38 protein-coding genes are annotated in these 57,671 nt (G+C 34.4%); 20 read left to right on the forward strand and 18 right to left on the reverse strand.

Translation table 11 applies throughout. The annotated features are described in order from the left end of the window. The 13 genes from GWR14_RS07945 to GWR14_RS08005 all read right to left on the reverse strand — a co-directional run. On the reverse strand, positions 1-1,373 hold a 1,373-nt coding region (locus GWR14_RS07945; protein ID WP_223150968.1), incomplete at its 3' end, for a DUF6443 domain-containing protein. A 68-nt stretch (positions 1,374-1,441) separates the two neighbouring features. Beyond that, a complete protein-coding gene (locus tag GWR14_RS07950) occupies positions 1,442-5,131 on the reverse strand; it encodes a choice-of-anchor D domain-containing protein (RefSeq protein WP_163408501.1) in 3,690 nt (1,229 codons plus the stop codon). 380 nt (positions 5,132-5,511) lie between these two features. Further along, the gene (locus GWR14_RS07955; RefSeq protein ID WP_163408502.1) at positions 5,512-6,648 is read right to left on the reverse strand and encodes a type II secretion system F family protein; all 1,137 of its coding nucleotides are present in this window, start codon (positions 6,646-6,648) and stop codon (positions 5,512-5,514) included. Next, positions 6,638-7,114: a PulJ/GspJ family protein gene (locus GWR14_RS07960; protein WP_163408503.1), complete on the reverse strand. Its 477-nt coding sequence runs from the start codon at positions 7,112-7,114 to the stop codon at positions 6,638-6,640. Before GWR14_RS07960 ends, GWR14_RS07955 begins: the two co-directional genes overlap by 11 nt. Beyond that, complete coding sequence (locus tag GWR14_RS07965; protein ID WP_163408504.1) at positions 7,096-7,440, reverse strand: hypothetical protein; 345 nt, start codon at positions 7,438-7,440, stop codon at positions 7,096-7,098. The genes GWR14_RS07960 and GWR14_RS07965 overlap by 19 nt, the downstream gene beginning before the upstream one ends. Further along, a complete protein-coding gene (locus GWR14_RS07970) occupies positions 7,428-8,717 on the reverse strand; it encodes a hypothetical protein (RefSeq protein ID WP_163408505.1) in 1,290 nt (429 codons plus the stop codon). The genes GWR14_RS07965 and GWR14_RS07970 overlap by 13 nt, the downstream gene beginning before the upstream one ends. Next, on the reverse strand, positions 8,714-9,199 hold the full coding sequence (locus GWR14_RS07975; protein WP_163408506.1) for a hypothetical protein: 486 nt from the start codon (positions 9,197-9,199) through the stop codon (positions 8,714-8,716). Before GWR14_RS07975 ends, GWR14_RS07970 begins: the two co-directional genes overlap by 4 nt. 3 nt (positions 9,200-9,202) lie before the next feature. Beyond that, positions 9,203-9,724: a general secretion pathway protein gene (locus GWR14_RS07980; protein ID WP_163408507.1), complete on the reverse strand. Its 522-nt coding sequence runs from the start codon at positions 9,722-9,724 to the stop codon at positions 9,203-9,205. Position 9,725: 1 nt separating this feature from the next. Continuing rightward, entirely contained in the window at positions 9,726-10,919 is a 1,194-nt protein-coding gene (locus GWR14_RS07985; protein WP_163408508.1) for a general secretion pathway protein, read from the reverse strand. Beyond that, on the reverse strand, positions 10,919-13,135 hold the full coding sequence (locus GWR14_RS07990) for a type II secretion system protein GspD (RefSeq protein ID WP_163408509.1): 2,217 nt from the start codon (positions 13,133-13,135) through the stop codon (positions 10,919-10,921). Before GWR14_RS07990 ends, GWR14_RS07985 begins: the two co-directional genes overlap by 1 nt. A gap of 35 nt (positions 13,136-13,170) precedes the next feature. Continuing rightward, the gene (locus tag GWR14_RS07995; protein ID WP_163408510.1) at positions 13,171-14,571 is read right to left on the reverse strand and encodes a GspE/PulE family protein; all 1,401 of its coding nucleotides are present in this window, start codon (positions 14,569-14,571) and stop codon (positions 13,171-13,173) included. A 1-nt stretch (position 14,572) separates the two neighbouring features. After that, positions 14,573-15,049 carry a general secretion pathway protein gene (locus GWR14_RS08000; protein ID WP_163408511.1) on the reverse strand — a complete coding sequence of 159 codons (477 nt, stop codon included), beginning with the start codon at positions 15,047-15,049 and terminating at the stop codon, positions 14,573-14,575. Then, a complete protein-coding gene (locus tag GWR14_RS08005) occupies positions 15,050-15,448 on the reverse strand; it encodes a type IV pilin protein (RefSeq protein ID WP_163408512.1) in 399 nt (132 codons plus the stop codon). A gap of 433 nt (positions 15,449-15,881) precedes the next feature. Between GWR14_RS08005 and GWR14_RS08010 the strand changes: the two genes are divergently transcribed. From GWR14_RS08010 to GWR14_RS08060, 11 genes are all read left to right on the forward strand, one after another. Further along, positions 15,882-17,012 carry a hypothetical protein gene (locus GWR14_RS08010; protein ID WP_163408513.1) on the forward strand — a complete coding sequence of 377 codons (1,131 nt, stop codon included), beginning with the start codon at positions 15,882-15,884 and terminating at the stop codon, positions 17,010-17,012. 61 nt (positions 17,013-17,073) lie between these two features. After that, a complete protein-coding gene (locus GWR14_RS08015) occupies positions 17,074-17,607 on the forward strand; it encodes an OmpH family outer membrane protein (RefSeq protein ID WP_163408514.1) in 534 nt (177 codons plus the stop codon). Between the two features lie 70 nt (positions 17,608-17,677). Continuing rightward, positions 17,678-18,199, forward strand: a complete 522-nt coding sequence (locus tag GWR14_RS08020; RefSeq protein ID WP_246236304.1) for a hypothetical protein — start codon at positions 17,678-17,680, stop codon at positions 18,197-18,199. 9 nt (positions 18,200-18,208) lie between these two features. After that, positions 18,209-22,924, forward strand: coding sequence for an RHS repeat domain-containing protein (locus GWR14_RS08025; protein WP_163408516.1), 4,716 nt, complete (start codon positions 18,209-18,211; stop codon positions 22,922-22,924). Between the two features lie 38 nt (positions 22,925-22,962). Then, positions 22,963-27,639, forward strand: a complete 4,677-nt coding sequence (locus tag GWR14_RS08030; RefSeq protein ID WP_163408517.1) for an RHS repeat domain-containing protein — start codon at positions 22,963-22,965, stop codon at positions 27,637-27,639. 2 nt (positions 27,640-27,641) lie between these two features. Further along, positions 27,642-28,166, forward strand: coding sequence for a hypothetical protein (locus GWR14_RS08035; RefSeq protein ID WP_163408518.1), 525 nt, complete (start codon positions 27,642-27,644; stop codon positions 28,164-28,166). Between the two features lie 315 nt (positions 28,167-28,481). Continuing rightward, positions 28,482-29,081: an REP-associated tyrosine transposase gene (locus tag GWR14_RS08040; protein ID WP_163408519.1), complete on the forward strand. Its 600-nt coding sequence runs from the start codon at positions 28,482-28,484 to the stop codon at positions 29,079-29,081. Next, positions 29,082-29,465, forward strand: coding sequence for a hypothetical protein (locus tag GWR14_RS08045; protein ID WP_163408520.1), 384 nt, complete (start codon positions 29,082-29,084; stop codon positions 29,463-29,465). It abuts the gene before it with no gap. A 50-nt stretch (positions 29,466-29,515) separates the two neighbouring features. Then, positions 29,516-29,905: a hypothetical protein gene (locus GWR14_RS08050; RefSeq protein ID WP_163408521.1), complete on the forward strand. Its 390-nt coding sequence runs from the start codon at positions 29,516-29,518 to the stop codon at positions 29,903-29,905. A 142-nt stretch (positions 29,906-30,047) separates the two neighbouring features. Beyond that, complete coding sequence (locus GWR14_RS08055) at positions 30,048-30,782, forward strand: hypothetical protein (protein WP_163408522.1); 735 nt, start codon at positions 30,048-30,050, stop codon at positions 30,780-30,782. Positions 30,783-30,785: 3 nt separating this feature from the next. Then, entirely contained in the window at positions 30,786-31,601 is an 816-nt protein-coding gene (locus tag GWR14_RS08060; protein ID WP_163408523.1) for an ankyrin repeat domain-containing protein, read from the forward strand. 212 nt (positions 31,602-31,813) lie between these two features. Here the strand turns inward: GWR14_RS08060 and GWR14_RS08065 are convergent, their stop codons facing one another. After that, on the reverse strand, positions 31,814-32,053 hold the full coding sequence (locus tag GWR14_RS08065) for a hypothetical protein (RefSeq protein WP_163408524.1): 240 nt from the start codon (positions 32,051-32,053) through the stop codon (positions 31,814-31,816). Positions 32,054-32,303: 250 nt separating this feature from the next. Between GWR14_RS08065 and GWR14_RS08070 the strand changes: the two genes are divergently transcribed. The 9 genes from GWR14_RS08070 to GWR14_RS08110 all read left to right on the forward strand — a co-directional run bounded on the left by GWR14_RS08070 (position 32,304) and on the right by GWR14_RS08110 (position 50,123). Next, on the forward strand, positions 32,304-33,032 hold the full coding sequence (locus GWR14_RS08070; protein ID WP_163408525.1) for an Alp7A family actin-like protein: 729 nt from the start codon (positions 32,304-32,306) through the stop codon (positions 33,030-33,032). A gap of 43 nt (positions 33,033-33,075) precedes the next feature. Continuing rightward, entirely contained in the window at positions 33,076-34,008 is a 933-nt protein-coding gene (locus GWR14_RS08075) for a hypothetical protein (protein WP_163408526.1), read from the forward strand. Positions 34,009-34,895: 887 nt separating this feature from the next. Continuing rightward, positions 34,896-37,112 carry a fasciclin domain-containing protein gene (locus tag GWR14_RS08080; RefSeq protein WP_163408527.1) on the forward strand — a complete coding sequence of 739 codons (2,217 nt, stop codon included), beginning with the start codon at positions 34,896-34,898 and terminating at the stop codon, positions 37,110-37,112. Between the two features lies 1 nt (position 37,113). Next, positions 37,114-40,398, forward strand: coding sequence for a SusC/RagA family TonB-linked outer membrane protein (locus tag GWR14_RS08085; protein ID WP_163408528.1), 3,285 nt, complete (start codon positions 37,114-37,116; stop codon positions 40,396-40,398). Positions 40,399-40,413: 15 nt separating this feature from the next. Beyond that, the gene (locus GWR14_RS08090; protein ID WP_163408529.1) at positions 40,414-41,928 is read left to right on the forward strand and encodes a RagB/SusD family nutrient uptake outer membrane protein; all 1,515 of its coding nucleotides are present in this window, start codon (positions 40,414-40,416) and stop codon (positions 41,926-41,928) included. 7 nt (positions 41,929-41,935) lie between these two features. Then, the gene (locus GWR14_RS08095) at positions 41,936-43,639 is read left to right on the forward strand and encodes a fasciclin domain-containing protein (protein WP_163408530.1); all 1,704 of its coding nucleotides are present in this window, start codon (positions 41,936-41,938) and stop codon (positions 43,637-43,639) included. Positions 43,640-43,679: 40 nt separating this feature from the next. Then, positions 43,680-45,149: a fasciclin domain-containing protein gene (locus GWR14_RS08100; protein WP_163408531.1), complete on the forward strand. Its 1,470-nt coding sequence runs from the start codon at positions 43,680-43,682 to the stop codon at positions 45,147-45,149. An 18-nt stretch (positions 45,150-45,167) separates the two neighbouring features. Next, entirely contained in the window at positions 45,168-48,356 is a 3,189-nt protein-coding gene (locus tag GWR14_RS08105) for a SusC/RagA family TonB-linked outer membrane protein (RefSeq protein ID WP_163408532.1), read from the forward strand. A gap of 27 nt (positions 48,357-48,383) precedes the next feature. Then, positions 48,384-50,123: a RagB/SusD family nutrient uptake outer membrane protein gene (locus tag GWR14_RS08110; RefSeq protein ID WP_163408533.1), complete on the forward strand. Its 1,740-nt coding sequence runs from the start codon at positions 48,384-48,386 to the stop codon at positions 50,121-50,123. A 431-nt stretch (positions 50,124-50,554) separates the two neighbouring features. On the opposite strand, the gene GWR14_RS08115 is transcribed toward GWR14_RS08110, so the two are convergent. From GWR14_RS08115 to GWR14_RS08130, 4 genes are all read right to left on the reverse strand, one after another. Next, the gene (locus GWR14_RS08115; protein ID WP_246236305.1) at positions 50,555-51,040 is read right to left on the reverse strand and encodes a GNAT family N-acetyltransferase; all 486 of its coding nucleotides are present in this window, start codon (positions 51,038-51,040) and stop codon (positions 50,555-50,557) included. A gap of 100 nt (positions 51,041-51,140) precedes the next feature. After that, positions 51,141-52,628: an aminotransferase class V-fold PLP-dependent enzyme gene (locus GWR14_RS08120; RefSeq protein ID WP_163408534.1), complete on the reverse strand. Its 1,488-nt coding sequence runs from the start codon at positions 52,626-52,628 to the stop codon at positions 51,141-51,143. 23 nt (positions 52,629-52,651) lie between these two features. Continuing rightward, positions 52,652-54,655, reverse strand: coding sequence for a protein-disulfide reductase DsbD family protein (locus GWR14_RS08125; RefSeq protein ID WP_163408535.1), 2,004 nt, complete (start codon positions 54,653-54,655; stop codon positions 52,652-52,654). Positions 54,656-54,772: 117 nt separating this feature from the next. Continuing rightward, complete coding sequence (locus GWR14_RS08130; protein ID WP_163408536.1) at positions 54,773-57,559, reverse strand: M16 family metallopeptidase; 2,787 nt, start codon at positions 57,557-57,559, stop codon at positions 54,773-54,775. Positions 57,560-57,671 lie beyond the last annotated feature (112 nt).

Below are 57,671 nucleotides of genomic sequence, written 5' to 3' on the forward strand. Positions count from 1 at the left end.
CATTTATTATTGACTCTTAAATTGGCATCCTGGGTCAGAACAAGTCTGTCTAGTTTATCATATACTAGGTATTCCCATTGTTTTCCCGGTAATTTCTTTTCCACCAAACGATTTTTGTTATCATATTTGTATTGGTAGGCCAAATCATCTAATTGAGTTTGACTGATAGCTGTAGTACTAGTACTAACAGTACTTTGAAGAGTAGATAAATCAAAGAAAAAAGTCCCATAAAAAACACCTGTAGTTGTATCAGACAATCCGGAGGAATTAATATATAAATTACCTGAACTTATGTATACCGATCCAGCATCATTACCATTGCCAAAAGTTATATGTCCTAAATCCATATCAGGAAGCATGGGGGTTATAAAATCTAAATTCATGATAAACCCATCCCTAAATTGTAACTCACTCGCATAGGCATTAATCGTAATATCAAAATATCCGTTATAGATGTTAATACTAATATCATTATCATCTGTAGGGTGAACAAATAAATTAGGATAATCATCAATCCAATAACTTTGTTCCTCCCAATTATCCGATAAATTAATTGTCGTCAAACTCTCTGTTGTCATTTTTGGAGGCAATACATAGGTCAAATTACCAAAGTCATCATAAACATAATAAGTATCATGTTGTTCATTAGCTGTACTTGTTCCTACAGTACCATAGGTTCTTTTAAGAATCACTTGGCCTTGTTTATTTTTAAACTCTATCGTTGATCCATTTCTTTCAAGAGGATTGGCAGCAGTATTCTCGTCATAGGTTACTGTTTTATACAGTTCATTTGGTGCATAAAAGCCTGCGTCTACAATTGTTGGTGTATAAGTATTATTTGCAAAAGATAAATTCACTCTAAAACTTCTAACTTCATTAGCTATATTAGTTTGATAATCCATTTTTATTTCATGTCCGGAACCTAAAGCCCAGCCTGCACCCGGAGCAGCCTGTTTTAAGACACGGTTGAGTGGCGATGGTTCAAATTGTTTTTCACTAAATGGGTTATAGGTATATTCATATTTGGCTGTATTATAAAATGCAGTAGTTGCATTTAAAGCATCAGTCCTAAAAGTTCCTCCATTACTGGTTGCTGCATAAGGCAAATAATCTTTGCTTTGCCTACCAAAATCATCATAGGCAATTGGAGTGATAATATCTTCATTATTCCCACCTGCTTTTACCCCTATACTTTGCATAGGCCTACCCAAGCCATCAAAATGAGTAATATTTTGATTCGCCTGATTAATAGAAGGCATATTAATTTCTGTAGAACTCGCTACTTTATATGTAGTACTTTGAATATTATTTGTTGTTTGCGCCTTGATAACCATAAAGGATAAAAAGATCAAAAGGAATGCTATTTTTTTCATAACTTTTAGCTTTGTTTTACACTAATGAGATTAAAACTATCTTTATTCTAAACCTTGTTTCAGTTTCCTTACTCTGTAAGTGTTCCCGAAACATTCAGTATATTATTCCCATTAGTTCTATCTGAATTAATTGTAATAGTTGCAGATTGGAAACCAGATTCAGATCCTGCATTATGGAAAACTACATCAAAATCCTTATGACCTCCAGGAGCAATAGCCCCCGAATAAAACGGTCCCGCTAACGTGAATGTCCAAAAATCAGAAGATACAATTGACGAAACATTTAAAGTGGAATTTCCTGTATTATAAATTTGGATGGTTTTAGTGCTGTCATTATATCTGCTAACTGTTCCAAAATCAAGATTACTTATTGAGGTGCCATTGTAACGAATATCCATAATTCTTGAACCTGTACCAACAACTGCTGTACCTGTTCCTGATAAATTGATTTGAGGACCAGTAGCATTTGAATTAATACTAGCAATACCTGAATAAGCAGTTGCATCAGTTGGATTAAATGATACTGCAAGAGTTTTAGATTCTCCCCTTAATAAAGAAAATGGAACTTCTGAAGGGGAAACTAAACTAAATCCAGAAGGAAGCTGTATAGAATTAATATTAATATAAAGAGAAGGATACATAACAGGACTCGTATTTGTAATACTGAAATTCATTAAACTGGATGAACCTACCGGAGCATTTCCAAACGAAAGATTTTGATTACTCACACTGTAGGTTAATTTTTCAAAAAAAGTTTGACCACCTCCACAATTCAGATCTCCTGAATATGCAGGAACTATTATAGGACTATAAGTACCAGTCGGTACATAATTGTATTTATAATCCATAAGATAATTTCCTTCATCATCTTTTATTGTCTTTAATTTATTATCCGAATTGTAATCAAAATAGTTGATATTCCCTTTAGGATCCGTTTTGCTTGTTGTTCCTACCAAAGGATCATAAGTATAAGAAGTAATCATACTATTAGGCAAAAGAGTTCTTAATACAGACGTAGCAGAACGTAATATCCCTTCCTGCCCAGCTGTACCTATTGTTCGGTCATTATCTACATTGGATGCACTAACTACAGCATCAATTGCTGTTTGTATAGATGTTGTAATCTGTGACGATTCAAAATTGTCTATTTTTGCAATCGGATACCGTTTATTATAACCCCAAATATAAAAAGTATGCGAATCGTTTGCTTTAGAAACTTCCAAGACATTCCCTTTATCATCATAGCCATGATAGAAATAACGGGAATCAAAATTACCCCCCTCTTTTTTAGCATAGATTTGTTCCGGTTTTAAAATAGCATTTCCCCAATTTTTATAACCAAATAACTCTTTACTAATACTCATATTATTTTTTAATGTTTCTTTCTCAAGGATTGTAGTGCGATAATTATTAGATGCCAAGGTAGCCACCATAGCCTGTTGTGTGCCAGTCATAATACCCAGATCAGGAATTGCATCGCCTACCGTATAATAGTATTTTTCAGTAAGAACATCTCCTGTACTCGTTTTTAAACTTTTGGATTTAAGGTTAAAAGTATAAGTATCATCATACACAAATGAGGTTTCCGTAGTCACAGGGCTACCATGATTGTAACTTGTTTGAATTGTTGAAATTAATTTATCATTATTGATTTCTATAAAGTAATCATGCGGATTGAAAACAACATTAGCATTAAAAAACTGTGACATTGTAGTACCTAATGGATTTTCAATGTACATCCTATATGGTAATCCAAAAAAATGATGATTAGGAAAAGTCATTAGTCCAGCAATCCATCTTCTTTCATATGAATATTGATAATCTGTATGTTCTAAAACAGTATCATTATTATTTTTTATTGTTTTATTAATTAACCTTGGTCCTCCTGTACCCAAATTACGAAGAACCTCTTTAAAATATTCCCGTGTGTCTTTTCCAGTTTGGGTATCTAAATAAGTTGAAGGCGTATATTCGTATTCAAAAACAGTTTTGCCTTCATTACTATATTCCGTTACTTCATCATACCAAACATTAGGTTCAAATGAACTGTAATTACTCTGAGCGCTAATTATTCTTTCCCGATAATTTTGGAAATAAAGTGTAGAAAGATCCCACCCTCCCATATCATTCTCTATTCGAGCTCCATGCCCAGTATGTTGATTTTCACTCAAAAACGCATTGGAAAACCCATTTTTTTGTTTTAAAAAAGACATGGTCAAATTTCCTGCTCCAGATTCATTATGCCCATATTTGTATGACTTGACCATTGTTTTATTGGACACAGGATCATAGGTATTTATTTGTTTAATTCTAAGTCCCATACCACAAGAAACCCCTTCATCTGTTTGATAAGAATTAGGTTCATATTCAAAACTAGTTTGTCCTCCAGTAGGATATATTATATTTTTAAGAATCCGAGCCTGTGATTTTACAGGATCAAAACTACGATCAGCATAACCAACAACTCTATCTCCTATTGCACTCCAAGAAGTCTTAACATCTAGTGTCATTTTTGGAAACAAGCTCGTATTGGGTTTACCATTATACAAACCTAAAAAATCCTGACTCTTAAAAAAGTTCGTTATTTGTTGTTGATCATAGAAAAATTCATAGGCATTTTCACCACTTATAAGTAACTTCGTAAGTTGTTTGTTTGCCTTTTCCAACTGAATAATTTTGATGGCATTTCCCTCATGATTTCTAAAAGTTATTTTATCCAAAATATCGTAATCATTCGTAGAAGCCCCCTCAGAATAATCAAAAGATATACTTTCACCTGTATTGTATTCTATAGTACTTACGGACCTTGTTGTATAAAAATTATCATAATGACCAGAAGGATAAATAACACTATAACCAGTCTGACCATCCCATTGACCAATTGCCATGTTTGCAAAAGAACAATTAGCTTGATTATTATCAAAACCACAATCCATCATATCATTTACAACCAAAGATTCTACTAATTCAGCTAGACCAACATTAGCAACAGAATTCTCGTAATGAAAAATTACAGAGTTATTATTCCCCGGGGGGTCAATCTCTGTTAGCATCCAACTTGTAATACCTCTATCAGTATATTCTATGTATTCTGAATTTCCAAGAGAACTTCCAAATTTGTAAATAACACCATTTTCATCTGTAATTTCAAAAGAAGAAAATCTACCCTGTGCAGTTACACCCAATACTCTAATATCTAATGAAGATTGAGGAATCGTTGTGGCTTTGAGTGTCCCGGAAACCCATTCCAATATAAATGTAGCATTTGCATTAGGAAGATGAACACTAAATATATCATATTGAGCATCTTTGCCAGGTGTTACCCCAAAATTATTATCTAAAGCTGTATGAGGTGCTATGTCATTAAGATATAAGGGATCATTTAAACTTGAATTTGCTGTTCGTATGTCGTTGGTTGGAGCAGTATCGTCTGGATTCCCCACAATGGTTCTTGTTATTTTGAAACCAGGATATAAAGACCAGCCTAACCCTATTATGCCGGTAGCTTCATTTACTTTAATCCCCGAAGCATGATAACTTAAACTAAAAGGAATACTTACTCCAGATGCTTCCATGGTATATAACGGAATATTAATCTCAGGAATCCCTGTAGCTGTAGAAACCGGAAAACCTAAATACTTTTGAAACTGTGCCGAAACGGGATCTGGTGGGACAACATCTTTATGATAATTTTGTCCGATGGTAAACTTCACCCAAAAAATTGTTATAGCTAATGCTAAAATTCTTTTTGATTTCATAATCTTACTAATATTTGTAATCCTAACAATACTAAACCTATCTTAATGGGTGCTATATTAGTAAGAAAAATATTTATCAAATATAAATTATGAACTGTTTAGTATAAATTATCGGTCATTTTTATAAATTACAAACAAAAAATATAAAAAGCATCAAAAAAATATTGTGTTTATAATATTTCAAATCACCATATTTTTTTGGTAATTTTTTTAAGAGAAATTAAGATAGAAAATGTTAATAATAAAATACTGAACTTAAGTTTACAACTGAATAAAAAAGTGTTTATACTTTAAGTAATTTATAATCGAAGATTTTAGCTTCACTAAATTGTGGTTTATCAAAACAGTAAAAAATCTCGATAATTTTTAAGCAACGACATTTACCCAATCGCACTGCTCAACTGGAACATTGGCAAATACATCGCCACCAATAAAACTGCCACCAAAACCCCGACAAAAAGAATGATAAATGGCTCTAAAACTGTAGTCATCACCTTAGACTGCTGTACTACTTCCTGATTGTATTGCTCGCTGAGCTGTTTGAAAACATATTCTGTCTGGTTGGTTTCTTCGGCTACCTTGACCAGCGATATAATCCGGTTGTCAAAAAGCGGGGTATTTTTTAAACTGGAACTTAAACTGTTTCCTTTCAGAATGCTGTTTTCGACTTGTTCCAGTGCTTCCTGCAACGGGACAAACTGAATCATTTTTTTAACCATCTGAATACTGTTTAATAAAGGGACTTTTGCCGTAGTCAACAATGTAACGGCCTGAGTGAATTGTGCCAGATACACTTTGGTCATAAAAGCGCCCAGAACCGGAATTTTTACTAAAAAATAGTGTAGTGTCTTTTTGTACTTATGGTTGTCTTTAAAAAACTGCGTTGAAAATACGAAAGCAATGATGGCCAGTAAAAAATAAAGTCCATACGTTTTGGTCCATACTGATAATTTTACAATAAACTGTGTCAATACAGGAAGCTCCATATTGTTTTGCTTAAAGATATCCTGAAACATAGGCACCACATAACTCAGCATAAAAACAACTACCAATACCGCTGTACTTAATACAATAGAAGGATACGTAAGCGCAGCTACTATAATACGTTTTTGTTCGTTTTTACGTTCAAAAAAATAGCCCAGTTCCTCACATACCCGGGCTGTAGTCCCTGTTTCTTCCCCAATCTGAATCGAATAATATTCGTACTCTGTAAATGATTTTGAAACACGCAGTGCTTCCGAAAATGGTTTTCCGTTTACGACATCAGTCAGGATTGTCTGAATTAAATCTTTATCGGCACTTTTCTTTAATGATTCTATAATGAGCGACAGTCCTTCTTTAAAACTAACACCTGCCTTAAGCAAAACTGCCAGTTCAAGATAAAATGCCTGCTTCTTTTTATTATTGAAACTATCACCAAAAAGCGTAATTTCCTTTTTCAACAAAGTTTCAATACTGCCCGCTCCCTGAGGCTGAACCGTTTTTTTATTTGGGGTATTTTCAATCTTAAAGGCCATCTTCCTGATTCATAAAAAGGGTTAAGTCATTTTTTTTTGAAACAAAAATCCGATAATCGGGTAATTCTGTTTCCGCTACTACAGAAAGCGCATCTATTGGTCCTGATTTTATTTCTTTCCCTCTAAAAAATGCTTTATCGGGTGTTATTTTCAATTTAATAGTATCCCTATTTCGTAAACTGAATTTTTCCTGAAATGAATAGGTTATCGTATCTATTTCTGACATCATTGTGAGCACCTGTCTGTCTTTATCGTAACTTATCGTATGTGGTTCATTAAAGTCCTGCCAGAGTTTTTGTTCAAAGAGCACCAGCGTACTCGTTTTTTCAAAATTGTTCTGAATAGTATGAATTTGTTTCTGTACAATCCTTAAAACACTAAATGCCATTCCCACTACAATAGCCGTTATAATCATAACTACTATTAACTCTGCTAGTGTAAACGATTTCAATTTTCCTGCTCCCATAGTATCTGCTGTTTAGAAATTTCTTTTTTAGATACCCTGTTTACTGCTGAAACAGAAATCATTTTTTTATCTGAAACTGTTTCTAATTCAATACTGATGTCCCAGTCTTTATAATCTTCCTGATAAGGCAGTTTTATAACATTATGCTGCACTTCATACTCTAATTCGTTTATTCTGGTTTCAACACCATGCGTATTTTTTGAAAAAGTATTAAAAACCAGGTTGTTCAATATTAAACTTGACACAATGAATATGATTACGACCAATACCGTTGCTACAACTGCTTCGATTAATGTTGCCGATTTTATTTTTTTTAATACAGCCATTTCAAAACAGTTTTAGGTTCTTGCTCTAAAATTATACCGCCATATACTTCGGGAATATTTTCGTTTTCAATAGTAGCATTGTAAATATGATTCATAAAAATAGAACCTGCCTGATTGGCTACAAATTGTTTTGTAAAAACAGATCCGGAAACGATTCCTTTTATTTCAAAATTACCATTGCAATAGACCTGTCCTTTTATTCTGGCATCTTTTTCCAGAATAATCTGCGTTTGGAAATCAGGAGTTTCTTTTGTCTGAATATACGTAATACATCCTCTCAGAGTACTTCCTTCATCAATGAAAATCTGATTAGCGGACCGGTCATTAAAATTTAAATTATCTCCTGTACTGTTTTTATTATCCTGATACAATACTAAAGCCGAGGGGTAAGTTAAATTACATTTTTTACCCATTGTAATTTTCTTTGAAGCAATTGCCTGAAAACATCCAAGGGTTTCATCGTCTATTTCGATAACAGGCGCTATCAATATTACATCTTTCAGCAGGGCTGTTTTTTTTATTTTAATTGATGTTTCTGATTTAATTATGATATTTCCCGTAATTATCCTGTTTTCAATTATAATTGCCTTTTCAGAATAAAAACCCTTTGTTTTCGCTTTAAAAGAATTAATAATCCGGACACCTGAATTCAAATCAATAAATTCTTCTTGACGGTTTATTTTGTACTCTTTCAAATAAAAATTTACAGCATCCAGCAATGTTTTCTCTGGCTTAGGCAGCTCTGAAGTACTTTTTTCCTTACGACCGTAAATCAACTGAGAACCATAGTAACTATTTCCGGCTATGTAGCCCGAATTGACTCCCTGTACTGGCAAGAAAGCGATTCCCTGAATTTTGGTGTTACCAACCACAGTCAAAGCATTATGGGTTTCCTGTAAATAAAGTGTAGGCGATTTTTCTGAAATCATTACGGAGCCTATTATAGCTGCTTTGGTAAATTGCTTTTTACGAAATTGTGCCACCGAAATTCCTTTTTGAAACACACCCCATTGCGACAAATGCGTTTTTATAAACTGGTTTTCTTTTTTAATAAAATCAATACCGGTGGTATCTGTACTTAAATCTTTTTGTTGCAGAAGCGACTGAATTCCGATATCGACAATCTGAATGTTTTCAATAGCTCCTTTCGACTGTTCTTTCATATAGGTAAACGTGTACGCATACAGAACAATGCCTGCCAGAAGCAATGCAATAAGCACTGCAATAAATACTGTAAACTGCAAAGCACCGGATTTTATTTTGAGTTTTAATTTCAATCCTGAAGCATTATAAGATTGAGATTTCCCTTGTACTTCACATAAATAGATTCTTTATCACCATCTTTTAGAAAAATTTCATTTTCGGTATCGCCAATTTTCATGAAATAATTTTTATTATCTATAATAAGTACAAAAATCTTGTTTTTACCTTTTGAGTCAGCGATCAACCCTTTGTACACAATATTCGGCCAAACTAATGCTTCGGGTTCTTTAACTACTTTCGCCGTTTTAGAATGTGCTGTTTTTACTTTTGAAGCTTTTTCGGATACATACATTTTTCCAAGGAACGGATCTCTGTAGTTTACATTTATGGCAAAAGTTTCTCTTTTATTAATTTTTAAAGGCTTTAAGCTGAATTCCGGATTGCTGACAGGTAATGTTTCGTCAGCATTGGTAAATGAAAAGACCTGAAACAAAACAGCACCCCAAACCAATAAAACGAGTGGCAACAAAATGTATATGTTTTTTTTGTTTTTCATTTCTTAAATTCCTTTATTTTTCTGCATAATAACTTCTACAAACAACTGGTCTGTATTGGTTTTATAATTCCTTTTTTTATTAAAATTTAAATGTTTAATATTTCCCAGCATTGGGTTGTTCTCTACTTTGTTTAGTACAGCCAGACATCCGTTAAACGATCCTTCCAGCGAAAATGTGTAACTTGTAGTAGTAAATCCTTTTTGTGAGGCTATATGAGGTTCTTTAAAATCTACAATCTTTAAATGGTAACTATCACTGTAAGAAGTCAGTTGTTTTAATAAATCATTCTGAAAAGACTCAGATATATTCACATCATAATTTGCCAGTACCTGATCCAGCTGTTTTTCTTTTTGTACTAACTGCGCTACCAGTTTTGGCATATCGCTGTCTGCAGCTATCTCCTTTTGTTTGGTTTTGTATTCGTTATAATATTGTAGGGTATTTGAAATTGCAAAAGAGTAACAAACATAAAGCACTACACAAAAACCGGCTACAAGCAGCTTATTTCTTTTGTCCAAATTCATTTTACTTTAGTGTTAAATTTATAGAGAACGTCGTTTCATTGTTTTCATTCTTACCAAAATGAGTAATTAAAACTTTATCAACCCATTGAAGCTTTTCAATCTCTTCAACCCATTTTGTAAAATCATTATTTCCAATTGTGGCTCCTGAAATGGCAATAGTTTTGTCTTTTGTTACTATTGGCTCTTCGGCTTTGACTTTTTTTTCTAATGGATTAAAGACCAGTTCTGTCAATAAAACAGATGCCGGAACCTTATTAGCAATTTCATTGATGATTAAAGAACTTTTTGAAGTCATTCTTCCGTCAATCCCTTTTACTTTTTCTTCTTTTATAATAATCCTCTGTTTTAACTTGCTCACATCTTCAATTGAGGATTTATTCACTAACAAAGTTTCAGATGATTCCTGGGCCAATTTATAATAGTGTGTAAAAAAAACAAAATTGAGTAATAATATTCCTAAAACAACTCCAACCATTATTTTGATTCCTTTATTAAAAAAGGCCTTTTGTATATAATCATTGTATAATGAATCGCTGTATGATACTATAGAACCTGTATTCAAAGTATTATTTAGTATCAGTCGCAAAATTCCCGAAAAAGCCAACAGTTGTCGGTTTTCAATTTGGAGATCATTTATAGTATAGGTTACAGCAGATTCTAAAGTATTTGCTGAAATTATCTGGTTTTCCTCTTTTGATACACGCTGATGATTGGTATACAGTTCCTTTTCGTCTGTATATTCCATGATATCTGCTATTGCGCAAACACCGAGGCTGATTCCTGCAATTGTAATTTTCTGCTTTTGATAATTCTCTTGTAAACTATCTACATAAGATTTTCTGGCTATCGCAATTACAGATTTTGTTTTTAATCTCCAGATTTCATAATAAAATTCATCCCAGTTTGTGTTAGGAAAAGACTTATGCAGTAATTTTTCATCAGAGACCTCAATTCCTAAAACTTCCTTTTGAATAACCTGATTCGAATTTATAATTAAAAAAAAAGGCAGTTTAATATCCCATTTTTCGGCTATTTTTCCACTATAACCAACCCTGTCTTTTTTTTCAATTACCAGTCCTTCTTTTTTCTTTTCAACTAAGAGCAATGCTGTTTTTTCTTCATTATTTGAAGTAAAATGTTCAACACCTGTATATTGTTTTCCAAGTAAAAAGCTATTAAAAGATAATACCGCCATTAGTAAATAACTGTAGGTTTGATTAATACACTCAGTTTTTTCTTTGAGTCTTCTCTTTTTCGGGAACTAAACAGCCATTTTATCACCGGAATTCTTGATAATAATGGCACTCCTGACCCCGAATCATTTTTTACAGATTCTTCCAGTCCTCCTAAAACAATCAGGTCTTCATCCTTAACTCTGATGATGGACGTAAATTCTCTTGAGTTAATCCCCGGAGGCGCATCTGCATCCACTTTCTGACCATTAAAACTCGACTGAATCACTTTGATATCCAATGTAATCTGTCCGTTTCCGGAAACCAGCGGCATAATAGTTACGGATAATTCGGCATCAATAGGCTGATAGTTTTTAACTTCTGAAGCCTGCGGAATCTGTGAACCATAATAATTTTGATTGGTAACTACATAGTAGGTTGTTTCACCAATTGACAAATAAGCTTTATGTCCGTTTAATGTCGATAATCTTGGGGATGAACGGATTTTTACGTTTCCGTTTGTTTCCAAAGCTTTCAGGCTTAAATAAAAATTAGGTACTACTTTCCCAATATTCAAAGATCCAAATCCGTTAAACCCATCAATAATTTTGTTGATTGTCGTTGCTCCCAGATTAATATCGGCACTAGGGAAAACAGTACCGGAAGTTGTTACAGGCTTATCTCCGATCCCTGCTTTAATTCCTGTTTCAACTGTTGCGCTCCGATTGACTTCAAGCAGCATTACTTCTATCAAAATAACAGGAACGGCCTTATCAATATATTTTACAAAAGACTCAAACCTTTCTATATTAGCTGCAGGTCCGTTAACCAAAAAGCTATTTAACTCTTTATCGATTTTAATATCCAGATCTTTCTTTATTTCATCCGGAATAATTGTTAAAATTGATTCAGAAGAAGTACTGCTCCCAGTGGATGAAGAAGATGAATAATTACTACTGCTATTAAAATTACCATTCTGATTCGAATAATTAGAGTTTGAACCGGATCTGATATTGCTGCTACTATTGCTGTCAAAAGAATTATAATTTGAATAACTATTGGCATTATTGAGCCTTCCTGCGCTTCTTCCTTCCTTAGACGGATCACTCAAAATTTCAATTGAGCGGTGCATTAGAGGAATCGATTTTATAGTTCTCACTACCAGTTGATCTTTTGTCCCGAAATAATAAACCGAACCACTTTTTTTATACGTATAACCACCCGAACCTGATGACGATGATAATGATGCCGAGTTGTTATTATATTGCTGGGAATTATTATTTTGAGAGCTATTATTGCCCTGAGGAACATTTCCTTCTTTTGTTTCGAATAATTTTATCAAAAGTTCATCAAAAGTAATGTTTTTGGCTTTTACTGTTCCGTTTCCTGCATTTTCCAAAGGGCTTGATATGAACATATCAATATCCAGTTCGTGTCCTATATCGTAAACAATACTCGAAATTGGCGTATTTTCAAAATCAACGTTTAACAGCTTTTTATCAGCGTCAACTACCGTAAAGAAAAAGTTAGATTTTCGGGGACGCTGCGGTTTATTTTGTCTTATCGTTCCATTTGCATCGGATGTCCCTTCGGCCACAAAACTACCTTCCAGCTTGTCAAAAATATAGAAGTTATCTCTTGATTTGTTTACACTTAAATTATTAGCGTAAGCCAGTTTATTTAAAGCCGCATCAAAAGGCACATTTTTAATATAAGCTGTCAATAACTGGTTCTCCAGTCCCGGTGCAAAAACTAAGTTTTTACCGCTTTCATCCATTATTTTTTTGAAAACCTCGTATAATTTATCATCCTTCAGGTTCAATGAAAGTAAATCATTAGTTCCCTCATACACTACATCAATAACTTTTGCTTTTTGAATTTCTACAGGTTTTTCATATGATTTTATTGACAGAATATTTCCGGTAAAATCAATCGTCAGGTTATATTCTTTACATAAAAATATAAGCAGGTCTCCTACAGTTACATCTGAAAAATTATTTACAATATTAGTCTTGTTTAAATTGTTTGCAATACTAAAGTTTAATTTATGAACCTGCGAAACAGCCAGTAAAAAACTGGACAATGAAGCTTCTTTGATATTCACATTAATCTTTTCATTTAATCCAGGCGTATCGGCAGAAATGGCCTCAATATTATTTTTAAGCTGTGCTATTCTATTTTCCTGCGAAAATGAAATCTGAAAAAGCAGTAGTATTAATAGAGTAATTATTTTTTTCATGAACTATAAACTGTAATTTTTTATATAATTTTTTATTATAAAAGCAGCGAAAAAACTTCGTCAACAGAAGTTATTCCTTCTTTAATCAATAATAAGGCGTTACGTTTTAATGTAAAAATGTTTTTTTCATCCAAATAATCACTGATATCCAGCTGATTGTTTTTAATCAAATTGGACAATTCCGATCCTATTGGCAATATTTCATAAATAGCTTTTCTTCCTGAATATCCTGTATGATAGCAATGTTCGCAACCAACTGCTGTATAATGAGAAGTTAAATCATTTGGAATTTCAAAACCTCCCGGAAAAATTTCTGCTGTTATGGTTTCTTCTGTTTTACAAGAATCACACAACTTACGAACCAAGCGTTGTGCTACGCTGATATTGAGTGTACTTGCAATTAAAAATGACGGAACTCCCATATCAATCAACCTTGATACGGTTGCCCAGGCCGAATTTGTATGTATGGTAGATAACACCAAGTGACCTGTCAAAGCTGCACGAATTGCCATATTGGCTGTATTTACATCTCGTATCTCACCTACCATGATAATATCGGGATCCTGGCGCAGGAATGTTCTTAAAGTTGCTGCAAAATCGAGTCCGATGTTTTCTTTCAGCTGCACCTGATTGATACCTTCCAAAGTGTATTCAATCGGATCTTCAACTGTTAAAATATTGGTGTTCGTAAGGTTTAATTTTTTTAAAGTGGCATATAAGGTTGTAGTTTTGCCCGATCCTGTTGGTCCTGAAATCAAAACAATACCATTTGGACGTTTGATATTTTCGAGGTAAACAGCTAATTCTTTATCTGTAAAACCAAGAGATTTCATATCGATATGACTAGTGTCTTTACTCAATATACGAAGTACCACTTTTTCGCCGTGCAAAGTCGGAAGAACAGAAACACGGACGTCAAAATCCTGATAGTCTGTCACCATTGTAATACGACCGTCCTGTGGGAGTCTTTTTTCGGAAATATCAAGCTGGGCACGTATTTTAATTTTATTTACGATGACAGGATATTCTTCTGTCGAAATATGAAACTGCTCTTTCAGTTTTCCATCCAACCGGAAACGAACCCTTGCATTTTTTTCATAAGGTTCAAAATGAATATCACTGCTTCCTATTTCTTTAGCATTTAATACAATTTTTTCTAAAAAGTCAGCTGTATAATGTATATCTGAAATATTCCCTGAAGTCTTTCGATAATTTGTACTTAAATAACGGTTTATATTTTCTGTAGTATCTGTTTCTAACTGAACCTGAAAACTAAGCAAAACACTTAGTTCATTTTGAAGACCGGCAATATCTGAAGCATCCGTTTTTAATACGACAACTTCCTGATTCTTACCCACCGGAATTATTCTATAGTGATAGGCCTGTTCTGACTTTACAAGCTGCTGATATTCTATTGGAATGTCAAAATTTACCATTTTAATATGCGTATAAAAAAGTGTCGTTATAACAAAAAGAGGCTATATAAACAACACCGAAAAAAAGCGACATATAACCCGCTAAAGGGACTGTAGCCTGTTTTTTTCTATTATTTAAAACTAAATGCAGCATCAGGGAAAAAACAAGAGAAAAGACAAATAAAACCAGAAAGGAAACTATTGAAAATGCTCCGGCTATAAAAATAAAAAATAACACATCACCAAGTCCGATTGTATTTTTTAGCTCTAAGTTCCTAAACTTAATATACGCAGCACTTACTGCTAAAATTAAAATAACAAACAATAAATTAAAGCCGAAATTGGTAAAAGCAATTTCTAATGGTACATTTCCTAACTGAATTGTAAAAGCCAGGACCCCCATGATTGGATACAAAAACCAATACACCAGTCTGCTTTTAAAGTCCTGATATAAAACTAAAGCAAATACTATAACCAATATGGATTTCAAACACCACATTTAATCATTTATAACTTGCTTTGGAACACCATTCTGATCAATCTCCCAAACATTAAAAACGCCATTACCATTAAAATCTGTAATTGCTGTAGCTTTTACTTTAAACTCGCTATTGCTGGACTGCACGATTTCGTAAACGTAATTTGCGCTTCCGTTATCCTTAGTAGTCTTAGGGGCTTCAAAATCTATTTCGGTAAAATCAGAGCTGTATTTAGAATACATAAAATAATATTGCTTCTCAGCATTGTATATTGCTTTTAACTGAACCTGTGCTTCTACACTTTTCGCTTTTGTAATCAGCGGCATCAGGTTAGGCAAAGCAATCAGCAATAAAATTCCTATAATAGCAAGAACGATTAGCATTTCCTGCAAATTGAATGAGGGTAACTTTTTATTCATTTTTACTCATTAAAAAAACGGTTGAGTCGCAAATGTATTCTATTATTTTATAATAAAAAAAGTATTATACAACTTGTTAAAACAACTTTGTTTTTTTAACACTTTTCACAAATTTACATATTGTTTAAATTTCAACTAAACCTGTTCTTAAATCAAAACTAAATGTACTTTACTATTTAAAAATAAAGAACAAACTCTAAAAAACATAAACCATTCACAAACAAACACTTAAAGACAAAATAACAATTACACCTATTTTTATTACAAATTTCATTCATTTTTTGTAGTTCTTTTCATTAATTAAATTAGTTTTACCAGTCTTAAACAGAAGTTAAACAAATAATTTTTTCAATAACAGAAAAAACCACTAAACATTGAATAACAGCACATTAACTACTAAAAAACTATAAACCTAATTTTAGAAAAATTGAAAATGAAATTAAAATTACTAACCCTTACAAGTCTTTTTCTTATTAATTCTTTGGTAATTGCCCAAAATACAGTTCTTGGCGATAATGCAGGTCTTGGCGGAGGAATTAATAATACTTCTTTAGGAGCTAAGAGCGGTTATTCCGGAACACATAATGTAGCTATTGGAAAACAAGCGGGAGCCGTTAACATGGGGAATTACAATGTTTTTATGGGATATCGATCTGCATTACAAAACACATCAGGAGATTATAATGTGTTTTTAGGACAAGATACCGGAAATGCAAATCAAACAGGAAGACAGAATGTTTTTATAGGTGCCCAAGCAGGAAAATCAAATAATGCATCTAATAATGTTTTTATTGGATATGTTTCTGGAACAAGAAATTACACCGGGTCTTTAAATCTTTTTTTAGGTAACGAATCAGGCAGAAACAATCTTGGAGGAAGCAATAATGTTTTTTCAGGTCATGAAGCAGGATTTACAAATAAGAACGGTAATAATAATGTTTTTTCCGGTAAGGAATCAGGGGTCGCTAACATTGACGGAAATGGAAATACATTTATTGGTACCCAAACAGGATATGCAAATACATACGGTAGTTTTAACGTTTGTCTGGGATATAAAGCCGGTTTCACTAACATGACTGGTTCAAATAATATTTTTATAGGAAATAATGCCGGTGAAAACGAAACTGGAAGCAATCGTTTATATATAGATGGAGGACAAACTGCAATACCTCTTATTTATGGAAAATTTGATACTGACCAGTTAGGAATTAATACCAATGTAATTCCCGCAGGTTATACAATGGCTGTCAAAGGTAAATTCATTACTGAAGAAATTAAAGTTAAGGAATATGGATCTTCAGGATGGCCTGACTTTGTGTTCGACAAAGAATACAAACTGCCTTCCCTTACGGAAGTTGCACATTATATCAATACTAATGGACACTTACAGAACATCCCTTCAGCCTGTGAAGTAGAAGAAAACGGAATCCTGTTAGGTGAAATGAATGCCAAGCTGCTTCAGAAAATCGAGGAACTTACCTTATACATCATTCAACAGGAAGCCCGTTTCGATGATCAGGAAGCCCGTTTAAAAAAACTGGAATCGACAATGTCTTCAAAATAGTTTTCTGCAAATTCCAAATTCACATACCAAAATATAGTTTAAAATTACCCAATACCTTAAAATGAAAAAAGCTCCTTTGTACGCTGCAGGTTTTGCAGTCTTGTTAAGTGTTATCGCCATCTATTTTGCAAAATCAAGTTCTGAATTGGTTTATGTGGATGTAAACAAATTAATTACAGGTTACAGCAAAACTAAAATTGCCAAAGCCGAGTTTGACAAAAAAGCCAATTTAATGAAAGCAAATGTAGATTCACTGGTTGCAAACTGGCAAAACGAATTAAAAAACTACGAAAAGGAAAGAACTTCATTATCCCCAAAAGAATTGAAACTGAAACAAGAATTACTGGGCAACAAACAACAGCAGATCAATGGCTATCAGGAAGCCATCCAGAAAAAAATCCAGGAAGAAGACAAAAAAGTAACCCAAACCGTAATCAACGATATCAATGATTACATTAAAGAATACGGAAAAGACCATAATTACAAAATTATATTTGGCGCAAGCGGCGGCGGTAACATTATGTATGCTGACGAATCAACCGACCTGACAGAAGAAGTATTAAAAGGACTGAATGCTGAGTATGATAAAAAATAAACTCTTACCCTTTTATTTATTACTGTTATTGATTTCCTCCTGTACTCAGACTTTTGAGACAGCTGAGGAAATGAATTCATATATAAAAGAAGAAGATAACGGATACCTCTACAAAAAAACAGTAGCTGGAGTAGATTATGTTTTACAATACAAACCAACTGATTTGTTAGTTAATCAGGAATTAGGAGATAAAATTAATCCTTCCCAGATAGAGAAACTCAGAAAGCAGTATGGGCAATATCTATACTTCAATCTTTCCATGTCTAAAAATGATCAGGAATTATTAAACGGTGTTGCAGGAGACAAAGCCAAATTCGGACAAATGGTCAATGAACTGGCCTTTGGCATGGAAGAAAAACTGCACGTCTATACCCCTGCCAAAGACACCCTTGAACTGGCCGACTTTATTTATCCCAGAATGTACGGCATGAGCAACTCTACCTCGATTATGATTGTTTATCCAAGAGATCCAAAATACCTGAAAGAGGAATACCTCAATTTTGTTGTTGAAGAACTCGGACTGGATACCGGAGACATCAAATTTAAACTAGATACCAAAGCCTTAAATAACGAACCTCAATTACGTTTTTAACCCAACACCATGAAAAAATACCAAAAGCGCCATCGCATTATTGCCACTTTTTTTCTATTGATCTTTTTTCCAACGCTAATTCCAAATAATTTGTTTGCCTATAACAATGGACCAAATTCATTCGAAGCAGCTTCATTTGAACCTGTTGATGCAGCTGATATGGTTAATTTAGTGACAGGGGATATGTCTTATGTTTTACCGTTGCTCAATGTACCCAGTCCAGAAGGCGGGTACCCGCTAGCATTATCCTATCATGCTGGTATAGCAATGGATCAGGAAGCTTCATGGGTAGGGCTTGGATGGAGTCTCAATCCTGGGGCTATCAATAGAAATATAAACGGTTATGCAGACGATATTGATCAGGGAGATGATTATTCAATAATGTATGATCAAGGAGGAGAACTAAATTATTATAATGTTGGAATTGGTGGAAATATTAACGGAATTAACTTTGGTGTAGGTGCATACTGGGGTTCGAACAAAACCTTTGGTGGCAGTGTTACTCTTGGATACGGCCCGGTTTCTATTACAGCAGAAGATGGAAGCTTAGGTACAAATATTGGTATAGGAGCAGGATATGCTTCCGGAGAATATACCATGAGTAATAATTCGACTGGAGCAGCCTTGGAATCAATTATGCCAAATCCAACTTCAAGAAATAATGGAACAGGATTATCCAAGTCATCAACAAGTTTTGGGGAAAATGGATATGATATACAATTTTCTAATAAGAATTATTCAATTGGCTACTTGGGTTTTTATGCAAGTTATAGTCATACAAAAATAAAATACAGCCTTTTTAAGGAAAAACTATCCAGTTATAATGGTGTATTATATTCTAATGTAAATCCAGACTATAAAAATGCTATAAATTACGATACAAATAAACTTGCTATTTATGATGAAGGAGTCACTAATATCGAAAACGTATTAAATTCATCCAAAAATTACCTTTGCGATAACGTATTACTACCTAATTATGATAATTACAAAGTACAGGCGCAAGGTCTTTCCGGAAATATTAGCCCAACCTTTACAGAGGAAGCACAATTGCGCCATGAAAATATAACGTCTGATCTTTTTAATGTTTACAGGACGGATAATGGTATTGAAAGCGGATATTATGATAGTAATATTAATTATCACTCAACTTACAATACTCTTGACACCGATCTTAAATTAAATAACAAAATATTTTTTGATTTTGAAAATACTAATTCTTCTTTTCTAAGGATAGACAGAACCACTATTTCTACCACCCAACAAAACGATTGGATTCAAACAGTTCTTGCTGCCAAAACAAATAAAAGCAATAATTTTAGCGAAATAACCTCAAATGACAATGTTCCTTTAAAAAATAATCATAGAAAAAGAGCAGGAAAACATATTGAAGCATTTACCAATGAACAAATTCGATCAGGCAATGCTAAATTAATAAACGGTTTTATCGAAGCCCTAAATTTGAATCGAAATCAATTGGAAGTATATAAACCTGAATCCATTGGCGGGTATCAAATTACCGACGTTGACGGAAAAACATATCACTATTCATTACCAGTGATTAATTATGAAATTTGGTATAAAAATTTCAGCAATAAGGATAATGAAGATTCTAAATTCTTAGAAAGACAGCTTAACACACCGTATGCTACAGATTGGCTATTAACAGCAGTAACCGGTCCAGATTATGTAGATAAGAATGATAACGGTAAAGTTGATAAGGAAGATTATGGTTATTGGGTAGAATTTGATTATGGTAAATGGTCTGACGGCTACATATGGAACAGCAGCTCCGGTAAAAACAACATTGTTAAAGGAAGCGGAACTGAAGCTGACAATTACGAATACTATAAAGGAAGAAAACAAATTTATTACCTGGATGCAGTCAGAACAAGAACTCACACTGCATACTTTATAAAAAGCGTAAGACAGGATGCTACTGCAGATTATTTAACAAAATTCAATACCTACTCTACTAATGGCACTGCTACTTTTAATAGTACGACTAACCCTAAAACAGTTTCTTCTGCTTTAACTGGTTTTGATCTTGATAATAAATTAAAATATAAAAACATTCCCCCATTTCCTGTTAATAATAGTAATTGGAAATTTTATATGAACGGATACCAAAGAATACACACTTATTTGCATTTCCCTACGCATTATTCTCTTAAATTAGATAAAATAGTGTTAGTTAAAAATAACTCTCTAATTCTTGAAAAGAATAAAGGATCCCAAACATTAACTGCAAAGGGATATTTATATAGAAATCGTTCTTTTGAAGTGACCAAAGCAGTAAATCAAAAACTAGATTATTCAAATCATGAGGATATGAATGAATTTAAAGGAGTTTATTATACTAACACCGATTTATCATTAAAGGAAATTGCTATACATCAGAGCAAAAACATTCTGGATATAAGTGATCTTTACGGAATAGATGTTGATTCAAAAGCTGAAAAAATTATTAACCTTCAACATAATTATTCCTTAATTCCTGAATCTTTTCATTCCGAGGCATCTAACAAAGGAAAATTAACTTTAAATAGTGTTCAATTCTTAGGTCATAAAGGCGTATCTTATATTCCAAAATTTCAATTTAAGTATAATAACACTTCCTTTCCATATAGTTTAAACGATCAGGATGCATGGGGCTACAATAAAAATGCTCCTCATACCTGGAGCCTTAGTGAAATAATCACTCCTATGGGGTCTAAAATAACCATCAATTATGAAGCAGATGATTATAGCATAATAGCAACCAGTGCTTCAAGTTATGGAAAAGGAGGAGGAATAAGGGTAAAACAGATAAATACTTTTGAGAATGAAAACTTAGTTTCACGATCAAACTATTATTATAACAAAACAGGTACTGATAAAGATGTATCAAGTGCAAATTATAAATCATCAGGGGTAATATCTTATGTGCCATCTGACAATTTAAAACTTCCCTATATCTCTGAGTTGCCACCTCCTATAGTAATGTACAGTAACGTTTCTGTTGAACAGACAGCTGGTAATAATGAGTTGTTTTCAAGAACGGAATATAATTTTGAAACTCTGCCAGAATATACCGATGAAACAAGTTCAGTTTATAATTTAGGGAAATATTTTGTAGTAGAAAAAATTCAAAATGAAACTCAAAACTTGGGTCTGTCTCTGAATTTCACAAAATATAATATAAAAAACAGATTAAGTTATCTTGGCCGACTATTATCGATAAAAAATTATAATTCAAAAAACCAATTACATTATTTTTTAAAAAATGAGTATGCAACACCGGCAGACATACAAGACGAATTAGGTACTAAACAAGAATCATTTATATCTAAATCTTATATAAAGGAACCAGATCCTGCCTCTGCCGTATATAATCCTAATGTGACTTATGTAGCGTATGGATCTTATTTTGTAAATTATGGTAATGTAAACTCTATCAGCAAAATTTGGTACCCAAGCCAATTAACAAAAACTACTATTACCCAAGGCGGATATACCAATAGTACCACTTATAATAAATTTGATTTCTTAACTGGAAATGTTACAGAAAGTACAAGCACTACAAGCGATGGTAAATCTTACAAAACAAAAATTGTTCCTGCTTATTCAAAATACCCTGAAATGGGCTCTAAGGCTGACAATATCAATAATAAGAATATGTTGTCGCAAACAGCTGTTAACTATTCGTATATCAAGGATAATGGAACATGGAAAGAAACTGGTGTAGGCATTACCACCTGGAGCAATGTATGGGCCTATGAGGATATAGCAGGAACCAATGTGCCTGCAACAACTCTAAATGAAAAAATTTGGAGAAAACACAAAACCTTTGTCTGGAACGGTACCAAGGATGCCAATGGAATTTTTACCGGCTATGATGCTGTGAATGGAAGCGGTGATGATAATTTTATCTGGAACCTTCCGACGAGTGTAGGTATGAATGTTATACAGCCTTCACAGTGGAAACAAATCTCAGAGGTAACCTGCTATAATCATTACTCTATACCGTTGGAGATTAAGGATATCAATAATAATTTTGCATCTACCAAAATGGGGGACAATGATACCAAGGTAATGGTTAGTGGTAATGCTGGTTACAATGAGATGTTTTACACAGGAGGTGAATACTCAGTTTTAAATGGCTCAACATCATGGCTAGAACCGGGAATATCCTATTCCAGTACTGCATACCGAAGCGAAAATTATCCTCATACTGGTAAAAACTCAATTGCTGTTAACTCCAGCAGCCAATTTGGTGTTTTGATGAAAAGTGGCCAGCACAGGGCAGGAAAATATAAAGTCTCGGTTTGGCTTTCGATATGGAACAGCTATATGGCCCGGTTAAAGGTAAATAATGACATTCTTCCCTTTACCGAAAGCTACGATGCAGGAAGCTGGGTTTTAAAAACCGCTTATGTTGATGTTCCTTTAGGTGATTGTTCTATTTTTATCACTTCAAGTGGAGCGACCCTCTATTTTGATGACCTGATGATCCGTCCTGTATCCTCTTCTATAACTGGATATGTATACAATGAATGGGATGAATTAACAGCTATTATTGGTAACAATGGACTGGGTACAAAATTTGAATACGATGCAGCAGGAAGACTTACTAAAACTTATAAAGAGGTAATTAGCAAACCATCACCTGACGGGTTGTCTGGAGGATTCAAACTGGTTAAAGAAAATAAGATAAACAACAAATATTTTCAACAAGCCAACTAGCTTTATACAGTTTTTTATAATTTTTTAAAATAATAAAAATGATATATACTAAAAATATGCCTATACTGTTTCGTGTGTTACTTCTCATGGTTTTACTTATCAGCTCTGCTGGCAATGCACAATCCATAGCAATGGATACCAACGACGCCGGCGTACCCTTGGGAGGCACGGGATCATACTCACTCGATATGGACCCTCCTACTGCTTTTGCCGACTTCGGATGGTATATATACCCTAACGATGCTGGGGAATTTATCGGAAGTACGCCAAACAATAAGACCACACAGGTACAGATTTTCTGGAAAAAACCCGGAAAACATCAAATCTGGGTTGACTACTATAGCAGCCAGGGACCAAGTACCATAAAATATGATATAACTGTTTATGCCAGTGCTGATATGACTGATGCCATTACAATAGTGAGCAACTGTAAGAGCGTAGAGCTGGAACGAAAAGATCCTCCAACAGGGGTGACCTACTATTGGCAGAGTACAACCAATGGAACCAGCACAGAAAACTCTGCTAAAACGATAACGGTAAACAACGGAACAGAATATTTTCTAAAAGCTAAAATTGATTCTAATGATATCTGGAGTGCAACATCTGGAAGCGTTCAGTTCCAAATCAATCCCAATGCTTATTTAACATGGTATTTGGACGCGGATCAGGACGGATTAGGAAATCCTAACTACTATGTACAACAATGTACAAACCCCAGCACCCATAATGTTAAGTATGTTTTGAATAATACCGACACTAGCGATGGCGATGCCAATTTTATCAGTGATGATTTTAATTTACCAAACTCAGACAAAGAATTTAACTGGACCCATGAGATTACTTACAGTGTCGAAGGAAGGTTAACAGGCGTTTCCAGAACTTATTTTGACGACTTAGGGAAACCCGATGTATCGCTTTCAAAAGATATGGTCTCCAAAAAAGTATGGGGTACTGAAACCAGTTATGACAAGTTTGGAAGGCCTGATAAAACCTCTTTTATAGCACCATCAAATCTTTTTACCCTTAACAAGGTATCCTTTCTTAATTCAACTTTTCAGGCTCCGACTGCTCCTACTATTCCCAATATACCTGCTAACAAAAACGTTGGTAACATTACAACCAGCCAGACTATTCAGGTAACTAACAATATTACAGCTTCGGGAGTTATAAGCCCGGGACTGAACGTTACTTTTATGGGAAAAGATATTGTTTTGGAGGATGGATTTAGTGTAAAGGGAGCTTCTGGGGGAGTTTTTACAGCTACTGCCACAACTTCCTCAGCAAATAGTAATGAAACATTTCCTAGTTCTCCGTTTTTCAGTTATTATTCCGACAACAATACACTGGAACCTTTTCAGGCTACTGCCTCACAGCCCTATGCCCAAACGAATTACGATACCCTTAATCCAGAGAATGTCATCAACGTAGTGGGAGGAAATAAAATTAATAATGAATGGAAAACTGGGTATTCTTACACTGTACCTGCTGCACAGGAAATGTATTATGTATACGGGTCCGATTATTATGACGGGGCTGTAACTGCAAAAGGAGAGGAAGTAATTACCAAATTCTACAAATCGGTAAGCGTGGATGCCAACGGGGTAGAGAATGTTGCCTTTACTGATGGAGAAGGAAAAGTTTTAGCTACTGCACGATCGGGAGGAACCGCTTCATATCCAGTCGTTTCATTGATTGGAAACCAAGGATTTATAGATGTCCATATTCCGACAGGAACTAGCTCAGCTACCCTATTGGGGTTATCTTATGTGGATCCAAGTACTGGCAGATACGTTTATGCTTCTGCATCTGATATATATAAAATCTACGATTTAAAAACTGGAGAAATAGCCTCCACGCCTCTTACGGGAGGACATGCCTACAGAATAGAAGCTATATTCCCCCCAACAACAGACCCAAAGGTATATATTTCTAATGGTGTACCAACTTACGACGCCAACGTGCTAGGAATTTCATACAATGTAAATTATTATGATTATGCTGTAAATATTTATAATAAGGCTGGGGAACTTACAAAATCGATACAGCCTAACGGGTATATTGCCAACGCTACTATTGTTGCAACACCAGCTCATATGAGTTCGGATAATTTTGCTACAACCTTTAAATACGATGCACTGGGACAACTAATTGAAACAACAAGCCCTGATGAAGGAACCAGCACGTTTGAATATCGCAATGATGGACAGATAAGTTTTTCACAAAGTGCCCTGCAGGCACAAAACACAGAAGTTTCATATACCAAATATGACGATTTAGCAAGGCCGGTTACATCTGGAGTTGTTCATACAACGTGGAATTCAAGAAGTGAAGAATTTGACGCAGTTTCCCATACAGAACAGACTTTTACTGTTTATGATTATCCTGAAAATTACGCCCGATTTGTAGAAGAATTGCCTTCTAACTTAACTTTATCAAGTGTTTTGACCTCTGCCGGAATATTATCTACAGATTATACACAAAACAATCTCTCTGGGAATGTTGCCATAACCTACTCAAAACCGGCTGCAACAATTACAGCTATCACTTGGTATAGTTATGATATCTACGGAAGAGCAGAATGGATCGTACAGTACAACGAAGGTATTGGCGCCAAAACCATACATTACCATTATGATGCTGTAGGGAATGTTAAAAGGGTATTATTTCAAAAGGACAAAACGCCCGAATTATTTGTTCACCAATACTCTTATGATTTTAATAACGTATTGACAAAAGTAGAAACCTCTACAGACAATGTATCGTTCATTACGCATGCTGATTATTCCTACTATCAGACCGGAGAACTTAAAAGAGTAGATATTGCACAAGGGACTCAGGGAATCGATTATGTTTATACCCTGGAAGGACAGCTTAAAAGCATCAACCATCCAAGTCTGGAAGCAGCTAAAGATCCTGGCGGAGATTCTAATGATGTCTTTGGCCTGACACTTGACTATTACAATGGTGATTACCTGCGTACCGGTAGAAACATTACCTCCTCTCCCAGCATTGGAACTGACTATAACGGAAACATCAAAGCTGCACGATGGACCAATAAAAAAGTTTTCGGAGACTATGCTGGAAATACAGCATTCTCAAAAGGCTATTTATACAATTACAATCGTAACAACTGGTTAACTGAGGCTACTTTTGGTGATGTAGATTCAGCCACTGCTGAAATTGACCCTACAGGGATTTTAAATGAAGGTGCATTCACCTATGACCCAAATGGAAATATCAAAACTTTACAGCGAATCAATCATCAGGGAAATTTACAGGATAACCTGATCTATACTTATAATACAGGGAAAAACCAGCTCAACAATGTAGCTGATACGATTGCAGGTTCTACAGGTCCTGACGACATAGCAAACCAGGCTGCAGGAAATTATCAGTACGATGACATTGGACAAATGATCCGCAACAACCAGGAAAACATCGATTACATCTATAATACTCAAGGACTGGTAAAAGAGGTAAGTCAAAATGGACATCTCCTGGTAAGATTCTCCTACAATGAAAGAGGACAGCGTATCAAAAAAGAAAGATTTAAAACTTCTTCTGCTTATACTTTAGACAATACGGAATATTATATACTTGATCTATCCGGAAATACAATGGCTGTCTACAATCAGCCAAACGGAAGCAACATAGTTCAAAAAGATTTACCTATCTTTGGATTGAGCAGACTAGGTGTCTATAACAGGGCTGATGCGATAAGCAACTATGAAATTACAGATCATTTAGGGAATGTAAGGGCGGTAATCCAGAAGGTAAATGGAACTCCTGACGTAAAATCGTTTGCAGATTATTATCCTTTTGGAGAAAGATTGCCGGGTCGAAATTCATTGAATTATCGTTACGCTTTTCAAGGGCAGGAACTTGATACTGAAACCAATATGGAGGCGTTTCAATTACGCCTTTGGGATGGTAGGATTGGCAGATGGTTAACACCGGATCCTATGGGGCAATATAGCTCTCCTTATCTTGGAATGGGGAATAATCCTGTTAATGGTATTGATGAAGATGGGGGAATTTTCATTCTTGGAAAATTAACACAAGGACAAAGAAAACTTTGGAATCAATACATTTATAAAATACAAAGCACTGAATATGGAAAATACGTTTATGATAAAATACAAAATAATAAAAATTTTATTGTAAATGTTATTTGGGAAGGAAAGGGGAGTTCAAAAGAAGGTAGTGGATCACGCTTTTTCGGAGGATATGATGACGCTTACAAAAGAAATGTTCTTTCTTTCTCAAATGAATTAAGTAATATTGAGATGAACGGTTTGGCAAAAGAAATTAGAAATGCTCATTCAAATAATTGGAATCATCCAACTTGGGTAAAAGTTGGACATGAAATGTATCATCTTTATGATCTTCTCATGAAAAGAAATCAAGGTAAAGATAATCAAGTGCAACGTGAACTTGACGCTGTAAAATTCCAAAATTATTTATATAGGAACGGTAAGATTTTTAACAATAATGAAGATAATACAAATTTAAGGAATGGATACTATTTAGAAGGCAACGGAGGATTTAATAAAATTAAGGGAAAGCTTGATTTACCTAGTTACTACTTGCAAGAAATGTTTAAACAAATAAGATTGTCAACACCTCAAAGATTAGATAATTTTCCTGGAATGCAATGGCGAGTAATTATACCCAATAATTTTTATACCAGATCTAAAAACAACTACGATTATTAATTATGGAAAAGAAAAACATATTCAAAGGTTTAAAAGTTTTACTTGCAATATCTTTATTATATTTCAGTTATAAAATTATTGGTTCTACAATATATCTTTACCAAGAATTATATAATTATTCTAAATCATCATTAAACGTTTTTTTACCTAATAACATAAATCCTAATATTCATTTATTTATTGGAATTTACTTTATTTTATTAGGATTCTTTTTTTTAAAAGAATTAAAACTAACTCTTACATTAACAATAAATTATTGCGTATCACTTTTAGTATACATAATAGCATATTCGTTGATTTTCTCTATTTTTCAATTTGACCTAAGCATATCTTTAGATTTTTTTTCAAATATATTTATTTTTTTAGGAATGTTATTTTCTACAATTATAATATGTTATTTTAATAATTTTGACTGGAAGAGCAAATTAGAAGCAAAATATAAATATTCTATTGCAATTGGAGTAATATTAGGATTGATTGAATTTTTAAGGATATATTTTATGTATTACTACTCCTGTTGCTTATAGTGGCACTAAGAATTTGGGAACATTTTACGATCCTATTTTCGTTTCTGCTAGAGATATCGGCAACATAGCAGCTGGTTATATATCTGCTAACAATAATATACATTGGTCAATTGCCAGGTATGGATTTTATGGTTTATAGACTCCTGCTCTCCGAAGTGTTCCTTATGAAAAGCTGCGCAAATGTCTCTGACTTTGCGCTTTTTTTTGCTATTATAGCTTGTAATCGTATCAAAAGTCTCTGACTTTTACTCTAAAATAACTTAAAAACAGATTTCAAAACAAGTTAAATCTTACAAATTCGTACAGAAAGAAAAAATGAAAGAAGGATATATAATTCGAGACCAGACATTGCCACATTTCATCACTGCAACTGTTGTCGACTGGATAGATGTTTTCACTCGTCAAAGTTATCGGGATATTGTAATTGACAGTTTTCATTATTGCATCAAAAACAAAGGAATGCTATTGTATGGATATGTGATTATGAGTAATCACATACATTTGATTGTTCAGTCTGAAGACGGAAAATTATCAGATTTGATCCGAGATTTTAAAAAGTTCGTAGCTAAAAATATCCTTGAAAAAATTCAGACAAATCCTGAAAGCCGAAGAGAATGGATGTTGGAAAGATTTAAACTTGCTGCCCAAAACCATACTCGAAATAAAATGTATCAGTTTTGGCAATATGGAAATCATGCGGAAGAAATTTACAGCAATAAATTTATGTGGTCTAAACTAGATTACATACATTTAAATCCTGTGAGGGCTGGCCTTGTAGTTAATGGTTCAGATTATATTTATAGCAGTGCAGGTAACTATGTAAATGATTTTGGTTTAGTAGAAATTGTAAAAGCAGATAATCCAATTGTTGATGTTTTGAAACCTGCTTCATTTATCAAATACAATAGCTATTAATTGAGTGATAAGTCGGAGACTTTTCAAGGTCTAATCGTTAATTTAGATAATTTAAAATTGCGCAAAGTCGGAGACATTTGCGCAGCTTTTCATAAGGAATACTTCGGAGAGCAGAGGGAACGCGGAGTACATAAGCTTTTAATACATGGTGAAGTTGATAATTTTATAATTAATAAGGACCCTTATTCTGCGAAACAAGTTGCTAAAATGATGCTTCAAGCAGGATTTAAGAAAGGTACACCAATAGAGTGCATTTCATGCAGTACAGGAATGTACGCGGATGGAGCTGCATATCAACTAGGTCGATATTTAAAATCACCAGTAATTGCACCTAGTAATTGGGTAAGAGCAGTAGATGTAAATACTTATGTCATAAAAGATTGAGGTGTATGGAGGTTTTTCCATAAATATATTAAATATTTAAAACGATAACTATGAAATTAATTGGTTTTATAAAAGAACATGATAACATTACAGAAGCAACGGAATACAAAAGTATTTTTGGAAATAAAATAAATAACGATGAAATCATCCATAAAATTATAAACTATTTAAATAATGGCATATATATATTAGGTTGGATGAACACTATTAGAAGTCTAGATAATGATGAATTAATTGCTCCAAACTGTTACCTTACTGATGGAAGTTTCGTGTGGCCAGCTTATTACTCTTATTACCTAAAAAAACACTCAAATTATAAAATTGACACTAACTTTCTTGAACATCTTGAAAAAATTAATTTTGACTTTAGTAGTATAAAAGTATCTGATGAATTAAAAATAGAATTAGAAAAACAATTACCTGAAAATCTAAAATATTAAGCATATGAACCAACCGATTAATATGCACAAAGATAGTGTAGAAATTTTTCCGTATCCACAGCAATAAAACACAAAACATTATCAAACAACAAAACAACTCATAGTTGGGGTACTTTTGTTTTTAAACTCTCCCTATTTAGGAATGGGAAACAATCCTACCAACCTAATTGATCCAGATGGTGGTAGGCCAACAGCATATGAAGCTGCTCTTATGGCAGCTCATACTTACGGAGATTCTAAAGTAAAACTAGCAGGTGGCTGGACCCTTACAAAATCACTAGGTATAGGCAGCACTGGACTACTTTCAAATTTATACAAAAGAAAGAAAAAAAATGGTAAAATGGAATTTGCTCATGTCTATGCAGGAACACAAGATCTAATTGACGGTCTTAATGATTTAACACAATCATTTGGTTTAGCCTCTCAATATGATCAGGCCTACAAAATAAATAATAGAATTAATAAAATATATAAGAATCAAGAGCTAATATTTATAGGACATTCCTTAGGTGGTGGTTTGGCTAATTTTTCAGCCTTACAGTCAAATAGAGAATCAATAACTTTTAATCCAGCATGGATAAGTTATGCTACTTTATTTAGATATGGGCTTCAAAATAAACCAGATTCAAAACTGACTAATTATATACTTTTTGGGGAAATTTTAAATGAATCTCAAAATCACTTAACTTTATTACTAAATAAAAAAGGAAAAAATTTATTTATTAACGAACAACCAAACACCTATAAAACTAATACTCTAGAAAAACATACTATTTGGCCTATGGTTTCTTCATTAAAATTTTTAAGAGATTTCACGTTAACTCCTCAGTTCTTTAGAACCTCAATTGACAATACTAGAGTAAAAAAAGATTTTTAAAAAATGATAAAAAAAATAATTTTAATTTTTGCAATGATATTTTTGAATTCTTGCAAAAAAGATTACGAAATTAATTACAAAAATTCAGAAAATAGAGAATTACCGAGTGCTAAAGCTATTTTTTTCAAAGGAACTCCTGTTTTTGAATTAGCAAGTGCTATCAAAAATGATAACCTAAAAAAAGTTTATACAATTTTAAAAAGCCACAAATTTAATATCGATTACAAAGATAATCATAATGGTTACACCGTTTTAATGTATGCAACACTCTATAAAAAAAGTTCTGCGATTAAAATTCTATTAGAAAATGGATCAGATCCAAATCTAAAGGATAATACAAATAAGACAAACGCATTCCTTTTCGCATTACAAAACACAAACAAAATAGGAAACGAATGCGATACCGATATTCTAAATCTTATGATTAAATACGATGCGAATGTTAATTCCCTCTATAAGGAATCTAATACTTTAGAAAATCCTATACTAAATATAGCATGCACTCAAGGATGTTTAAACGTTGTTAAAATTTTAGTAGATAAAGGCGCAGATATAAATTATGACGATAAATATGGAAATAGTGCTATTTTACAAGCGCTATATCAAGATAATTTAGATATAGCAAAATATCTAATAATAGACAAAAAAGCAAAAATCCCAAAGCCTTTATTTATAAGGCGTGCGGGAGAAACTGATTCTGGAGAAGACGAAAAAGTTACTTTAGAAGATTTTTTAAATGAACAAAATTATAATAATAATACTTCAAACTTTAAACTAAAAAAAGATCTATTAAATTATTTAAATCAGAATCAAAGATAAGTTGAAACATTAAATTAACCCCACTAGCTCTCGTTTGTCAATGATCCTGGTGCTCGATTGCATCGAGTACCTACCCCAACTGGCGCTCGTTTGTCAATGATTCTGGTGCTCGATTGCATCGAGTACCTACTTAAATTAAAAGGATGAAGGCAGCGTTTGCAACGCATTTAATAAACTACAAAAGCAACTCATTTACGAGTTGCTTTTTTGTTTTAAGAAAATTGCTGTTGTAAATTGGCTTTTAGGATAAAAGCATCCAAAAACTCTTTGTCCAGATATTTTTTATTATCAAGAAGTTTTTTGACTTTCCCGAACTGCAGCAAAAGTTCCATATCCTGAATATTATTTTGCTTTGTCTGAATGATTCCGCTGAGTAAATAATCAGTTGAATACCTCTGGCACGAGCAGAAATAGCTGAAAAGGCCTGTACGATGTTTCAGGCTAATACACATAACACAATCAAACAAAAAAGCAACTTGCAAAAGAGTTGATTTTCTATATGAAATAAAAACCCAGAACATACTAACGTCGATCGCTCAGAAATATAAATTTCAATTTATTACAAAATAAAATCTATTATTATAATCACAAGTTTTATAAATAAATCAAATATAATCTGACAAACTTACATTCTAATTTTATAGATTTGTTAAAAAAATATCCTTACAATTTAATAGGATAATTTAATATACAATTAAAAACATGTTTAAAAAAATTACCATACTCCTTTTTATTATTTGTGCTGCCTGTCAGACTACTAAAATCAAAAATGACAGTTATAAGTTTTCATCGTCTGTTGTTGAGTTAGGAAGCATCGGAACATCAAAATTATCGTATAACCTGAATACTTTTGAGCCAAAAGGTTTACCAAAACTTGAAAATAATATCAGGGTAGAAATTGGGGTTGTTCCTTATAACAAAAAATTAAACCAAATTTATAAATCGAAAGCGAAATATAACCAAAATCAGACCAAAGTAGCGTTTATAGATAGCCTGCCTATTAAACCAGAATTGGTTACTATCAAAATTCTGGACATTGCCGGTCTTGTACATGAAATAAACTCAGACTACAATGCCGATATTCTAAAACTATTAACAGACACGCAAAGCTTAAAAATAATTTCAAGTCTGGCAGTCAGTTTATCTGTAGAGGAGATTGCGAAAATCAGACAATCTGATGCTTATTATTTAACCAACAATCAGTACAAAAAATACACAATCGCTTTGTATAAAACAGGAAAAAAAACTGACATCATAGACATTAACCCTGAAAAAATAGTAGCGTATCAGGCGAGTTCTTTTTGCTGGGTAAAATCCGGAAAAGGTACCTGGAGTGTTGCCGATATTGTAAACGAAGACAACAAATGCACCGGAATAACAACCAGTAAAATAAGCGAAAAGAAAAATAACAAGGATTTGTTTGACATGTAATCTTCTCATTTCTTTTGAATAATAAAAAGCCTACTTAACTACCATGAATAAAATTTCACTTACCTATTTTTCGCTTTTAGTCCTTCTGTGTTTTACTTCCTGCGAAGAAATATTACTTGTTGACGATATATCCAAAAAAGAAGTAATTCTTACAGCCCCGGCTGACAATGCTGCTTTATCAACTACTGGGGTGACACTTTCATGGGAAACCGTTGAAAGTGCAGATCAATATCATTTACAAATTGCCACTCCGCATTTTGATGCCCCGTTGCAGATTGTTCTTGACACCATTATTACAAAAAACTCCTATACACAGCAACTGAATATCGGAAAGTATGAATGGAGAGTAAAGGCTGTTAATAGTGGTTATGAAAGCCTATATTTTAAAAGGAATTTTGAAATTTTAAACAATGATGATTTTCAAAATAACACTGTGATTTTATTAACTCCCGGCAACAATTTAACGACTAAAACTGCTTTACAAAAACTATCCTGGAGTGCCATTATTGGTGCCACAAATTATCAGCTTCAAATTTTAGACGAGAGCAATACGCTGATAAAAGAACAAAATACAGAAGCAACTGTTATTAATTATACTTTTGACGAAGGAAAATATACATGGAAAGTAAGAGCCAGCAACGGAACAGATCAAACCCTGTATACTTCCCGATCTATTTTAGTCGATACTAAAGCCCCCAATACCCCTACTCCATCAAATCCTGCAAATGCCAGTACTACTACGAATACAAGTATTAATTTTCAATGGAGCAGGACTCCAATAGCCGGAAGTACTGAAAAAGACAGTCTATATGTCTATACTGAAAGTGCCCTAACCAATTTGAATTTTAAGGATAAAGCCACAAGTCCGTACAATAAAACACTAACGACCGGAACCTATTATTGGTTTCTAAAATCATTTGATGAAGCAGGAAATGAGAGTTCCAGAAGTACTGTTTTTAGTTTTACTGTAAATTAAACTAACCTATTCTTAAATTGGACCTGCTAATTTAACATTTCGTCTTAACAGAATAAAAAACTGCTTTTCAATTTACAATCAACTATATTAAATTCAATTTCTTTAAACCCCGATTCGAAAATATCCCTCTCAGACTAATATATCAGATTCTCTTTTAGTTGTCCCTATTTATATTTATCTGCACTGATTTTCTTCTGACTATAATAAAATAAATCGCGCAGGAAAGTTCTGTTTTTTTTAGCAGCCCTTTTATTTACGCTTAACAAACCATAAATTTAAACAGAACATTATCCATTATATTTAACACTTTCCCAATCAAGTATTTGTTAAAAAAATTAACAAAAAAAAGGAAGGGATTCTGGCATAAAATTTTAAGAAAAACTCCTGACTAAAAACAAACTATCTTCCTGAATTTTTCACTATCCAATCTACTTTTTTTATCATTCTTAGAGATAAAAATCTAATATTTTGCACTTTACTGGTTTATCTTTTTCTTGATTTTGCTCTAATCCTGCTTTTCTTAAATAATCCAAACCATATTCATATCTGAATTTTCTTTCTAAAAAATATTGTAATACCTTAAAAAAAACGTTATAGACGCTTTTTTTTTAAGTTTTATTTTTGATAAAATTCTTTTAAAATAAAATAAAAAAAAGACGACTATCCCTTGCCATCCCTTACAAATACAGCATTTTAATATTCCTTAAATATTAACATATAAATTACGGTATATATATTTTATATGCACATAAAAAACATATACATAAAAAATGCAGGATAGTGCAGGATAGAATTAGTAGCAGAAGATTTTAGGTTTGACATATCCGTATTTACTAAAAAAAAGTTAAAAACCAATTTAGCCTTTCAACTATATAAATTAACCAAGAATGAAGAAAAAAATACACCAATTACTTGTCTTCTCATTTTTAGTCCTTCTGTCAAGCTGCAGTAAGGATACTTATGATGATTACTATGAGCGACCAGACACCTTAGAACCACCTATTTATCAGCAACTTCAAGCCCGTGGTAATTTTAAAAATCTTCTGGTTTTAATTGAAAAAGCAGGATACAAAGATATTTTAGGTAAAGCTGGTTATTGGACTATGATGGCTCCTAATGATGAGGCTTTTACCAAATTTTTTCAGGAGCAGGGTATTACCGACGTCAATAAAGTTGATGCAGAAACTGCTTCGAAAATCGTTAAATATGCACTAATATATAATGCATTCCGTACTGAGCAGCTTTCTGACTACCAATCAGCAACAGGATGGGTACCAGATAATGCTTTTAGAAGAAGAACAGCTTTTTATGACGGTTTCCAAAACAAAACCTTAAACGGAAAATCAACAGTTGTTGTGGGCTCTAACAGAAATGGAGGTTATATTTCGGGAGACAACAACAACAAATACATATCTTATTTTGAAAAAGAATATTTTACCGCAAAAGGACTGACTTCAAATGACTATAACTTTTTCTTTCCTAATTCTACTTACACTGATTTTAATGTATTAGAAGGGAGTATTAAGGAAGGTGATATTATTGCTGAAAATGGTATCATCCACGAAGTTACCAAGGTATCTCTGCCTTTGGTAAATCTGGATCAGTATCTGGAAAGCAATAGCCAGTACAGTGAATTCAGAAAGTTGATTGAAGATAATCTTGTTACTTATTCTTTTAGCCAGGCTGCTACTACTACTTATCGCAATTTTACCGGTAAAAGTGACGATGTCTATGTAAAGTTTTATGATGCTACGCTGCCTTATTCTCTTAATAATGAAAACTATTTAAAACAAGCTGACAATGACGGACAAAGTGATGCTTATACTTTATTTGCTCCTGATAATGCATCTTTAGAGAAGTTCAAGAACGAAGTATTACTTAAAAACTATCCATCTATAGACAAACTTCCTAAATATATTTTCCAGGATTTCCTTAAGGCACACATGGTACAGGGTGCGGTATGGCCATCTAAATTAGGTGCTTTTAACAACGGCTTGGACGAAGATTTAAGATTTAATATAAATACTGATATAAAAGACGCTAAAGTATTAAGCAACGGATTCTTTTTCGGGACAAACAAAGTTCAGGCTTCTAATTTATTTTACAGTGTTTACACATCTGCTTATCTGGATCCAAAGTTTACTTTGGCTACAAGATTATTTAATGACGGTTCTTCATACAGAGAAATTATCAGCAATATCAATCAAAAATACACTTTATTCCTTCCTTCGGATACTGTATTACGCGGACTTGGATATGAGTACAATACTGCCAGATCAGAATGGAATTATATATCTCCTGTAAATGGCGCAACTTTATCCGGCACTCCGGCAAGATTACGTTTATTACGTGTTTTATACAATTGTATCGTTCCTACTCCTGAAGGGCAACTCAATGACTTATCCGGTTCAGGAACTATACGTTCCGGAGACATGGATATTCCCGGCGAATATATCAAGTGGAGTAATAATAAAGTGTATGCTGCAGGAAATGAGGTTTTGAACAACATGGTTAATATCCTTGGATATGAAGATCAGCAAAACGGACGTACTTACTATATTGATAAATTACTTGAATTTAGCGAAGAAGTACCAGGAGTAGATCTTAAAAATCTGGCTGCTGTAGCTGGATCTGAATATTTCAATTTTTACAGTTATTTAAAAAACTCTAGTATTTATACTGCTGCAGGCGACAAAATTGCAGGAGTAAATGTTGGAACTTCTTATACGTTTGTTATTCCAAACAACGCTGCTATAGTAAAAGCTGTTAAAGATGGAAAACTCCCAGGAAATGTGACTACCGGTGTACCTAATTTTGTCCCATCCTTATTGGGAGAACAAGACATGGTAGCTGATTTTATCCGATACCATATTTTGGTAAACAAAACGGTTTCTGACGATGGACTTGAAGGAGGCCAAATCGAAACTTTAAGAAAAGATAGTAGCGATGAAAAAACTTATGTAGGGGTTATGAGTGATACAGGAGTATTAACTTTTACGGATAACTCAAACAGATCTGCCAATTTCATTGCAAACAAAAGTAACAACTTAGCCGACAGAACCTTAATCCATTTAGTAGACAACTATCTTTTATATACGGAATAAAATGAAACAAAATCTAACCAATTTAATTTACCGTTTTTCATTTGCCTTAATTATTCTGGCAGCCCTACCGTCTTTGGCTCAGGAATCTAAAAATACCTTAGTCCGTGGTCAGGTTGTCGATTCAGGCGATAATTTACCAATCCCTTCAGCTACCATTGTTGAACAGGATTCAGAAAATCGTACCGTTGGAGGTGTTTTATCAGACATCGACGGAAATTTTGCAATACATCTTAAAAACCCAAACAATAAATTATTAATATCAAACATAGGATATAAATCCAAAGTGGTTTCTGTTAATGGGAAAACCACTTTAAAAATTGCTTTAGTATCAACTATTACCTCTCTGGACAACGTTGTTGTAACAGGACAGAAAAAAGTGGAAACAGGTTTGTTAAACATTGCAGACAGAAACAAAACAACGAGTTCTGTAACCATAAAAGCTGCTGATATAGCCAACTCTCAGGCTGCTTCTATTGATGAACAATTACAGGGACGTATTGCCGGTGTAGATATTATTTCTTCCAGTGGTGACCCTGGTGCCGGAATGCAGATCAAAATTAGAGGGGCCTCTTCTATCTCAGGCTCTTCAAGTCCATTGATTGTTGTTGACGGAATGCCTTACGAAACATCTGTTCCTGCAGATTTTAACTTTGGTACTGCAGATGACGATGGTTATGCAGCATTGTTAAATATTGCACCTTCAGACATTGATACCATTACAATCGACAAAGATGCCGCAGCAACTGCTTTATGGGGCTCCAGAGCAGCAGGGGGTGTTGTAATCATCAATACAAAACGTGGAGGTATTAGTGCTCCTAAAATCAGTTACACATTTGTAGGCACACGTTCAAAAGTGCCGGATGCTATCCCAATGCTAAGTGGTGATCAATACTCACAATTGATTCCGGAAGCTTTTATGAATAGAACCGGAGTACCTTTAAATACACTTAATGTAAAAGAATTTTTATACGATCCACAGGAAGTTTACTACTACAAAAATTACAGTAACAACACAGACTGGACAAAAGCAATTTCTCAGGTTGGCTTTATACAGGATCATAACCTTTCCTTACAAGGAGGTGGACAAAGAGCAAGATATTTTGGTTCTGTTGGTTATTATGATTCAAAAGGAGTTACTATCGGAACTGGTTTTGAACGTATTACAACTCGTCTAAACTTAGATTATGTAGTTTCTGACCGTATTCGTTTTAAGACAGATATTGCTTATACTCACTCTGATACAGACCGTAATTATGTGAATAATTTTTCGGGTACTGATAAAGATTTGCTAAGAAGCGTTTCTTACGGAAAAATGCCAAACATGGGAATTTTTGAATATGACCAAAACGGAGTACTTACACCAAATTATTTCTCACCAGCTCAAAACATTCAGGGTGGATACCCTAGTACTTATAACCCGGTTGCTATGGCAGAATTTGCTACTAACAATCAGGTAAGTGACAGAGTTGTACCTCATTTTAACATTAATGTTGACATTATACCAAAAAGATTCATCTCAACATTTGATTTACAGTTTGATTTTAACAGTACAAAAGCCAAATCTTTTTTACCACAAAATGCTACAGGACGTCCAATTACAGAAACTGTAGTGAACCGCGCTTCTGACGTAGATGTCGATATGGCAAATATTACGACTAAAACTAATTTTGTATATACACCAGATCTTGGCGAAAAACAAAATTTATCCGTACTTTTATCTTTGCAATCGAATGATTCCCGTTATGAGTCACATCAAGTAATCACCTCGAACACAGCATCTTCTTTACTTACAGATCCATCGAATCCGTCAAGAACACAAAATTCAGAACTGAATTTATATACCAGTAACAGCCAAACCAGAACTGTAGGTAGTTTATTGAACGCACAATACGGATTATTAGACCGTTATATTGTAAACGTTGGCTTAAGAGCGGACGGTAATTCAAGATTTGGTCAGGAGAACAGATATGGTTTATTCCCTTCTGCATCTGCCCGCTGGAGAATTTCAGGAGAACCTTTTATGAAAAATATAAGCTGGCTTGATGACCTGAGTTTAAGACTTAGTTATGGACAATCAGGAAAAGCTCCTAAATATGATTACCGTTATTTCAATGTATATGGAAATTACAGTACTGAATATTTAGGTCTTAACGGAGTGTATCCTCAAAATATTCAATTGAGTAATTTCCGCTGGGAAACCTTAATTGGAAAAAATATAGGATTCAACCTTCAGATGTTTAATAAACGTGTTCAGTTGGATGTAGAGTTTTACAGAAATACTACAAAAGATATGATTTTCCAGGATCTTGATATTACTACTGTTTCAGGATACAGCAAAATGGATCAGAATGTTGGAACCATGGATAATCAGGGATGGGAATTAGGTCTTTTTACAACACCTATTAAAACTAAAAAATGGAAAGTTGAATTTAACTTTAACATTGCCAGCAACGAAAACATGATTCGTGAAATTTCTCCATATTTCCCTAATGAAAGCGGAAATACAGACCGAAACGGAGAATACAAACGTTTTCTTCAAAAAAACAGCCCTTTTGGATCTTTCTACGGATATCGTTACAAAGGAGTGTATGTTGACAAAGAAGCAACTCTTGCCAGAGATGCAAACGGAAATGTAATTACAGGTCCTAATGGACAAACAGTATACATGAGATTTAACTATCCAAATACTGATTATACATTCCAACCGGGTGATGCTATTTATGAAGATGTTAATAAAGATGGAAATATTGACAGCCGTGATGTAGTTTATTTAGGAAATAGTAATCCAAAACTTACTGGAGGATTTGGACCTAATATCATCTTTAATAACCAGTTCAAGTTATTATTGTTCTTTAACTTCCGTATGGATTATGATATTATTAACGGAACAGATATGACTACGACAAATATGTATGGATGGGGTAATCAAAGTACTGCAACTTTATCAAGATGGCGTAATCCGGGAGATGTAACCAACATGCCAAGAGCGATTTATGGTGCAGGATATAACTGGCTGGGATCTGACCGCTATGTAGAAGATGCTTCTTTCGTACGCCTTCGTTCAGTGACGTTTAGTTATTCTTTAGGACAAAAATTATTAAAACGCTTAAAAATGGATGAAATAAGAACTTATATCACTGCCGATAACTTATATACCTGGACAAACTACAGGGGTCAGGATCCTGAGGTAAGTATGAAAGCAGGAGATCCATTCGGGATTGCAATTGACAACTCAAGAACCCCTCCTACAAGCCGTGTCTCAATAGGTATCACAACACGTTTCTAAATAAAAACACTGATTATGCAAACTAAAATAAAAACTATACTGGCAATCCTTCTAATTTTTATTACAGCAACATCCTGTGATGATTATTTAGATTTACGACCTGAAGACGGAATCGTACGTGAGGAATTCTGGAAAACTAAAGAAGATATCCAGGCAGCCGTTATCGGTATCTATTCTTCACTTTTAAAAAGACCACCTGCAGCACAAATTCCAACAGGCGGTACTGATTACAACATCAGTGAATATCTGTTTATGTTTGGGGAAATCAGAGGAGATATGATTGCTCCTGGGGGTAATATTACTGCAGATCAAAGAGATATTACGACATCAAACATCCTGTCATCAAATGATTTAACAAGCTGGGCGGCATTTTATCGTGTTATCAATTATTGTAACACGGTTATTGAACTTGCTCCTGCAGTAATAAATAATGACCCTACTCTAACGCAGCAGCAACTGAACAATTTTCTTTCTGAAGCTTTGGCTATCAGAGCTTATATGTACTTTACACTGGCGCGTACTTTTAAAGATGTTCCTATTAAACTAACAGCAACTCTTTCCGATAAAGATAATTTTCAAATCGCCAAAAGCTCACAAAATGATGTTTTTGCACAAGTTATCAAAGATTTGACATTAGCAGAAGAATATGCTGTAACGGATTATGGAAATGTCGCTTCCAACAAAGGAAGAATCACCGTGTATACTATTAATGCAATGCAGGCGGATGTTTATCTTTGGATGGATAAATATACCGAAGCTCTTACTGCTGCCAATAAAGTAATTGATTCAGGCAAATTTGAATTAATTGAAGGTAACAGCAGTTGGTTTAACAGAGTGTTTGCCTTAGGAAATACAACAGAAAGTATTTTTGAATTTCAATATACCACGCAAAACTTAAATCCGTTTTATGACATGTTCTTTCAAAGACCGGAATTTATTGCTGCTCCTCATGTACTGGAAGACGTTTTCGGGGTTGATTTTAGCAATGCAAACAACAGAGATGTACGTGGTGAAAGATGTGCCTTGATTCCGGGAACCAATGAAATTTATAAATTTATAGGGCGTAATACCGAAGAGCGCAAAGCTTTGCAGGAATCAGATACACACTGGTTTGTTTACCGATATGCTGATGTGCTTCTATTAAAAGCAGAAGCCTTGGCAGAATTAGGAAAAGGAGACGAAGCCCTTCCTATCATAGACGAAATACGTACTAAACGTAAAGCTATCAGCTTAACAGCTCAAAATGTAAATACTTCCAACAAATCTGAGGTAATTGATTACATTTTAGCAGAACGTGCACGTGAATTTGCTTTTGAAGGAAAACGCTGGTTTGATGTTTTACGAAATGCAAGAAGAAACAATTACGAACGCTTGGATTTGTTAATCAGCATGGCATTAATAAGTGCTCCGGCAGATCAGCAGCAATCTATTATCGCGAAGCTTGAGGATCCAAATAGTCATTATTTTCCAATTAATGAATACGATTTATATACTAATAAAGCACTTGTTCAAAATCCATTTTATAAATAATTAAGTCATGAAAAGATACACTGCATTCCTAAAATTGATGAGACTTACTTTAGTGGTTTTTTTAACCCTGGCATTTCTTAACTGTACTTCTGAAAAAATCAATGAACGTACTGATGAAACAGTAAACATTACTGATTTTTTAAGACAAAATGACGAATATTCTATGTTTCTGGAAATATTAGAAATAACGAACTATTCTTCTTTTATGAATACTTATGGTACTTATACCCTTTTCCTGCCAAGTAATAATGCTGTAAAAAATTATTTAGCAGATGTTGGAGCTGCTTCTGTAAAAGATGTGCCTCTGCAGGATTTAAAAGAATTAGTAAAACTTCATATCCTTGATCAGGAAGTGGCTACTACTTCGTTTACCGATGGAAAAATTGCTACACCAAGCCAACAAGGGCAGTTTATCATTACCGGTGCAGCAAATGTTGACGGTGCTTCTAGTATTACCATTAACAAAACAGCAAAAATTACTTCTTCAAACATAAAAGTAGGAAACGGAGTAATACATATAATTGATAAAGTATTGCGTGTTGCTAATAAAACTTTGGCACAAACCATTGAAGCAGACCAATCACTTTCATTATTTACAGAAGCTTTGAAAGCTACCGGATGGTTTGAAAAACTAAATGAACCGTTAACTTCTACAACAGTCGAAGGAAAAACAACACTTTCAGGACATTTAACCGTACTGACTGAAACAAATGAGGTTTTTAAAGCTGCAGGAATTAACAGTCTAGCCGATTTAAAAGCAAAATACAGTCACCTAAATGATCCTCTAAATCCGGAAGACAGTTTAAATCTTTTTGTGAGCTACCGAATTTTACCAAAACTTCAATATTTAGCCGATTTAGCAGTTACTCCTTCATTGGAAACAAAAGCTCCCCTTGAAGTAATTAGTGTAAAACTTGCTACAGGTAACATTTTATTAAATGAAGAAACTTTTAATGGTGTTCTGGAAAAAGGAATTCCTGTAAACCGTCCAGGCAGTGACATCACTGCTTCTAACGGAGTAGTTCATAGTGTTGACCAAAATTTCTTTATTAAAAAGAGAAACCCTGCACCTGTTTATTTCGATTTGGGAGATCAGCCAGAATTCAGACAATTAAGTGCCATTTTTAGAAAACCAGGTAATTATGTTGCGCTTGCTAAATCTCTTTTTAGCGAAGTGACCTGGGATGGTACTGATGCACTAACCTATGTTTGTGCTGCGAAAGGAAGTTCCAGTTATCAGGATCGTGCGTGGAATGGAGATGTGATTGAGATTTTCCGTTTTAGAAATGGGAATACCCAAAATATTGCTTTCAAAACACCGGTAATTATAAAAGGAAAATATAAAGTTTGGGTTTCTTACAGATGGAAAAGTGCTAAAAACCCTATTGTAAGAGCTTATTTTGATGGTGTTGCCCTGCCAAGACTTATCAACTTTCAGGAACAGGGTGTTAATAATATAGATGAAAGGGTATTAGAATCACAAGGTTATAAAAGCCATATTGACCCTTTTACCAACAGATTCAACAGCAGGCTTTGCGGTGTTATCGATGTACAAACTACCGGTAGACATACTATAACCTTTGAATCATTATCTAACCCTGGAGATACTGCCTGGATGGATGTGGTAGAATTCCGACCAATCAATATGGACCAACTATATCCAAAATTAAAATCCGGAGGAGAAGGTTTTGGACAGCTGGCTCCAAATTAAAAACCAAAAAGCACACTAATCAAAACTTAATTACCTAAAAATGATCTCATTAAAACTAATTAATAAAAAACTTTTTGCCGGTATTCTGACATTAGCGTTAGTTTCGTGCTCCGATCCTTGGTCTGACCGCGAAAATAATGGAGATGACAACTTAAATATCACTCTTACCGAAGCTATTGCAAATACTCCCGAAACATCAAAGTTTGCAGAGTTATTAGCACAATCAGGTTATGACGAAATTTTGGCTGGTTCGAAAACCTATACCGTTTTTGTTCCTACAAATGATGCCATGGCACAGGTTGACGCTTCACTTTTAAATACTCCTGAAAAGGTTACTGCATTTGTACAAAATCATATTACACTAACAGCATATTCTTCTGTAAGAGATAATGCCTCGGAGAAAATTAAAATGCTTGGCCCTAAATACTTATTATTTAAAGGAACTGCAACAATAGGCGACGCCACTATTCTTACTTCCGATAAATATGCTAAAAACGGAGTCTTTCATATTATCAACAAATCACTTGCGCCAAAAAAGAACATTTGGGAATACATCAATTCTCAGACAGCTTCCTCAGCAATGAGTAATTATTTGGTTAGCCTAAATGAATTAAACATTTATGATTCTGATATTACTGCCAAAGAAAATGCTATTCCGGGGGCACTTGCAGATTCTCTAAGCAATTCTTTTTTAAAGAATGTATACAATGTAAACAATGAAAAGAATACTTACACATTATTTTTAATGGAAGATGACGGTTATAGTACTGAAGTAGACAAACTTAAACCTTATTTAAACAAGTCTACCGCAGATTTAACTGCTACTTATTCAAGGTATTTTACTGTTAGGGACATGGTTTTTCCTAAAGCTTATATGCCAAACGAATTACCAAACGAATTAACTACCCGTTTTGGAGTGAAAGTAACAATAGATAAAACACAGATTATTGGTGATCCTATCGTATTAAGTAATGGGGTTGTATATCGCATGAAAAAAGTGGATGTTCCTCTTAAAGATCGTCTGGTAACTACTAAAATAGAAGGCGAAAATAATGTTTCTTTCTCTCCGTCCAACTTACGTAGTAAGATTTTCTACCGTGAACAAAAAGATCTTAACGACATTTTTTTCAAAGATGTTATGGTATACAATTCGGGAGTATCATTATTTCAGCTGAATTACAGGGCAACCGATTTATTTAGCATTACTTACAAAGTGTATTGGAGAGCCGTTAACATCAATAATTACAGTTCAAATGCTACTGTTTTTCAACAAAGATTAGCTGTGGGAAGAGTTTTTAGAGATGGCATTGAATATCCAAATGAAGTAATCAAAGATTTTGGTTTAAAAAACGTTGAAATCGGAGTTTATGATGATGTATATTTAGGCGAGTTTACCTTAACAAATGCTCAGGATATTGACAGAATTACTCTTTATGGAGCCAACACAACTACAGTAGGTAATAATACCATGATTCTTGATTATTTAAAATTTGTTCCTGACGTTAAATAATATTTTATAAAAATAGATATGTTAAAAAATTTACAACTAACCTGTGCGTTAAGTATCTTTCTAGCAGGAAGCCTTAGCACATCCTTATATGCTCAAAACGTTCAGGATTCAACTGCAACCACTGTAACTGCTACTCCTAAAATAAAAAAAGGCATTGTAGTCAAAGGCATTGTTAAAGATGCCAAAACAAAAGCGGGATTATCAGGGATAAATGTAGTAGTTAAAGACTTTTCAGCAGCCATTACCAATGACGACGGTAGCTTTGAAATCAATGTTCCCGATTTACAAGCACTGTTGACTGTAAGCGGACAGGAATTTCAAACTAAAGTCTTCCCTCTTAAAAACAGAAATTCAGATTTAGAAATCTTTTTATACGAAGCGTATTATTCGCCAACTTACCAAATAGCCAATTTGCCTACCGGAGCAGAACTGCAATACGGAAGCACTAAAGCTGTAAATGTGGTTAATTTTAAAACTAACCAATGGTCAAGTCCTGTTAAAGAATCTGTTGGAGATTTTCTTCAGGGAAGAACTGCCGGACTTAACAGTATTAGAAGATCTGGTGTTCCAGGTTCTGGTGCTTATTTAAACCTGCGTGGTTTTACTTCTTTGTACGGAACAAATAAACCATTGATCATTGTAGACGGAATGATTTATGACGATGAAGATTACGGTTCCGGAATTATACAAAACAACACATCATCTCCTTTGGATAACATTGATGTTAAAGATATTGAAAACATCACCGTACTAAAAGACGACAGTGCTCTTTACGGAACCAAAGGTGCCAATGGTGTACTTATTATCAATACTACACGTCCAACAGAACTGACTACAAAAATTGACTTTACCATGTACGGAAGTGCCAACCAGACACCTGACCAATTGCCGGTTATGGGTGCAGATGCCTATCGTACACATATTTCGCAACTAGAAGCTACCCGTGGTCTTTCTCAGGATCAAATTGCGGCTCTTCCTTATATGAATGACAATCCATTGGTTCCGGGATATTATAAATATCATAACGAAACCAACTGGCAGGATAAAGTTTTCAAATCAAGTTTTAGCCAAAACTACTTCCTTAAAGTACGCGGAGGAGATGATATTGCAAAATATGGCTTATCAGTAGGTTATCTTAATAATCAGGGAATTGTAGAAAATACAGAATCAAAACGTTACAGTACCCGTTTAAACGCTGCTTTGCGTTTAACTGAAAAACTTTACGTAGATGCCAACATGTCTTTCATTAATAACCTTCAGGAACAAAGGGATCAGGGATTTGCTTACAAAACCAGCCCGATATATCTTTCCCTTACAAAGTCCCCATTTTTAGCAGCTAATGCTATAGATGACGAAGGAAATGCTTCTCCAAACCTGGCAGATACTGACGATTTTAATGTAAGTAATCCCAGAGCGATTTTAGAGAACGGAATTGGAACCAACAAAAACTACCGTTTCTTTGGAAACCTTAATTTTAAATATGTTATTAATAATGCCTGGAACGTAAATACTCTTTTCGGACTTACTTATAACAAAGAGCGTGAGATTTTCTTCATTCCTGATAAAGGAGTAGCCGATGTTATTCTGCCTACTGCCATAGCTAAAAACCGTTCAGGAAGTGAAGTTCAAATTTTAAACAGCCTTTACACAGACACATTTGCAAATTATTTTAAGAAGTTTAAAGACGACCAACAAGTAGAAGTCCGTTTTGGTTTTAGAACACAAAGCAATCATTCTGAAAGCGATTTAGGTCTTGGATACAATTCAGCTACAGATGACTTTACAAGTGTGGGAGCCGGATCTAACCTATTGCGCCAGGTTGGAGGAGCCTTAGGAGAATGGAACTGGCTTAATATGTATGCCAGTGCAAATTATAATTATCATAATAAATATTTCCTGACTACAAGTTATGCTGTTGACGGTTCAAGCCGTTTTGGAGATAAAGAGAATGGAAATAATAAATTCTCCCTTATGACTGCTATAACAGGAGCATGGATGGTTTCTGCAGAGAATTTTATGAAGAATTCAAAAACTATCGATTACTTAAAATTAAGAGGTACCATTAGCGAAAGCGGAAATGATGACATCGGAAACTTTACTGCCCAAAAATATTACGTTTCTCAAAACTTATTAGGTGTACAAGGCTTGGTAAGCGGTAATATTGGAAACCCGAACCTTCAATGGGAAACCGTTAAAAAAATGAATTTAGGAGCAGATTTAGGTTTATTTAACGAACGCATCAATCTTTCTATGGATTTTTACAGAAAGAAAACAGACGATATGATTGTTTATGAATCTGTAAGCAATGCTACAGGTTTCGACTATGTAGTTTCTAATAGTGGTGAAATGCAGACTTTAGGGGCTGAATTGTCTTTGAATAGCCGCGTTATAAGTTCTCCTGATTTTACTTTTGATTTTGGTTTAAATTTAGCTACTTACAAAAACAAAGTACAAGCCCTTCCAAATGGTGATATCCTTACTCAGTTTGGCGGAGCAACATATATTACATCTGTAGGCAATGATGCAAACTTATTCTATGGTTTACAGACAAATGGTGTTTATTCTACAACTGCAGAGGCTCAGGCTGATGGATATTCAAAACGCTTAAGCAATGGAGAATTAGTTCCTTTTGCAGGTGGTGATATGCGTTTTACAGATAAAAATGGTGATAAAGTTATAGATGATAAAGACCGTATGGTAATTGGTAATCCAAACCCGGATTTAACCGGAAGCTTTACAACAAATTTTACATATAAACGCTTTAGCCTTCAGGGACTATTCACTTTTTCTGCAGGAAACGATTTATATAACGGAGTACGTTATAATCTTGAGAAAATGAGCGGCTACGAGAATCAAAGTGTTGCTGTTTCAAATCGCTGGAGAGCTGAAGGACAACAAACTGATATTCCAAAAGCAGTTTGGGGAGACCCAATGGGAAATGCCAGTTTTTCAGACCGATGGATTGAAGATGGTTCTTATTTAAGACTTAAAACTTTAGTACTGGGATATGATTTTAATGTTGAAAAAATGAATTATATCAAAGCCATAAAAATTTATGCCACTGCAAATAACTTGTTTACGCTGACAAATTATTTGGGATATGATCCTGAATTTAGTGCTACCTCATCTATATTTGGTCAGGGAGCAGATGTTGGATTAGCCCCACAATTCACAAGTTTCCAATTAGGATTGCGTTTAGGGCTTTAATTATTTTACACTTAGAAGAAGATACAGATGATAACAATTACAAAAACAAAAAAAAGCATTCTATTAGGTATGATGGCGCTCACATTTGGCCTCAACTCCTGTTCTGATTATCTGGATGTACAGCCTGAGGATAAGCTTGTTGAAGAGCAAATGTACCGTAATATATATGATGCTGATGCTGCTGTAATAGGTGTTTATGGAAAATTTATGGCGCTTGCAGAGAAAAATATTATTTTGAATGAAATGCGGGCAGACCTAATGAGTACAACGCGAAATTCGACACCTTATCTAAAAGAAATTTCAGAACACAATGTTTCAGCAAATAACCCTTATGCAAATCCTAAAGATTTCTACGTGGTTATCCAAAACTGCAACAATGTGCTTAAAAATTTCGATATGATGCTCGAAAAAAAGCGATTTACTCAGGAGCAGTACAATGAACGATATTCTGATATTGGAGCAATCCGTAGCTGGGTATATTTACAATTGGGAATTCACTATGGTAGTGTTCCTTACATCACCGAATCAATTGAAAATATTGAAGATGCAAAAAACATTTCTAAATACCCGAGATTACCATTTGATCAATTATTAGACAAACTGATTTTATTCACGGAGAACCTACCTTACAAAGGTTTATACTCGGTAGGAAGTTCACTGGTAATTACTATTGATGGTTATAACACTGCAAAATTCTTTATTAACAAAGAATGTCTGCTAGGTGATTTACAGCTTTGGAAAGGAAATTATCAGGAAGCTGCTGCACACTACAAAAACGTTATGGAGACAGGAACCAGAGGCGGTACTGATACAGAATTATACAATACTTACAGAGTAAAGTTTGCAGAGGTTATTACTCACGATGATTTAGCTGTAGGTTACTTAAGATATTCTGAACAAGACGCTACAACTTTAATCAATAGCAATACACAAGGCTGGCGATCTATTTTTGCCAGAGACAGAGATCTATTATGGAATTCAGAATGGATCTGGTCTTTGCCTTTCGAAAATAATTTTGCACCTAAAAACCCATTTATTGCTTTATTCTCTAACAAAAATGGCGATTATTTGGTTAAACCATCCCAAAGTGCTATGGATTTATGGAACAGCCAGAAACAAAGCAATGACATTCCTTATGATGCTCGTGGTCAGAAATTTACTTACAATATCGTAAATGGAGACCCTGTAATTATGAAATACCTTTACAGTAGTGAAGCTGTAGCTTCAACAGGAGTTGCCAATACAAAAGGACAATGGTTTTTATACCGTGCAGCAAAATTACATCTTCGTTATGCAGAAGCAGCCAATAGGGATAACCAGCAAAAAGTTGCATATGCTATTTTAAATAATGGTATCAGAAGAGCTTACACTCCAAGTCCAGCACCTACAGACGTTACGGATGTTCAGCAAACTAAATTACCTTTCCCTTATGATTTTGATGCCCGTATGGGAGATTACCCTTCTTATAGAGGAAACTGGCATCGTAATGACGGAATCCGTGGCCGAGCTTTCATGAAATTTGTTGGGGCAGTTGGAGATGATGTAATAACAACCGAAAACAATATTATCCAGGAAGATGCTTTAGAGCTGGCATACGAAGGAAACCGTTGGGAAGATTTGGTACGTATTGCTTTACGAAGAAATGACCCTGCCTTTTTAGCTGATAAGATTTATGAAAAACTTAGCAAAGAAGGAAATGGTAAAGCAAGCGAAGTGCGTGCAAAATTGATGAATGTTAACAATTGGTATTTACCTTTTAACTGGTAACACTTTATAGAACAAAGAAATACCGCCACAACCTATTTTAAAAAAGACCTTAGAAGTAATTCGTTTTACTACTAAGGTTTTTTATTTTTCAGAAGCCAATCCGGCCATCCACTACATCTTTACCCGCTTAAAGAAAGCAGCAAAAGGATGCCGTTGCTGTCTTTACCAAACAGCTATTTTCAAAAAGAGATTTAATTGTAACCTATTCAATAGATTTTTGCAGGTAGAAAAAATAAAAATGCATTTTTACTTCCAACAGGCATTCAGGACAAAACACGTAAAATGTATAAAATAACTGGTTTTGAACTTACCAGTTCTGAAGAAACACAAGGATGGGATTTTTTTATGAACAACGGTATGATTTAAAATTTAAATAAAAAACAGCCTTCAAAATCAATTTGATTTTGAAGGCTGTTTTTTTAGAATACATTCTAAAAAGTCAGTGCCATATCATTCCAGACTTCTCCGCCATGAACAGATTGGGAAACTCCCAAATCAACAAATCCAAAACGCTGATAGTATTTAATTAAATGCGATTTGCAAGTCAGGATCACACCTTTTCTCCCTTCAATTTCTGCTTGTGCAATTAAATACTTCATCAACTTCCCTGCATAGCCCTGATTGCGATATTCTGGTGCTACGGCAATCCCAAAAATGCTTTGCCATTTACCATCCTTATCGTGCAGTGATGCTTCGTTAAACAATTCGTCACTAATCGTATTTTGATTCGTGACCATTCCGTTTACAAAACCAATTAACTTTCCCTCAGATTCCAGAAGCCAAAAATGTTCTGCATAAACTTTTATCCTATTAGAAAATGATTCTTTTGATGCAGCTTCATTAGGCGGAAAGCAAATATTTTCAATTTCACTAATAACATCAAGATCATTCAAAGTAGCATTTCTAAAAGTAATCATAGTTTTAAAATTTTAGTAAAATTAAACAAAGTCCTTTTTCCCTTTAAACAATAAACCTCCAAAATCTATCTGACTTTGGAGATTTTCTTTTTTTTTTTATTTAGAACACAAACCAATCCTTCACATCTTCTTCAATAGTTTCTCTGATCAAAAGATTATCAAACTCATTTGTTACCGGATTATATTGATACCCTTTTTGCCATTCTTCATAATTAAGCGCCACTTTTTGTATAGCTCTACAAATAAACAACAGTTCATCATCTTTCAATGTCGGATGAAGCGACACTCTTACCCATCCCGGTTTTTCAGTTAAGTTTTTCTGAAGGATTCCGTTTGTGATTTCTGTAGATTTCTCTTCGTTAATATTCAATAAATAATGTGCATACGTACTGGCACAAGACCAGCCTCCACGGACCTGGATTCCAAAACGGTCATTTAAAAGACGGACAATTAAATTATAATGAATGTTTTCTATTGTAAAAGAAACACAACCAATTCGCTCACTTTTTAAATCGCCCAAAATAGATAAACCATCAACTTTTTGAAGTTCCGAATAACAGAGCTTCAATAATTCTTTCTCCCTGTTTTGAATATTCCCCTCTCCCATCTGCTCTTTCAGTTGCAGACATAAAGCTGTTCGCATCACCTGAAGAAAACCGGGAGTTCCTCCATCTTCTTTTACTTCTATAGCATCGCTGTAATAATAACCACCCCAAGGATTTGTGCATTTTACATTTCCTCCTCCGGGATTATCAGGAAAATTGGATTTATATAATTTTTCATTAAAGACCAAAATACCGCAAGTTCCCGGACCACCTAAAAATTTGTGAGGCGAAAAGAAAATTGCATCCAATTGTTCTTCGGGATCTTTAGGATGCATATCGATTTTGACATAAGGTGCCGAAGCTGCAAAATCGACAAAACACAGACCGCCGTGCTGATGCATAATTTTTGCCAGTTCATGATACGGAGTAATAATTCCGGTAACGTTGGAACAGGCTGTAAAAGAACCTATTTTCAACGTTCGGTTTTCATATTTTTTAAGTTCTGATGCTAATATTTTTGGATCAACCAAGTTGTTTTCGCCTGCAGGTAAGACCACTACATCTGCGATCGTTTCGTACCACGGAACCTGATTCGAATGATGCTCCATATGCGTAATGAAAACTACCGGTCTTTCATCATCAAAATTCAGTTTTACATTGTAAATATTATCCGCAGACCGCAATCCCATGATACGCTGTAACTTGTTCAGCGCAGCTGTCATCCCGGTTCCTGTAGTAACCAAAACATCCGAATCTTTGGCGTTTACATGTTTTTTTATCAATTGTCTTGCATGCTGATAGGCATATGTAGATGCTTTACCTGTTTCACTGGAAAACGAGTGGGTATTGGCAATCATCGGACCTATTTTATTGAGCATAATATCCTCAATCGGAATGTACAATCTCCCGCTGGCAATCCAGTCAGCATAATACAATTTTTGTTTCCCGTAAACCGATTCAAAAGTATGGTTCACTCCAATTATATTTCCTCGAAACTCCGAAAAATATTGTTCTAATTCGGTTGTTTTTAAAGTAATTTCCATTTCGTTTATTATTTTAAAAGCATTTACTTTTTAAAGTTCTGTATTCCGGACTGGAGCCAGCTGTAATATGCTGTAATATCAGGATTGTAAGCAGAAGGTTCAGCAAGATTAGCGCTTTTATGATCTACAATTACATAAAAAGGCTGTGCATTGGCTTTATACGTTTTAATTTGAAGATCGCTCCATTTATTACCAATCGTTTTAATTTTTTTACCGGTAGTTTCAGAAACATATTGTTCGCTTTCCGGCAAGTCTTTTTTATCATCAACATATAATGAAATCAGGACTATATCATTTTTTAAAATACCTAAAACTTTTGGATCAGACCAAACCAGTTCTTCCATTTTTCGGCAGTTCACGCAGGCATATCCTGTAAAATCCAACAACACCGGTTTTCCTGCTTTTTTAGCGTATTCCATTCCTTTATCATAATCATGAAACGTAATGATATTATGTGGACCATATTCTGCGCCTTCAGGCAATGTTTCTTTATTAGCTGGTTCCGTGTTTCCTCCGCCAATTCCGTTTGGAGATTCGCTGTAATGCATTGCCGGTGGAAATCCGCTGATGAGTTTTAAAGGTGCTCCCCAAAGTCCCGGAATCAGGTAAATGGTAAAACTTAAAACAATCAACCCAAAACTTAATCTTCCGACCGAAATATGATTTAACGGAGAATCATGTGGCAGTGTAATTTTTCCGAATAAGTAAAATGCCAAAGCTCCGAAAACAGCAATCCAGATGGCAAGGAAAACTTCTCTTTCCAGCCAGTGCAATTGTAAAACCAAGTCGGCATTGGATAAAAATTTGAAAGCTAAAGCCAGTTCTAAAAATCCTAAAACTACTTTTACAGTATTGAGCCACCCGCCAGATCTTGGCAAAGCATTCAGCCAGCCCGGAAAAGCTGCAAATAATGAAAACGGAAGCGCAATAGCAATCGAGAATCCTAACATTCCGACAATTGGTGCAATTCCTCCTTTTGAAGCCGCTTCAACCAACAGCGTTCCCACAATTGGACCTGTACAGGAAAATGATACAATTGCCAAAGCCAGAGCCATGAAGAAAATCCCAATCAGTCCTCCCTTGTCTGCCTGCGAATCGACTTTATTTGCCAATGCATTTGGAAGCATAATTTCGAAAGCTCCTAAAAACGATATTGCAAAAACAACCAGTAAAACAAAAAATATCAGATTGAACCAGACATTTGTAGAAAGTGCATTTAATGAATCGGCACCAAAAATTGCGGTTACAATTGACCCCAATAAAACATAAATAACTACAATCGAGAACCCGTAAATCAGAGCATTTCTGATTCCCACAGCTTTAGTTTTACTCTGCTTCGTAAAATAACTTACCGTCATCGGAATCATCGGAAAAACACAAGGTGTCAGCAAAGCCGCAAAACCGGATAAAAATGCAATGATGAAAATGCTCAGAAATCCTCTTGACTCCTGCTTTTTAACCGGATCAGCAACTGCTTTTGAAACTGTTTTTTCTGCTTCAACAATTGTTTTATCTTCTGTCACTACAGTGTCATTTTTAGTTACGGCAGTTTCTTCAGCTGCAGCCACTTTCTTCACATTCGGAATCTTAAACGCTAATTCTTCAGAAGACGGAGGCAGGCAATTGCTGTCATCGCAAACCATGAATTCAACTTCGGCAGCGATATTTGAAACCTCATCTGAAGTGAATTTGATCTTTTGTGTAAAAAGCGCTTTATCTTCAAAATATTTAATTTTCATATCGAAAATTTTATCCTGAACCTCATGCCCTTTTTCTTCAGTCGTTTTTCCGATTAATTCGAAACTTTTCTTTGGATTTTTAAAGTTAAAAGCTGTTCTCGACGGACCTCCTTCTTCGATATATTGTCCGTATAAATGCCAGCCGGATTGTATTACGGCCTGAGCTTTCAAAACATATTCTTTGTCTGAGATTTTCTCTACAGACGTAGTCCATTTTACCGGATTGTACATTTGCCCAAACATGCCGGCACTAAGCAGCAGCATGAAGGTTATGATGCTATTTTTCATTGGATTTTTTGATTTGATATTTTAAAAAAAGAGCTGTCCGGAAACAGCTCTTTAGGCCTTTCAACAAAATAATTAACTAACCAGGATTTTGTAAAAATGAAAGACTACGTATGAAATTTATTTTAAAGGATTACCGTCTTTGTCTAGCGATCCAGATTTGATGATGATCATTTTGTCTAACTGAATGTATTTTTTAATCGCATCATTTACCTGTTGTAAAGTCACTTTCTCAATATCTTTCGGGTATTGGTCGATATAATTTGGCTCTAAACCTCTCTCAACAAAACCTAAAATCGTTCTTGCCATACCATTTGTGGTAGACATTCCAACTTTAAAACTTCCTATTAAATTGGTTTTCTTATTTTCTAATTCTGTTGCAGTAATACCGTCTTTTACCCATTTATTTACCTGAACCATTGTGGCATCCAGTCCTTTTTGAAATAATGACGGATTGAAAGAAGCATTCACCATCCAGAAACCGCCGGTTTGAATATTTCCTCCCATTCCAGATGAAATACTATATGTCAAACCATCATTATCACGAACAGTCTGCATCAAACGACCAGCAAAACCGGCCCCTAAAGTATAATTGGCAATGTAAAACGGAATATAATCTGCATCGGCTCTTTTTAAACCTGTATATTGTCCGATATACAATTCAGCACTTGGTTTTTCAGCAATGGTAACAACTTCTGTTTTTGCAGCTGCTTTTACGGCATCTTCAAATTTTAAAGTTTCGGAAACTCCGCCATTCCAGTTTTTAAATGATTTTTTCAAAGAAACATTCAGATTCGCTCCATCAGTATCGCCTACAATTACCAAATGCATCGATACAGGACCGAAATATTTTTTATGAAATGCTTTTACTTCTTCTAAAGTTGCATTTTTGATATTGGCTAAATCTTCTTCTACACTCAGGCTGTAATTTGGATTTCCTTTTGGATAAATCGCCTGAGACAAGGCAATATCTCCTCTTTCACCCGGATCATTCAGATTTTGCTGAACGTTTCCTGTGAATTGTTGTTTCACTTTCTCGAATTCTTTCTGGTCAAATAAAGGATTACGGATTTCTTCTGCCAATAAAGCAATTACCTGATCTAAATCTTTTTTAAGACATTTAAAACCAATATTTATTTTGGTTGTTGAAGCGCTTACATTTAAATTAACTCCTAACTTTTGAAGTTTTTCAGAGAATTTAAATTTATCATTCAGCGTAGTTCCTTTTGATAACATAGAAGCTGTTAAAGATGAAACCATCGGATTTTTAGTTTCATTGATAAAATTTCCTAATGAAATACTGGCAGCAACAGTAACAAAATCTTTAGCAGATGTTTTTACTGAAACCACATCAATTCCGGCTACTTTTTCTCTCTTGAAGGCCGAAGCAGTTTTTTCAGTTACACTTTCATCAAAAGTAATTTCTGCTGTATTATTTTCTACTGAAATTTCAGAAGGAGCCTCTTCATGTGAATGCCCTTCTTTCGGATGTCTGTAATAAAAAGGACCGTTTTCAGACATGAAATTATTGGCATGAGCCGCATCCTGATTTTGAGCTCCGGATTGTTTCGGAATAAAATACCCCGTTGTACTTTGGTCTTCCACCAAATATTTCTGAGCTACACGTAGAACGTCAGCAGGAGTTACTTTTTTCAATCGGTCTACTCCTGTTACGAAATCGGTCCAGTCACCTGAAGCAATGGCTTCATTTAATTCTGATGCAATAACACCTGACCCGTCACGGGCTAAAATAGTCTGTGCGCTGATTTTGGCCACCACACGGTTTACCTCATCCTGAGTCACACCTTCTTTCTGAATTTTAGCTACTACTTCACTAATTTTGGCATCAATATCTTCATGTTTTGATGATGTTGGAAAACCTACTCCGATTGTAAAAAGACCTACTTCTTTAAAATTTGTAGCACTGGCATAAGCGTAAATTCCCATACGGCTGTCCACAAAAGTTTTGTTTAAAATTGCCGATGGACCAGCGCCAATGATTTCACCTAAAATGTTCAAAGCAGGTAAATCTTCGTGCAGAGCGCCCGGAATTTTATACGCTTTATTCACAACACCCAATTCACCCGGTTTTTTAACCACAACTTTACGTGCACCGTATTGCTCAGGCTCTTCTGTGTAAGGCTGAGGCATTACGTGAGGCGCTTTTGTAATTTTACCGAAATATTTTTCGATTAATTCAAAAACATTTTCTTTTTTAAAATCACCAATAATGGTTAAAGTTGCATTATCAGGCCAATAATACGTATTGTAGAAATTCTTTAAAACCTCAATTGGAGCTTTTTCAATATCCGATTTCCATCCGATTGTTGAATGATGATACGGATGTGCAATATAAGCCGAAGCCCAGATTTCTTTGTCCAGTAAACTGTTCGGATCGTTTTCTCCACGTTCAAATTCGTTGCGGACAACGGTCATTTCTGCTTCCTTATCTTCTTTGGTCAATAAAGAATTGCGCATTCTGTCAGCTTCAATCTGAAGAGCCAATCCAATTTTGTCACTTGGCAGCGTTTCAAAATAATTGGTTCGGTCGTACCAGGTTGTCGCATTTAACTGTGCCCCTGTGTTTTGGAGTACATCTGTAATAGTTGTCCCGCTTTTTTTGTTGAAAGTCGGAGTCCCTTTAAACATTAAATGTTCTAAAAGATGCGTTGATCCCGTGTTGCCCAACACTTCATGTTTAGAACCAACACGATATACAATCTGTACCGTTGCAACTGGCGAAGCGTTGTCCTGCAAAAGCAAAATATTCATTCCGTTTGGCTGATACAAATATTCTTCGATTCCGCCTAACTCTTTTATTTTCTTAAAATTATCTGATTTGCCCTGCGCAGAAACAAGCGTGCAGAAAGCCAGTGAGCAATAGCCCAGAAAGATGTATTTTTTCATTTGTTTTGATATTTTTTTGAAGAAATTTATAATTCGCTATTTGGTTTAAACACATAGAATCATAGTTTTTGTAACCGTAAAAAGACTTTTCACTTATTCAAAAAAACATAGC

Source organism: Flavobacterium ajazii (assembly GCF_010614725.1).
Taxonomy (GTDB): Bacteria; Bacteroidota; Bacteroidia; order Flavobacteriales; family Flavobacteriaceae; genus Flavobacterium; species Flavobacterium ajazii.

Bases quoted from the DNA above. Each gene is read 5' to 3' on its own strand.
- GWR14_RS08055 (WP_163408522.1), top strand. From the start codon at position 30,048: ATGGGAAACAATCCTACCAACCTAATTGATCCAGATGGTGGTAGGCCA.
- GWR14_RS07985 (WP_163408508.1), bottom strand. From the start codon at position 10,919: ATGGCGGTATTATCTTTTAATAGCTTTTTACTTGGAAAACAATATACA.
- GWR14_RS08025 (WP_163408516.1), top strand. From the start codon at position 18,209: ATGAAAAAATACCAAAAGCGCCATCGCATTATTGCCACTTTTTTTCTA.
- GWR14_RS08015 (WP_163408514.1), top strand. From the start codon at position 17,074: ATGAAAAAAGCTCCTTTGTACGCTGCAGGTTTTGCAGTCTTGTTAAGT.
- GWR14_RS08100 (WP_163408531.1), top strand. From the start codon at position 43,680: ATGATCTCATTAAAACTAATTAATAAAAAACTTTTTGCCGGTATTCTG.
- GWR14_RS07955 (WP_163408502.1), bottom strand. From the start codon at position 6,648: ATGGCCTTTAAGATTGAAAATACCCCAAATAAAAAAACGGTTCAGCCT.
- GWR14_RS08020 (WP_246236304.1), top strand. From the start codon at position 17,678: ATGAATTCATATATAAAAGAAGAAGATAACGGATACCTCTACAAAAAA.
- GWR14_RS08000 (WP_163408511.1), bottom strand. From the start codon at position 15,049: ATGTGGTGTTTGAAATCCATATTGGTTATAGTATTTGCTTTAGTTTTA.
- GWR14_RS07980 (WP_163408507.1), bottom strand. From the start codon at position 9,724: ATGAATTTGGACAAAAGAAATAAGCTGCTTGTAGCCGGTTTTTGTGTA.
- GWR14_RS08050 (WP_163408521.1), top strand. From the start codon at position 29,516: ATGAAATTAATTGGTTTTATAAAAGAACATGATAACATTACAGAAGCA.
- GWR14_RS07965 (WP_163408504.1), bottom strand. From the start codon at position 7,440: ATGGCTGTATTAAAAAAAATAAAATCGGCAACATTAATCGAAGCAGTT.
- GWR14_RS08130 (WP_163408536.1), bottom strand. From the start codon at position 57,559: ATGAAAAAATACATCTTTCTGGGCTATTGCTCACTGGCTTTCTGCACG.
- GWR14_RS07975 (WP_163408506.1), bottom strand. From the start codon at position 9,199: ATGAAAAACAAAAAAAACATATACATTTTGTTGCCACTCGTTTTATTG.
- GWR14_RS08030 (WP_163408517.1), top strand. From the start codon at position 22,963: ATGATATATACTAAAAATATGCCTATACTGTTTCGTGTGTTACTTCTC.
- GWR14_RS08070 (WP_163408525.1), top strand. From the start codon at position 32,304: ATGTTTAAAAAAATTACCATACTCCTTTTTATTATTTGTGCTGCCTGT.
- GWR14_RS07990 (WP_163408509.1), bottom strand. From the start codon at position 13,135: ATGAAAAAAATAATTACTCTATTAATACTACTGCTTTTTCAGATTTCA.
- GWR14_RS08060 (WP_163408523.1), top strand. From the start codon at position 30,786: ATGATAAAAAAAATAATTTTAATTTTTGCAATGATATTTTTGAATTCT.
- GWR14_RS08105 (WP_163408532.1), top strand. From the start codon at position 45,168: ATGTTAAAAAATTTACAACTAACCTGTGCGTTAAGTATCTTTCTAGCA.
- GWR14_RS07995 (WP_163408510.1), bottom strand. From the start codon at position 14,571: ATGGTAAATTTTGACATTCCAATAGAATATCAGCAGCTTGTAAAGTCA.
- GWR14_RS08095 (WP_163408530.1), top strand. From the start codon at position 41,936: ATGAAAAGATACACTGCATTCCTAAAATTGATGAGACTTACTTTAGTG.
- GWR14_RS08085 (WP_163408528.1), top strand. From the start codon at position 37,114: ATGAAACAAAATCTAACCAATTTAATTTACCGTTTTTCATTTGCCTTA.
- GWR14_RS08040 (WP_163408519.1), top strand. From the start codon at position 28,482: ATGAAAGAAGGATATATAATTCGAGACCAGACATTGCCACATTTCATC.
- GWR14_RS08090 (WP_163408529.1), top strand. From the start codon at position 40,414: ATGCAAACTAAAATAAAAACTATACTGGCAATCCTTCTAATTTTTATT.
- GWR14_RS08115 (WP_246236305.1), bottom strand. From the start codon at position 51,040: ATGATTACTTTTAGAAATGCTACTTTGAATGATCTTGATGTTATTAGT.
- GWR14_RS08010 (WP_163408513.1), top strand. From the start codon at position 15,882: ATGAAATTAAAATTACTAACCCTTACAAGTCTTTTTCTTATTAATTCT.
- GWR14_RS08120 (WP_163408534.1), bottom strand. From the start codon at position 52,628: ATGGAAATTACTTTAAAAACAACCGAATTAGAACAATATTTTTCGGAG.
- GWR14_RS07950 (WP_163408501.1), bottom strand. From the start codon at position 5,131: ATGAAATCAAAAAGAATTTTAGCATTAGCTATAACAATTTTTTGGGTG.
- GWR14_RS08125 (WP_163408535.1), bottom strand. From the start codon at position 54,655: ATGAAAAATAGCATCATAACCTTCATGCTGCTGCTTAGTGCCGGCATG.
- GWR14_RS08035 (WP_163408518.1), top strand. From the start codon at position 27,642: ATGGAAAAGAAAAACATATTCAAAGGTTTAAAAGTTTTACTTGCAATA.
- GWR14_RS08110 (WP_163408533.1), top strand. From the start codon at position 48,384: ATGATAACAATTACAAAAACAAAAAAAAGCATTCTATTAGGTATGATG.
- GWR14_RS08065 (WP_163408524.1), bottom strand. From the start codon at position 32,053: ATGTGTATTAGCCTGAAACATCGTACAGGCCTTTTCAGCTATTTCTGC.
- GWR14_RS08080 (WP_163408527.1), top strand. From the start codon at position 34,896: ATGAAGAAAAAAATACACCAATTACTTGTCTTCTCATTTTTAGTCCTT.
- GWR14_RS07960 (WP_163408503.1), bottom strand. From the start codon at position 7,114: ATGGGAGCAGGAAAATTGAAATCGTTTACACTAGCAGAGTTAATAGTA.
- GWR14_RS08005 (WP_163408512.1), bottom strand. From the start codon at position 15,448: ATGAATAAAAAGTTACCCTCATTCAATTTGCAGGAAATGCTAATCGTT.
- GWR14_RS08075 (WP_163408526.1), top strand. From the start codon at position 33,076: ATGAATAAAATTTCACTTACCTATTTTTCGCTTTTAGTCCTTCTGTGT.